We start from the raw sequence: 55,721 nt of genomic DNA, 5'->3' as shown, positions 1-55,721 counted from the left end.
GCGTACACGGCCTGGCCGAACGGACAGCGTCACTCGAACAGGCCTATATGGAACTGACCGCGTCGTCGGTCGAATACGGAACGGGGGTCGCGGCGTGAAGTCGCTCATGATCTTGGTGGCGGTGATCGCCGGTCTGCTGGGGGTGCCGGCGGTGGCCTCGGCTTCGACACCCTTGTCCCTGCCCGCGCCCGGCGGTCCTCTTCCGATCGGGATGCGCACCTTGCACCTCACCGATCAGCAGCGTGCGGACCCTTGGGTACCCGAAAAACGTCGCGAGCTGATGGTCAACGTCTGGTACCCGGCCGTCCCGGTCGGGCGCGCGCCGCTGTACATGACGCGGGCCGAGTCGGCCGCGGCCATCGCCGGGCGCGGACTCGACCTTCCGCCGGACACGCTGAGCAAGGTGCGGGTCCATTCGCGGGAAAACGCGCCTTCCCTGCCTGGACGACGTCCGCTCGTGCTGCTGTCGCCGGGTGCGGGCAACAACCGGACGACGCTGACCGCGGTGGCCGAACGCCTTGCCGCACAAGGATTCGTTGTCGCCGGTATCGACCACGCCTATGAAGCCTGGGCGACGGAGTTCCCCGACGGACTGCGCCAGTGTGTCCCTTGTGGACTCCCAGGCGAGCCGTGGCCGGGCGCGATCGTGAACCGCGCGGCCGACACGTCGTTCGTCATCGACACCCTGCTGAAGGATCGGCGCTGGTCGCTCGATCCGGCGAAGATCGGGATGGCCGGGCATTCCGCCGGCGGCTCCGCGACGGCCACCGCGATGGCCGGGGACCGGCGGATCAAAGCGGGTGTGAACGTCGACGGTCCCTTCTTCGGCACCCTTTCCCTCGATCGGCCGTTGCTCCTGCTGGCCAGCCCGATCGGCGAGAAGTACTACAGCCCGTCCTGGGACGAGACCTGGCCGCGGCTCACCGGCCCGAAGGAACGGTTCCTGCTGGAGAACAGCGGTCATGCCTCGGTGACCGACTCCGCGATCCTCATCGACCAACTCGGCCTGCGGTCCTCGATGCCCGCCGAGGTCGTCACCAACCAATACGGCTCGATCGACTCGCGGGTGGCGCTGGACTTCTTCCGTGACCGGCTGACCGGTTTCTTCAAGCAGTGGAGTGCACGATGAACGCGATCTCTTCGGAATGGACCAAGTTCTGGTCGGTCCGCTCGACGTGGTGGTGTCTGATCGGCGGCGTCGTGCTGATGCTCGCCTACTCCGGCGCACTGGGCCTGGCGGCGAACGCGGGCATCGACCAGCCGATGGCGCCACACGCCGTCGTGGTCGGGGCGGCGTTCTACCTCTCGCAGTTCGCCGTGGTCGCGCTGGCGACGCTGTTCATGACGAGCGAGTACGCCAGCGGCAGCATCCGCTCGACCCTGCAGTGGGTGCCCGTGCGCAACAAGGTCCTCCTGGCGAAGTCGGCCGTGCTGCTGCCGGTGCTGTTCGGGTACGGCGTGCTGAACACACTCGCCGGGGTGACGCTCTCCGCCCCGCTGATCCCCGCACCGGATTCGTCGGTGGGCGACGTCCTCGCGACCGCCGCGGGCATGGGCGGCTACTTCGCGCTGCTGGGCCTGCTCTGCCTCGGTCTCGGAACGGCGCTGCGGAGCACGGCGGGGACGATCGTGACCGTGTTCGTGCTGCTGGTGATGATCCCGATGTTCGCCGGATCGCTGGGCTGGGAAGACCTCGTGAACTACTTCCCCGGCTTCGCGGGCGTCAACGCGATGGTCACCTCAGGGGAGCCGAACCCCATCTTCGGCGGCGTCGCGCCCTACGCGCCCTGGGTCGGCGTCGCGCTCTGTACGGCTTGGGCGGCCGCTGGTCTCGCGGCCGGTTCGACCGTCCTCCGCCGCCGCGACGCCTGAAAGGGAGCAAGGGACCTTTGCTATCACTCTCTTTTGGAAAGTGAGCGTCGTCGAGGGCGTTGTCGGTCCGTGAAGGCCTCCTTGAGGGACCCAGAGTCCCTCAAGGAGGCCTTCACGGACTTCAGCGCAGCGGTACACCATAACCGCAGGTCAGCGCCCCAAGCGATAGCAAAGGTCCCTTGCTACCCCGCCACGCCGAGCCCCGCCAGGACGTCCCGCGCGGCCTGCGTCAGCTCCTCCAGACCGGGCGGCCGCAGTGAGCCGGTTCCCGCGAGCGCGTCGAAGATCGTCCCGTCCATCCACGCGACGAGCACCCGCGCGTGGCGCTCCGGCTCCGCCGAACCGGAGTCGGCCAGCACGTCGGCACAACGCTTTCGGATGAGCAGGCCCCCGCGGTCGTAGGCCTCGCGCAGCTCCGGCCGCCGCGTCGCCTCCAGCGCGAATTCGTACCGCGCGAGCATCCTCGTCCGCCCTCGCGTGATCGCCGCGTGCGCGAATCCCGCCACGAACTCGGCCAGCCGGCCGGGCGGCGGGTCGAGGGTGACCTCGTCGAGCTCGATCATCCGCGAGATCGCCAGCTCCAGCAGCGCCGCCCGCGTCCGCGCGTAGTACGAGGTCGAACCCGCCGGCAGCTCCGCGAACCGGTCGACGGCGCGATGGGTCAGCCCCCGCATGCCTTCGGCCGCGATCACCTCGATGGCCGCGTCCCCGATTATCGCCTTTCGCACTCTACAAGTGTAGTAGTACTCTACAAGTGTAGAGGAGGTCACCATGCGCAAAGCGATCGTGGTCGGCGGAGGTATCGGCGGGCTCAGCACCGCCATCGGGCTGCACGGCATCGGCTGGGAGGTCACCGTCCTGGAACGCGCCCCGGAACTCACCGCCGTCGGCGCCGGCATCTCCCTGTGGCCGAACGCCCTGCGTTCCCTCGAAACGCTCGGCGTCCACCTCGACAAGCTCAAGGAGCAGTCGTCCGGCGGACTCCACGATCGCGACGGCCGCCGCATCACCCGCTGGGACGCCGAAGCGTTCCGCCGCAATCACGGCCGCCCGCTCGCCGCCATCCACCGCGCCGACCTCATCGGTGCCCTCCGTGACGCCCTGCCCGCCGGATCCGTCCGCACCGGCACCGAAGTCACCGGCCTCGGAGACCTGGACGCGGACGTCATCGTCGCCGCCGACGGAATCCACAGTGGACTCAGGAAACAGTTGTGGCCGGAGCACCCCGAACCGGTCTACAGCGGCAACACCGCGTTCCGCGCGGTGACCACGTACCCGGCGGATCTCAGCACGAGCTGGGACGACGGCGCCGAGATCGGCGTCATCCCGCTGCACGACGGCCGCGTCTACTGGTGGGCGAGCTACGTCGCCGAAGCGGGGATCCGGCACGAAGACCCGAAGGCGTACCTACGCGAGCGTTTCGGTGGGTGGCACGAACCGATCCCGCGGCTCATCGACGCGACCGAGCCCGAAGCGCTGCTTCACCACGATCTCTACCTGCTCGGCACTCCCCTGCCGTCGTACGTGAAGGGCCGCGTCGCGCTCCTCGGTGACGCGGCGCACGCGATGCCGCCGTTCCTCGGCCAGGGCGGCTGCCAGGCGATCGAAGACGCCGTCGTACTCGCGGCCGCGCTCAGCAACACCGAGGACGTCGACGCGGCGCTCAAAATCTACGACGAGCAACGCCGCCCTCGCAGCCAAGGCGTCGTCAGAGCCTCGATCCAAGCGGGAAAAGTGGGCCCACAGCTGAGGAATCCGGTCGCCGTGGCCATCCGCAACGGTGTGTTCCGGCTGCTCCCCGGCGCGCTCACCGCCCGCATCGGCGCCGGTGTCAGCGGTTGGACGCCTCCGGTTCCCCGCCGACCAGCCCCGCCTCGTACGCGGTGATCGCGGCCTGCACGCGGTTCCGCGCGCCGAGCCGGTTGAGAATGGTGCTCACGTAGGCCTTGACCGTGCCCTCGACCACGAACAGCTTCCCCGCTATGTCCGCATTGGACAGTCCGGAACCCAGCAGCGCCAGCACTTCCTGCTCGCGCGGCGTCAGCTTTTCGATCAGTGCCCTGGCCTCTTCGGCGCGGGAAACCCGGTTGCCGGAGAACCGGGCGATGACCCGCTGGGCGACCTTCGGCGAAAGGAACGCGGCCCCGCCCGCGACCGCGTGGATCCCGGCGAGAAGTTCGCGCGGATCACCGGACTTCAGCAGGAAACCGCTCGCGCCGAGGCCGAGCGCGCGTTCGATGTAGGCGTCTTCGCCGAACGTGGTCAGCATGATCACGCCGATGTCCGGCAGCAGACGCCGGATCTCCTCCGCCGCCTTGAGCCCGTCCATGACCGGCATCCGGATGTCGAGGAGCACGACGTCCGGCCTGGTCGCCCGCGCCTGGTCGATGGCGACGCGGCCGTCCTCGGCCTCCGCGACCACTTCGATCCCGGCGTCCGCGGCCAGGATCGCCGACACACCGGCGCGGATCATCGCCTCGTCATCGGCCAGCACCACCCGGATCATCCGGGTTCCCCCTTTGCTCGTCTTCACTGATCACGTCCTTCGCCACGAGCTTCCCGTCGGCGAAGCACAGTCTGTAGGCCTCGTAGTTCAAGTTGAACACGATGCGCTCGGTGCCGTAGTACTCGCATGTCGCCCCCGCGGGCACCGGCGGCTCGACCCCGCGCGGCCGCGAGATCCGCTGCCCCGCCGGAAGCACGGACGCGAGCTCCGCCCTCGGCTGCCCGAGCCGCATCCGGTCGTAATCGGCACCGGCGAGTTCGGAGCGATACCACTGGACGAGGAACACCGCGCCGCTGATCCCGATCACCAGGCCGAAAAGCCCGATCGGCACGACGATCGCCTGGATCAGGCTGCGCCGGACGTCGCGGCGGGCGCGTTCCAGTTCCTTGGCCGACGTCGACTGCCCCACTTCGGCGTCCATCGCGGCCTGACTCTCCGGCGATTCCTCCGACGGAGCCGCGTCGTGCGGCAAGGACGCGCCGACTTCGAACCCGCCATCGCGCGGTCCCGCACGCAGGGTCCCGCCGACCAGCCGGACCCGTTCGCGCAGTCCGATCAGCCCACGCCGTCCGGAAGACCGGCCCGGCAACGGCCCCGCCGGCGGCTCGGCATTGGTGACCACGACGGTGGTCCGCCCCTCCGAGCGCACCACTCGCACGGTGACGGCGGCGCCGGGCGCGTGCTTCACGACGTTCGTCAGCGACTCCTGGACCACGCGATATGCCGCGCGGTCGACCATCCTGGGCTCGCCGTCGAGGGGGTCATCCACAACGGACTCGATCAGCACGCCCGATGCCCTGGCCCGGTCGAGCAGCTCGTCGATGGTCTCGTGCACCGGTTCGGTCGGCGCGTCGTCCTCGCGCAGGACGCCGATGATCTCGCGTAGCCGTTCGGTCGCCGTCGCGGCGCTCTGCCGCAGTTCGCCCGCGGCCTGCCGCTGGTTTTCGTCGAGCCCGCCCGCGACCTCCAGCGCGGCCGCTCGCACGGCTATGAGACTCAATTCGTGCCCCAGCGAATCGTGCATGTCGCTGGCGATCCGCGTGCGCTCGCGCAGCCGCGCGCGATCGGCGATGAGGCGCTGCCGGCTCTCCATCTCCTCGGCACGGCGCCAGCCGTCCCGCGCCATGTCCTCGCGCTGCCGGACGTACCTGCCCAGCAGCCACGGCGTCACCGACGCGAACACCAGGAGGCCGAGCAGCGCACCCCACGACGAGAAGCCGTCGTTGCTCACCAGCAGCGCCACCGGAACGGCCACCAGCGAGATGACCGCGAAGACACGCAGCATCGGCCTCGCGATGGGCTGCCGGTAGCCGGCGAGGTAACTCACCGCGACCATGAGGAAGGCTTCCCAGATCGGCACCCGCCCGCCGAAACTGCCCAAGATCACGAAGCCGGCGGCCATCGCGATGGCCAGCGAGACCACCGGATACCGACGCGACACGGCGATCGCGACCGTGACCGCGACGAGCCCGGCGCCCAGCTCCCAGAACTCGGTGTCGACCAGAGCGTCGTTTCCGGCGTCGATGACCACGAGCCCACAGAGTCCGAGCCACAGCGCGATGTCCATGACCAGTCGCCACCCGCGCCGCACGGGCTCCTCAGCGTCCTTCACACGATCGGACGCTACAAGCCGCGGCGACCGCTCCGCCATGGACGAAAGTCAAGGTCTCCCGGGAGGGGCGCGACCGGGGGACGGATGAGGCATGATGATCGACCATGGCCGAGCGCACACTCTCCGGTCAGCTAGGCGGTCCTGTCCCGGCAGGCATCGAAGCGCTGGCCGACGACGAGAAACAGGACCTCTCCGACGCGCTGCGCGACGCGCGGCACCGCCAGGCCAAAGCACTGGCCGAAGCGGGTGAAGAGGGCCTGAAGTACGTGCCCGCGCTGCTGCGGGGCACCATCCGCAAGGTGGTGGGCCTGTGACCACGGAGAATTTCGCGTCGCAGGCGGAGATCCTGAAACTCGCGCGCGTCCTCGGTACCGATCCCGAGCGGCTCGCCTACCTCGAACGCGTGGACGCCGCCGAACTCCAGACGTTCCGCGAGCAGGTCACCGACACGCTGTTCGACGCGAACCTCGCCGTCCTCGAGCGGATGGCGATGGCGAGCAAACTGATCCCGAGCCCGATCCTCGCGAAGATAGCCGAGAAGGTCTTCGGCCCGCTTCTGTGCGCCCGGATCGCCGGCCTGGTGGAGGTCTCCCGGGGCGTCGACGTGGCGAAACGGCTCAGGCCGCCGTTCCTGTCCGACGTCGCGGCCGAACTGGACCCGCGGCGGGCGAGCGCCATCATCGCGAAGATCCCGCTGGACACCGTCGTCGCGGTCGCCGGCGAACTGGTGCGCCGCGAGGAATGGATTACCGTAGGCCGGTTCGTCGGCCACCTGCCCGACCCGACCGTGCGGCGCGCCCTCGGCGTGATCGGCGACGAGGCGCTGATCCGGATCGCGTTCGTCCTCGACGACAAGAGCCGGATCGATCACGTCCTCGGCCTGCTCTCCGAAACCCGCTTCCGCGGTCTTTTGCAGGTCGCCGCCGCGGACGAGGACCTGTGGCCGCCGGTGCTCGACCTCCTCACGCACCTGAGCGAGAAGCGCGTCGAGCAGTGGGCGCACCTGCTCGACGAACTCCCGCCCGAGCTGCGGGAACGCGTCGAAGAAACGCTCCGCGAGGCCTCCTGACCCCCACCGGGGGAGCAAGGGACCTTTGCTATCGTTTTGGCACGAAACCGCTGGTCAGCAGCTTGCCGCGCCGCCACACCCCGGCCGTCAGCGGCACCCCCGGCCGGTACGCGAGGTGAGTGGCCGAAGGCGCCTCAAGCACCTGAAGGTCGGCTCGCGCACCTGGGCGCACGAAGCCGACGTCGTCGCGTCGCAGCGCTCGTGCGCCACCCGCCGTCGCCGACCACACGGCCTCCTCGATCGTCATCCGCATCTGCAGCACGGCCGTCGTGACGCAGAACGCCATGGATGTCGTGTACGAGCTCCCCGGGTTCGCGTTGCTGGCCAGCGCGACCGTCGCGCCCGCGTCCAGCAGCCGCCTTGCCGGCGCCAGCGGCTGCCGGGTAGACAGATCGCACGCGGGCAGCAGGGTCGCGACAGTGTCCGAAGCAGCGAGAGCCTCTACGTCCGCTTCGCTCAGGTAGGTGCAGTGGTCGACGCTCGCCGCCCCCAGCTCGACGGCGAGCCGCACGCCCGGCCCCTCCCCCAGCTGGTTCCCGTGCACCCGCAGGCCGAGCCCGCGCTCCCGCGCCGCCTTCAGTACCCGCCCGGACTGCGCCTCGTCGAAAGCGCCGGTCTCGCAGAACACGTCCGCCCACCGCACCAGCGGAGCGACGGCGTCGAGCATGTCGCCGCACACCAGGTCCACGTAGGACTCGGCGTCTGCACCCGGCGGCACCAGGTGCGCGCCGAGGAACGTGACCTCGTCGGCCACTTCGGTGGCGATCCGGGCCGACCGCACCTCGTCTTGGACGTTGAGCCCGTAGCCGGTCTTCGTCTCCAGGCACGTCGTGCCCTGCTTCGCCGCTTCGTCGACGTGACGCCGTAGGTTCGCCGCGAGCTCTTCGTCGGACGCGGACCGCGTCGCGTCGACAGTGACCGCGATGCCCCCGGCGCTGTAGGCCTTCCCGGCCATCCGCGCCTCGAACTCGGCCGTGCGATCCCCGGCGAACACGAGGTGCGTGTGACTGTCCACCCACCCCGGCAGCACCGCCCGGCCATCGACGTCGATCCGCTCGTCCGCGTCGGGCGCGTTCGCCGCGGCGCCGGCCCAGGCGATCTTTTCGCCCTCGACGACGACGGCCGCGTCGTGGAGTTTGCCCAGCTCGGCGTCGTTCGTGGTGAGTTCGCCGATACCCGTGATCAGGACTGCCACAATGCCTCGATCTCCTTGGCCAAGACCGTTTCCGGCCGGTCGATCAGCTGGTGAGCGCCGTCGCGGACGATCTCCCGCCCGGCGACGACGACATCCTGGACGTCCACACCGGAGGCGGCGAACACGACCCCGGACGGCTCGATCCCCGCGGTCCGCACCGAACCCAGTCCGACCGTGACGAAGTCCGCGCCCGCCCCGGCGGCCAGCTCGCCGACCTCGTCCCAGCCGATCGCGCCGTGATCCGTCGCCGCAGCGAGCAGCTCCTCCGCGGTGAACCGGCCGCGCTGTTCGCTGGCGAGCCGCTCGTTCAGCTCCAACGCCCGAGTCTCCTCGAACGCGTCGACGACCGCGTTGCTGTCACTGCCGACACAGAGCCGCACACCGGCGTCGAGCAGCGTCCGCGCGGGCCCGATGCCGTCGCCGAGATCCCGCTCGGTCGTCGGGCAGAAGCAGGCCCGGCTGCGAGCCGCGCCCAGTCGCTCGATGTCGAGCCGCGTCAGATGGGTCGCGTGCACCGCGGTCAGCCGTTCGCCGAGCACGCCGTGGTCATGGAGTACGCCCGTCGGCGTCGAGCCATAGGCCGCCAGACACTGCTCGTTCTCAGCCCGCTGCTCGGAAAGATGGACGTGCAGCGGGCGGCCGGCGGCGACCCCATTGTCCACTTCGGACAGTTGATCGGCGGGCACGGCACGCACGGAATGGATCGCGCCCCCCACCCGGAACGTTCCTTCCTCCCGCATTTCGCCGACTCGTTGCGCCCAGCCGGTCGCCGAACCATCGGAGAATCGCCGCTGCACCTCGTCGGGTTCGACGCCGATCCCGCCCGCGAGATAGCAGGTGTCGAGCAGCGTGAGCCGGATCCCGGCGTCCTCGGCCGCCTGCCGCAGCGCCTCGCCCATCGCGTTCGGCTCGGCGTACGGCTTCCCGCCCGGCGCGTGGTGCAGGTAGTGGAACTCGCCGACACTCGTGTAGCCGGCCAGCACCATCTCGGCGTAGACACCCCGCGCCAAACGGTGATAGGAGTCCGGATCCAGCCGCGCGGCCAGCGAGTACATCCGCTCACGCCAGGTCCAGAACGTCCCGCGGTCGTGATGCGTCCGCCCCCGGAGCGCGCGGTGAAACGCGTGCGAGTGCCCGTTCGCGAACCCCGGCACGGTCAGTCCTTTGAGGACAGTACCGGCGCGGGACGCGTTCGCGGCGACGGACGCGATCTTCCCGCCGTCGACCTCGATCCGGACGGCCTCGGCGATCCCGTCCGGCAACCAGGCCCGCTCGCACCAATATGTCGTCATGTCGACAACTTCTCCAGCGCATCCGCGAGGGCGCGTGCTCCGTGGTCGACGTCCTCCGCCTCCGAGAATTCTTCCGGGGAGTGACTGATCCCGGTGGGATTGCGCACGTAGAGCATCCCGGACGGGACGAACCCGGCCAGGATCGCCGCGTCGTGCCCGGCCCCGGTCGGCAGTTCCGGGGGGCCGCCCAGCCAGGTGCCGAGGTCGCGGCGCAACGCGTCGTCGAAGACCACGTCGTCCGAGTAGGACTCCCTGGTGACCTCGACCCGGCAGCCTTCCTGGCCCGCCGCTTCCTCCGCCAGTTTCGCGATCTCCGCGACCAGTTCCGGGGTGTCCGTGCCCGGCACGCGCGCGTCCAGCCATAAGTCCACAGTGGACGCGATGACGTTGGTGCCGCCGGGAACAGGCACGAGCCTGCCGACAGTGGCCCTGGCATCGGCCGTCGCCTTCGCCAGTTTCCGCACGGCGAGGACGGTCTCAGCCGCCGGGATCATCGGGTCACGACGATCGCCGATCAGCGTCGCACCGGCGTGGTTTCCCTGCCCCTGGAACGAGAACCGCCAGCGGCCGTGCGCGATGACCGTATTACCGACGGCGATCGGCGAACCGAGGTCGATCAACCCGCGCCCCTGCTCGACGTGCAGTTCGAGGAACCTCCCGATCAAGCCCAGCCGCTCCGGGTCGCGGCCGACACCTGCGGGATCGAGCCCGGATTGCGCCGCCGCATCGGCGAACGTGACGCCGTCGGGATCGCGGAGGCCACGTGCCTTGTCCGCGTCGATGGTCCCGGTCAGCAGCCGCGAGCCGAGGCACGGCACACCGAAGCGGCCACCCTCTTCCTCGGCGAAGACCACGATCGCGAGCGGCTTCGCGGGCCGAAACCCCTTGTTCTGCAAGGTTTCCACCGCGTCGAGCGCGCTCGCGACCCCGAGCGGGCCGTCGAAGGCACCGCCGCCGGGCACCGAGTCGAGATGGCTCCCGGTGACGACGGCGTCCGGACCAGGGGTGCCCCACCAAGCCCAGATGTTGCCGTTGCGGTCGGTCTCGACGCCCAGTCCCAGCCGTCCCGCGCGCTCGATGAACCATGCACGCAGTTCGGTTTCGGCCGAATCGAAGGCATGGCGGGAGTAGCCGCCGCGCTTCGGGTCGCGGCCGACGTCGGTGATCTCCGCCAGCAGCGAGGACGCGGTCACTCGGCGTCCCGCATCGGAACGCGCACGCCGCGCTCGTCCGCGACGTCGGCGGCGCGGTCGTAGCCGGCGTCGACATGCCGGATGACGCCCATGCCCGGGTCGTTGGTGAGCACGCGTTCGAGTTTCTGCGCGGCCAGCAGAGTTCCGTCAGCCACGCTGACCTGGCCGGCGTGGATCGAGCGGCCCATGCCGACCCCGCCGCCGTGGTGGATCGACACCCAGGTCGCGCCGGAGGAGGTGTTGACCAGCGCGTTCAGCAGCGGCCAGTCGGCGATCGCGTCGGAACCGTCGGCCATGCCCTCGGTCTCGCGGTACGGCGACGCGACGCTGCCCGAGTCGAGGTGGTCGCGGCCGATGACGACCGGCGCCTTCAGCTCACCGCTGGCGACCATCTCGTTGAACCGCAGGCCCGCGAGGTGGCGTTCGCCGTAGCCGAGCCAGCAGATCCGCGACGGAAGCCCCTGGAAAGCGACGCGTTCGCCGGCCAGCTTGATCCAGCGCGCGAGGGATTCGTTCTCGGGGAACAGTTCCAGCATCGCGCGGTCGGTCGCCGCGATGTCCTCGGGGTCACCCGACAGCGCCGCCCAGCGGAACGGGCCGTTGCCCTCGCAGAACAGCGGTCGGATGTAGGCGGGCACGAAACCCGGGAAGTCGAACGCGCGCTCGCAGCCGCCGAGCTTCGCCTCGCCGCGCAGCGAGTTGCCGTAGTCGAAGACCTCGGCGCCCTTGTCGAGGAAGCCGAGCATCGCTTCGACGTGTTCGGCCATCGACTCGCGGGCGCGCTCGGTGAACTCGTCGGGCTTCTTGTCCGCGTAGTCCTGCCACTCGTCGACGCCGATTCCCTTGGGCAGATAGGAAAGCGGGTCGTGCGCGGAGGTCTGGTCGGTGACGATGTCGACCTCGACGCCGCGGCGCAGCAATTCGGGCAGCACCTCGGCGGCGTTGCCGACCACGCCGACGGACAGCGCGCGCTTCTCATTCTTCGCGGCTTCCACGCGGCGGATCGCGTCATCGAGATCGTCCGCGACCTCGTCGAGGTAGCGGGTCTCGACGCGGCGATGGGCGCGCTGCGGGTCGCATTCGATGACGAGCGCGACACCGTCGTTCATGGTCACGGCCAGCGGCTGCGCACCGCCCATGCCGCCGAGACCGGCGGTGACGGTGAGCGTGCCCTTGAGGCTGCCGCCGAACCGCTTCTTCGCGACGGCGGCGAAGGTCTCGTAGGTGCCCTGCAGGATTCCCTGCGTGCCGATGTAGATCCAGGACCCGGCGGTCATCTGGCCGTACATCGTCAGGCCCTGCGCCTCCAAGCGGCGGAATTCGGGCCAGGTCGCCCAGTCGCCGACGAGGTTGGAATTCGCGATGAGCACCCGCGGCGCCCACTCGTGCGTGCGGAACACGCCGACCGGCTTGCCGGACTGCACGAGCAGCGTCTCGTCATTGTCCAAAGTGGTCAGTTCACGCGTGATCGCGTCGAAGCTGGCCCAGTTGCGGGCGGCCTTGCCGGTGCCGCCGTAGACGACCAGGTCCTCGGGGCGCTCGGCGACCTCGGGGTCGAGGTTGTTGTGGAACATCCGCAGTGCGGCTTCGGTCTGCCAGTTCTTCGCGGTGAGCGTGGTGCCTCGGGCGGCACGGACCGTGCGGGACATGGGCTCAGACCTCCAGTTTGGCCGCGGCGAGGACGGCACCCGACGCGACGAGTTCTTCGGCGGCGGCGATCTCCGGCGCCAGATGACGGTCGGGGCCGGGGCCCTCGACCTTGGTGCGGACGAGATCCCGTACCCGGCCGGTGACCGGCGACGGGGTCAGGGGCGCGCGCATGTCGAGTGCCCGCGCGGCGGTGAGCAGTTCGATGGCGAGGACGGTGGTGAGCCCGTCGACGGCCTTGCGCAGCTTGCGCGCGGCGGACCATCCCATCGAAACGTGGTCTTCCTGCATAGCGCTGCTCGGGATCGAATCGACCGACGCCGGCACCGCGAGCCGCTTGAGTTCGCTGACCACGGCCGCCTGCGTGTACTGGGCGATCATATGGCCGGAGTCGACGCCGGGGTCGAAGGCGAGGAACGGTGGCAGGCCGTGCGAGCGGGTCTTGTCGAGCATCCGGTCGGTGCGGCGCTCGGCGATGCTGGCGACGTCCGTGAGCGGGATGGCGAGGAAGTCGAGCACATAGGCGATCGGCGCGCCGTGGAAGTTGCCGTTCGATTCGACGCGGCCGTCGGACAGGACGACCGGGTTGTCGACGGCCGAGTGGAGTTCACGCTCGGCGACGAGCTCGGCGTGCGTGAGACTGTCGCGTGCGCCTCCGTGCACCTGGGGCGAGCAGCGGAGCGAATAGGCGTCCTGGACGCGGTTGCAGTCCGGTCCGCGGTGGCTCTCGACGATCTTCGAGTCCTGAAGCGCGTTCCACATGCGCTGGGCACTCAGGGCCTGTCCGGGATGCGGGCGGAGCGCCTGCAGGTCGGCGGCGAAGGCGCGATCGGTGCCGAGAAGCGCTTCGACGCTCATCGCCGCGGTGATGTCGGCGGTGTCGAAGAGCTTCCGGAGGTCGGCCGCGGCGAGCAGGAGCATGCCGAGCATGCCGTCGGTCCCGTTAGTGAGGGCGAGGCCCTCCTTCTCCGCGAGAACGACCGGCTCGATCCCGGCGTGCTTCAGCGCTTCGCCCGCCTGGACGACTTCGCCGTTGTACTCGACTTCGCCCTCTCCCATCAGCGCGAGCGCGACGGCGGCGAGGGGCGCGAGGTCACCGGAGCAGCCGAGGGACCCGTACTCGTGGACGAGCGGGGTGATCCCGGAGTTGAGCAGGGCCGCAAGCGCTTGCGCGGTCTTCGGCCGGACGCCGGTGTACCCGCTGGTGAGGGTGCGGAGGCGCAGCAACATCAGCGCGCGCACGACCTCGGTCTCGACGACCGGGCCCGCGCCCGCCGCGTGCGAGCGGATCAGCGACCGCTGCAGGGCTGTGCGGCTCTCGAGCGGAATGTGCCTGGTGGCGAGCGCACCGAAGCCCGTCGAAACGCCGTACGTCGGCGTCTCGGCGTGAGCGAGGTTGTCGATGTGCTGACGCGTCGCGGCGAGGTTCTTCTCGGCCGCTTCGCTGACCGCGACGGGCGAGTGGTCACGGGCGACCGCGACGACCTGTTCGGGCCGAAGCGGTTCGGACCCCAGAAGTACGGTTTCCGGCATAGCCCCATTGGACAACGCCATGCCCGCTGGTGGGCGGCCCCAACCGGTGGTTGTGTCTGGTATCCAAGACGCAACGGAAGAGAGCAAGGGACCTTTGCTATCACTCTCTTTTGGAAAGTGACCCTCGTCGAGGTGTCGGGTCCGTGAAGGCCTCCTTGAGGGACCCTAGGTCCCTCAAGGAGGCCTTCACGGACCTCACAGCCCCCAGCGATAGCAAAGGTCCCTTGCTCCCCCGACGCCGGAGAACAGGAGGTCGAGATGGGTGAGAGCAGCGAGGTGCCGGCGCTGCGGCGCGGCCTGGGCATCCTTCGCGCCCTCGCCGCCAGGCCGGGTCCGGTGTCGGCGGCCGCGATCGCACGCGAGCTGGACCTGCCGCGTTCGACGACGTATCACCTGCTCGCGGAGCTGGAAGCCGCCGGGTTCGTGACACATCTGCCCACCGAGCGCCGCTACGGGCTCGGCATCGCCGCGTTCGAACTCGGCTCGGCCTACCTGCGGCACGACCCGCTGGAACGGCTCGCGGTCCCGTTGCTGCGCAAACTCGCGGACCGCGTCGGCCACACAGCGCACCTGGGCGTACTGCACGGCAACGAGTCGCTCTATCTGGTCAAGGAACGCCCCACGCGCCCGGAAACGCTGGTCACCGAGGTCGGCGTCCGGCTGCCAGGCCAGCTCACGGCGTCAGGCAGGGCGATTCTGCGGCACCTGCCGTCGCCGCATGTTCGAGCGCTCTTCCCGGCCGCGTCGGCGTTCGTCCTGCGTACCGGCCGCGGCCCGCGCACCCTCGCCGAACTGCGCCGCACGCTGAACGCGGAGGGCAGGCTCGGCTGGGCGGTCGAAGACGGCCACGTCACCGAGGGATTCGCCTCGGTGGCCTGCCCGGTCTTCGACCACGGCGGCCGGCCGATGGCCGCGATCAGCGTGACCCTCCGCCACCTCTGCCCAGGGACTGAAGGTTGCGAGGAAACTTGGCCCGACCTCGCCGAAGAGGTCCGTCTGACCGCGGCCGAACTGACCACCCGGATCGGGGGTCAGGTGCGCTGAGCGTGCTTCTTCTGCACTCCCTCGAGACCGAGCATCGCCAGGAGCTCCGCACAGTCGAGGGCGTCCGAAGCGTGCCCGGCGACGGTTCGTGCGGCTCTGCCGTTCTGCAGGGTGAGGCGGACTTCTTCCTCAGCGCGCACACCGGCCATCCGGCTCTGGTCTTCTGCGGGATCGGGACGACTGGAATGCCTAGCCCAGGTCATCTGCCACCTTCTTCCGGCCCTCCGGCGACACGGGGTCGGTTCGAAAGAGGGCCATGGTCGGACACTTAGCATGACATCCCACCCCGCAGCTGTTCCCGGCGCGGGTGAATTGAGACGAAAATGATCTAGATTTTGCTACTCTCCGTGATCCAAAAAGGTCCAAGCCGGGCATTGAACGGCGCACTCGTGTCGGGCACCGAATGCCCCTTCGCCGAGCAGCGGGAAATCCGCTGAGGCCAACGCATCGAGCTGTAATTCGGTGTTGCGCGGAGGGCAGACCGACCGGATGTGCGGGATCCCGGATCGTCTCCGGCTCGTAGGGGGTCGGAGACGCCGCCTTGACCGGCAGCTTCCGCGACGGAGCGCTCGTGGATGACGGTGCCGTTGTCACGTCGGGACAGTCCCAACCCGGCGCAGCCCCGCTCCCAGCCGAAGGAGCGGCATCTCTTGCTCGGATGGCCGGAAGTTCGTGCGCGGCGGCAAAACAACGCAAGAACTTCATCGAGGAGTGAAACCACCACAGCGACGCCGGTTGCGGCTTTAAAGTCGCCCCGTCAGCGACTTCCGCCCCAGGGAAACGGATGCGCGAATCCATAGCCGCGTGCCGTCGGGAATTCTCCTTGGGGCGCACTAATCCTGGAGCCTGGATGCGCAAGATCTTTTCCCGTGGCGCGATCGTGACCGCGGTGGTGGGCGCCGGACTGGTGCTGGCCTCACCGATGGCGATGGCCGAACCGGGGAGCGCGACCTGTTCACTGAGCGACTGCGAAATCTCCGGCGTCGACGGCTTCCCGGGGGGCACCATCGCGGTGGACGCCGACGTGCACGGCGTCGGGATCGGCCGCTGGTTCGTCTGGGGGCCGAACGGCTACTGGTGCGAGAACACCTTCCACGCCTCGGCGGGCCCCGCCTCGTGGGTCTGCCACAACGCACCCGCGGGTGTCTACGGTGCGCGAGTCGAAGGCCCGCAGGGCCCCTCGAGCATCGGTCTCCGCTGGTAATCGCGAGCTTTGTCCCGCATCCAGGCCTACGCGCGGCCTCCGGGAAGCAGTAGGGCTTCCTCGTTCGCTCACAACAACTCAGGGGTGTCGATGAACAAGATACTTTCCCGCGGCGCGGTGGTCGGCGTGATCGCCGCTTCCGCGGCGGTGCTCCTTCCGCAGGCCGCTTCGGCCGCGGCCTTCTCCACCACCTGCCAGGCCACGGTCTGCGACCTCTACGTCTCCGGCTACAAGGGTGGCGGCCTGTCCATCGACGCCGACGCGCATGGCACTGGCACAGCGCGCTGGGAACTGTGGAGTTTGGACGAGAACTGGTACCACGTGCAGGACTTCGACGCGGCCGCGGGGCCTGGCTCGTGGTTGCGCAGCTGGTCGCCCAAGGGCCGCTATCACGCGCGTGTGACCGGCCCGGCGGGTCCGACGACCATCGGCCTGCGCTGGCTCGACAACCCGACCGGGGGCTGAGCCGATGCGCGAGAAACTCCTTAGGGGAATCGTCCCGGCCGTCGTCGCGGCGAGCGCCTTGATGCTCACCCCCCAGGTCGCGCACGCGGGCGGCAAGTACACCGACTGCTCCACCGCATCCTGCGAATTCGGCCTGACCATCGAGGCCACCACCTTCCACGTCGACGCCGACGTGCACGGCAGCGGCACGGCATCATGGTCGGTGTCCGGCCAGGGCCGCACCTGTGGCACCACGTTCCGCGCCGAGGACCCGCCCCGGTCCTGGACCTGCTCCAACTACCCCACCGGCCACTACACGGTGAAGGTCTCCGGCCCGCAAGGACCGTCCAACATCGGCATCCGCTGGTAGCCCGAGGAGGACGCTGCGCCCGCCGAAAAACACCTTTGAACAGCCAAAAGGCCACCCGCTCGGCGGGTGGCCTTTCCACTTCCGGTGTCGCCCTCTTCTGCAGGGCGTCCACCGGGCCAGGGTTTCAACAGCAATTTTATGGTGGAGGTGCCGGGAATTGAACCCGGGTCCTCTGGCGCTTCATCAGGGCTTCTCCGTGCGCAGTCCGCTATGTCTCTACTTGGCCCCTTCAGTCACGCGAACAAGCTGAAGTGACGAGCCCAGCCACTGTTCGATTCCCAACCACACCCCGTAGCCGAGTGTGGCGGTAAGCCTCCTAGCTGATGCCGGTGACCGGGTCGGAGGCGACCCCGGACCGACAGAGTTGCTCTACTGCTTAGGCAGCAAGAGCGAACTCGCGCTGGCTCTTAGGCTCGGCGCTTATTGGTTTGCGATGACGCTTACGGTGGTCTCTCGCCTGCACCGGCACGCTTCTCCTGATTCAACGTCCAAAGTCGAAACCGTTCACCCCCTTGGTGGGACACAACCTGTACAGCATAACGCGGACGGCAACCGGGTTAATCCCGGCGGTGGGGCTAGCCCCACCTGCGAGATACCCGCGGGCACCATGTCGACGACCTCTCCCGGGCGGGATGCTTGTCCCATCGAACCGGAGAGGAGCACGACCATGAGTTCGCTAGCGGCCGAGCGGGAGCTGAGCAGGTCCGATCCGTCGTTCGGCGGCTCGCTGGTCTACCTGCTGATGAACCTGCCGATGGGCATCCTGGCCTTCGCGCTCCTGATGTCGTTCATCTGGCTGGGCGTCGGCACGGCGATCGTCTGGATCGGGCTGCCGATCCTCGCGCTCGTGATCCTGTCGGTCCGCGGCGCGGCCCGGATGGAGCGCGCCAGGGTGTACGCCCTGCTGGACCGCTACATCGATCTGCCGTATCTCCCGTTGCCCGCCGGCGCCCAGTCCGTGCGCTGGAAGGCACGCTTGAAGGACCGCTCGACCTGGCGCGACCTGGCCTACTTCTTCATCCTGTTCCCGGTCGGCATCATCGAGTTCGTGCTGGTCACGGTGTTCTGGTCGACCAGTCTCGGGCTCGCGGGCCTGCCGATCTACTACCGCTTCCTGCCGGGCGGCGAGTACCGCTTCCCGAACTACGACGACCCGTGGTTCACGGTCGATTCGACGGTCTCGGCGCTGCCCTGGGCGGCTCTCGGGGTGCTCTGCATCGCGCTCTCGGTAGCGTTGACGAAGGCGCTGGCCGGATCACACGCCCGGCTGGCGACGGCGCTGCTCGGGCCCACCTGGGCGCAGCGCCGGCGTCTGGAGGATTCTTGGGGCGGGGTTCCGACGATGAGCACGGTGAACGGATGACGATCGACCAGCAAGTGCGGCACGTGGAGATCCCGCGCCCGAGACCTTTGAAGTCGATCGTCTACATGATCCTCAGCTGGTTCTTCCGGATTCTCCAGTTCATTTTGATCGTCACCGGCCTCGCGGTCGGGATCGCGACGGCGGTGGTGTGGATCGGCTTCCCGATCCTCATGGCCACGACCAACTTCATCCGCTGGTCCGCCGATCGCGAACGTGGCTGGGCCCGGAAGATGCTCGGCACGCCGCTGGAACCGGTCGAGCGGCTCCCGCTCGAGGGTCTTCCGCTGGTCAAGCGCTGGCTGACCCGGCTGACCGACCCGACGACGTGGCGCGATCTGACCTACCTGATGATCGCGTTCCCGCTGGCCTGCGTGGAACTCCCGATCGCGCTGGCGTCGATCGTGCTGCTGCCGATGGCGATCTGGGTGACGCCGTGGCTCGCCTGGCTGCACGGCAACCTGGCGTTCTCCTTACTCGGCCCGAACCGCACGCGGCGGCTGGAGCAGAAGGCGGAGCACCTGCAGGCGTCCCGGGCGCGCGGTGTCGACGCGGCGGAAGCCGAACGCCGCCGTATCGAGCGCGACCTGCACGACGGCGCGCAGCAGCGTCTCGTCGCGGTGGCGATGAGTCTCGGCCGCGCGAAGTCGAAGTTCGACCAGGACCCGAACGCCGTCCGGGAACTGATCGACGAAGCGCACCTCGACGCCAAGCTCGCGGTTTCGGAACTGCGCGACCTCGCCCGGGGCATCTACCCGGCCGTCCTCGGCGACCGCGGGCTCGACGCCGCACTGTCCGCCCAGGCCGCGAAGTCGCCGATCCACGTCGACGTCACCGTGGACGTCGAGCCGCGGCCGCCCGCCGCGGTCGAGACGACGGCGTACTTCATCGTCGGCGAGACGCTGACGAACATCGCGAAGCACTCGGGCGCGACCGAGGCTGGCGTGAAGGTGTGGCGCACCGACTCGATGGTGATCGTCGAGATCACCGACAACGGGCACGGTGGCGCCGAAGTCCGGCCCGGTGGCGGTCTCGCCGGGCTCGCCGACCGCGCGGCCACGATCGACGGCGTGATCACCGTCGTCAGCCCTCCCGGCGGCCCGACGGTGATTCGAGCGGACCTGCCCTGCCAATGGTGACCCGTTCGTGAGTGAATAGGCTCTGCCATTCACTCACGAAGCTGGGGGCAGCATGCGGGTCGTCATCGCCGAAGACGCGGTTCTGTTGCGTGCGGGGGTGATCCGCCTGCTCGCCGACGAGGACATCGAGACCGTCGCGGCCGTGGACAACGGCGACGACCTCCTGCTGGCGGTCAAGGAGCACCGGCCGGATCTCGCGATCGTCGACGTGCGGATGCCCCCCACCTTCACCGACGAAGGCCTGCGCGCCGCGCTGGGTGCCCGTGAAGCCGTCCCCGGCCTGCCTGTCCTGGTGCTTTCCCAGTACGTCGAAGAGAGCTACGCCGTCGAGCTGCTGTCCGGTGGCGCAGGCGGTGTCGGCTACCTGCTCAAGGAGCGCGTCGCGGACGTCGGGGACTTCCTCGACGCGGTAAGGCGGGTCGCCGGCGGCGGTACGGCCATCGACCCGGACGTCATCGCGCAGCTGATGGCGCGCGGCCGCAAGAACCCGCTCGACGCGCTCACCGCCCGCGAGTCCGAGGTGCTGGGGCTGATGGCTCAAGGCCTCTCGAACACCGCGATCGCGAACTCGCTGGTCGTCTCCCACGGCGCCGTCGAGAAGCACATCGGCAACATCTTCTCGAAACTCGGCCTCGAAGCCAGTTCCGTGGAACACCGCCGTGTCCGCGCGGTGCTGACTTACTTAGGACGCTGAAGTAGCTCTTGGTGGCGAAGCGGTCACTCACCTAACATTGGCAGACTGTTGGTGAGCGACGAGCCGAACCGAGGAGGACCCATGACCGACCGGCCCTCCCACAGCGCGCGCTTCTTCGGCGGGCCCCTCGACGGGCGCGTCCAGGAACTCGGGGACACCGAACCGGTCGCGGGCACCGTGCTCAAGCACGTCCATCTGCACGACGGCCCGAAGATCGAGACCCGCTACGAACTCGGCCTCGCCGCCGACGACTGCTGGGAATTCCGGCTGTGCTCGGCCCCGGTTCCGGAGCCCGCGCCGCGGCCGGAACCCGAGACCGACGGTGTGGGGTAGGGAAAACCTCACCTTCGAGGGACGAAAACAGGAAGACGGATACGGCGGCGCGCACCGCTGTTTCGAAAGTCCTGAAGCACCAGGCTTCTTGGCATGCACACGAGCCAGAAGCGGGGCCGGGACCGGTTCCTCGACATCGTCCGGGCGATCGCGATCCTCGCCGTCGTCGTTCAGCACTGGGGCATGCCGGTGCTCTCCTACGCCGACGGCCGGCTCTCCACCGGCAATGCCCTCGCGACACCGGGCTGGTGGGTGATCACCTGGGCCTCGCAGGTGATGCCGCTCGTCTTCTTCGCCGGTGGCGCGGCGAATCTGATCTCGCTCAACCGCGCGACGGACTCGCGCTCCTGGCTCGCGGCCCGCCTCAAGCGGCTGATGGTGCCGGTGCTGCCGCTCGTCGGCGTCTGGCTGTTCGTCCCGGACATCCTGCGCGGCATGGGCATTCCCGAGCAGCCGCTGCAGGTCGGCGGAGCGATCGCCGCGCAGTTGCTGTGGTTCCTGGCCGTCTATGTGCTCACCGTGCTGCTCACCCCGCTGATGGCCGCGGCTCACCGCCGCTGGGGCCTCAAAGTCCCGCTCGCGATGCTCGGCGCCGCCGTCCTCGTCGACGTCGCCCGCTTCAACGACCTCGGCCTGATCGGTTTCGCGAACGCCGTCTTCGTCTGGGTCGCTGTGCACCAGCTCGGTTTCCACTACACGCAAGGCCGTCTCGGCTCGCTGAGCCGCAACGCCACCCTGGGCATGTCCGCCGCGGGCTTCGGCATCACCGCGCTGATGGTCGCCTTCGGCCCGTACCCCGCCAGCATGATCGGCATGCCGGGCGCCCCGGTGTCGAACATGAGCCCGCCGACCGTGCTGCTGGCCTTCCTCGCGATCGGCCAGATCGGCCTCCTGCTGGCCTTCAAACCGCAGCTGAACGCCTTGGCCGCTCGGCCGAACCTCGACGCCGCCCTGAAGTGGATCGGCCCGCGCTTCATGAGCGTCTACCTGTGGCACATGCCGGCACTGATCGTCGTCGCCGGTGTCACGGTCTACGGCCTGGGTTACGAGACTCCCGAACCCGGTTCGGTGCTGTGGCTGACGATGGTCCCCGCATGGCTGGGCGCCTGCGGGCTGGTGCTCCTCGGTCTCCTGCGGCTGTTCGACCGCTTCGAGACGCAGGCCTCCGGTCCGGCGCCCACCGCGCACACGCCCCAGCTCGTCCTGGCCGGGCTGCTGATCTCCGGCGGCCTGCTCGGACTGGCGGCACACGGTTTCGCCCCGCTGAGCGACGGCATCACGCGGGGACCGGTGCCGTGGGTGGCGCTGGCGATGATCGGCTACTTCCTGGCGGGCAGGCACATCTCGGTCCAGGCGCTGGGGACACGGGCGCTCGGCCGCGCCGTCGCCGTCAGCGAGGTGGCACAGCTCAAACGCTGAGCAGTTTCGCGGGGGTGTCGTGCAGCACCGCCCGCAGGAACGGCTCACCCAGGCGATCGTCGGCGGCCCAGCCGGCGATCGCCTGCAGCTGTGTGGCGTAGGAGTACGGGATGTTGGGGAAGTCGGTGCCGAGTACGACGCGATCCGGGAACTCCGCCAGCAGATCGGTCCAGTCCGGCGGGAGCGGGTTGCCGCGCTCGGTGAACTCCACCCCGACCATCGTGGTGTCGAGGTACACCCGCGGATACCTGCGGGCCAGCTCGAACGCGAAGTCGATCTCCGGCATCCCCGCGTGCGCGAGCACCAGCGTCAGATCCGGGTGCCGCACCAGGATCTCTTCGAACAGCCGTAGCCCGGTGTAGGCGCCCTTCAACGGACCGTGTCCACAGTGGACCACCACCGGGACGCCGGCGTCCGCGAGCGCGCCCCAGACACCGTCCAGCTGCTCGTCACGCGGGTCGTAGGCACCGACCTGGACGTGTGCCTTGAAACACCGCGCACCGGCGCGCAGGGCTCCGTCCACAACGGACACGGCCGACGGCTCCGGATAGAACGTGCCCGTCGGGACGGCGTCCGGAACCCGCTCGGCGAACTCCAGCGCCCACGACGTCAGCCATTCGGCCATCCCCGGCTTGTGCGGGTAGACCAGCGGCGCGAACTTGCGCACGCCGAGCGAACGCAGGGTTTCGATCCGCTGCTCTTCCGAAGTGCGGTAGTGCACCGGCCAGGCCATGCCGTAGTGCTCTTCGGCCTGGTCGAAGTAGGCCCACACCTTGTCCATGACCGGCTTCGGCAGGAAGTGCAGGTGGATGTCCACGAGCCCGTCGATGCCCAGCGACGAGATCCAGCCGGGGATGTCGGCGTCGGACGCGGGCCCGTGGATCACTCGCTGTACCGGCCCTTCAGCGCCCGGCCCATGGCCCGGCTGATGGTGCGCTGCGCGTCCCGCTTGGCGAGGTCCTGGCGCTTGTCGTAGGACTTCTTGCCCTTCGCCAGCGCGATCTCGACCTTGACCTTGCCGTCCTTGAAGTACATCGACAGCGGAACCAGGGAAAGACCGCTCTCCTTGGTCTTGCCGATGAGCCGCTCGATCTCCTTGCGGTGCAGCAGCAGTTTCCGGGTGCGCCGCGGCGTGTGGTTCGTCCAGGTGCCCTGCACGTACTCCGGGATGTGGACGTTGCGCAGCCACACCTCGCCGTCGTCCACCGTGGCGAACGCGTCGGCCAGTGATGCCCTTCCTTCACGCAGGCTCTTCACCTCGGTACCGACGAGCACGAGACCGGCTTCGTAGGTATCGAGGATGGAGTAGTCGTGCCGAGCCTTGCGGTTCGACACGATCACCTTCTGACCACGTTCTTTGGGCATGTCGCGACTCTACGTGAGTTTCTGTGCGTGAGCAGGTGGTTATCGGGCCGGCTAGTGGCGCACGTACAGACGCAGCGTCACATAGCCCGTGATCGCCGAAATGAACATCGAGACGGCGAGCAGGATCGGCGCGACCGGGAACAGCAATTCGAGCATGCCGACCGCCGGGAACACGTCACCGGTGAGCACAAGGTCGAGCAGGAACACCTTGGTGAGCACCAGGAAGACGATGCCGATGATCGCACCGACCAGGCCGGCGACCACCGCCTCCAGGAGGAACGGCAGCTGCGTGTACCAGCGGGTCGCGCCGACCAGGCGCATGATGCCGACCTCGGTACGACGGGTGAACGCCGACACCTGGATCGTGTTCGCGATCAGCAGCAACGCGGCGATCGCCATGATCAGCGCGGCACCGAAGGCCAGGTTCCGGACACCGTTGAGCGCGTTGAACACGCGGTCCAGGGCCTTCTGCTGGTCGTCGACCTTGCTGACGCCGGGTTTGCCGGTGTACTCCTGGATGATCGCCTGGCTGCGCTCGGGGTTCTTCAGCTTCACGTGCAGCGACGCGGGCAGCGCCTCCGGCCCGGTCAGCTGAAGCAGCTCCGGCTGGCTCTCGAACATCTTCTTGAACCGCTCGAAGGACTGCTCGCGGTTTTCGAACACGACCGACTCGACGCCGTCGTTGGCCTGCAGATCCTGGCGCAGCGACTGGCAGGCCGACTGCGAGCAGTTCGGGTCACCCGCGCTGATGTCGTTGACCAGATAGACCGAAACCTCGACGTCGGCGAGGAAGTTGGCCTTCATCTTGTCGATCGTTCCGACGGCCAGCAGACCGAAGCCGAGCATGGCGAGGGAGACCGCGGTGGTGAGGATCATCGCGATGGTCATCGTGACGTTCCGGCGCAAGCCGGTGACTACCTCGCTGAAGACGAAACTGGCGCGCATCGGGGTTGATGTCCCTTGGAAGTCGTGGGTTACGGAGGAGGGCGGGGCCGGTCAGCGGCCGATGCCGTAGACGCCTCGGGCGTCGTCACGGATGACCTTGCCGAGCTGGAGCTCGACGACCCTTCGCCGCATCGAGTCCACGATCGAATGGTCGTGGGTGGCCATCAGCACCGTCGTGCCGGTGCGGTTGATCCGCTCCAGCAGCAACATGATGTCCTGGCTGGTGTCGGGGTCCAGGTTTCCCGTCGGTTCGTCGGCGAGCAGCACGAGCGGGCGGTTCACGAACGCGCGGGCGATCGCGACGCGCTGCTGCTCACCACCGGAGAGTTCGTTGGGGAGGCGGTCGGCCTTGCCGTCGAGCCCGACGAGTTCGAGCACCTCGGGGACGACCTTGCGGATCGTAGGGCGCGGCTTGCCGATGACTTCGAGCGCGAACGCGACGTTCTCGGCGACGGTCTTGTTCGACAGCAGACGGAAGTCCTGGAACACGCAGCCGATGGTCTGCCGCAGACGCGGCACCCGGCGGCGGGCGAGCTTGGCGACGTCGAAGTTGGAGACCATCACGCGGCCCTTGCTCGGGACCTCTTCGCGCAGCAGGAGACGCAGGAACGTCGACTTCCCGGATCCCGAGGGACCGATGAGGAAGACGAACTCACCTTTGTCGATCTCGACCGACACCCTTTCGAGGGCGGGACGGGTCGAGGTCTTGTAGACCTTGGAAACCTCTTCGAGCCGGATCACGGTTCGGCATACTACCCATGCCGCCCGTTAAGCCCGGGTAGCCCGGTCCCGGCGGCCAAGCGAGCAAGGGACCTTTGCTATCACTCTCTTCCGGAAAGTGATAGCAAAGGTCCCTTGCTCTCTCACGCAGGGTTGTTACGCGGCTCCGGACTGCTTGCGCCAGCGGATGCCCGCCTCGAGGAAACCGTCGATCTCGCCGTCGAGCACCGACGACGGGTTGCCGACCTCGAACTCGGTCCGCAGGTCCTTGACCATCTGGTACGGGTGCAGCACATAGGAGCGCATCTGGTTGCCCCAGCTGGAGCCGCCGTCCTTGAGCGCGTCCATCTCGGCGCGCTCCTCTTCCTTCTTCCGCTGCAGCAGCCGCGCCTGGAGGACCTTCATCGCGGCCGCCTTGTTCTGCAGCTGCGACTTTTCGTTCTGGCACGAAACGACCACGCCGGTCGGGATATGCGTGATGCGCACCGCCGAGTCGGTCGTGTTGACGCTCTGCCCACCGGGGCCGGACGAGCGGTACACGTCGACGCGGATGTCCTTCTCGGGGATGTCGACGTGGTCGACCTCCTCGACCTCGGGCATCACCTCGACGTGCGCGAAGGAGGTCTGGCGACGGCTCTGGTTGTCGAACGGCGAGATGCGCACCAGCCGGTGCGTGCCCTGTTCGACCGAGAGCGTGCCGTAGACGTAGGGAGCGCTCACCTTGAACGTCGCGGACTTGATGCCCGCTTCTTCGGCGTAGGAGATGTCGTAGACGTCAGTCGGGTAGCCGTGCCGTTCCGACCAGCGCAGGTACATCCGGAGCAGCATCTCGGCCCAGTCGGCCGCGTCGACGCCGCCGGCTTCGGAGCGGATGGTGACCACGGCGTTGCGCTGGTCGTATTCGCCCGACAGCAGGGTGCGGACCTCGAGGCCGTCGATGTCCTTGGTGAGCGCGGTCAGCTCCGACTCGGACTCGGCCACGCTGGCGGCATCGCCCTCGGCCTCGGCCAGTTCGTAGAGGACGCCCAAGTCGTCGAGCCGCTGACGCAGCTCGGAAATGCGGCGCAGCTCACTCTGCCGGTGTGACAACTGGCTGGTGACCTTCTGCGCCGCTTCGGGGTCGTCCCAGAGGTTCGGACTGGACGCCTGTTCCTCCAGTTCGGCCACCTGGGCACGCAGCGCATCCAGGTCCATCACCGACTCGATCTGCGTCAGCTTGCCGGCCAGGTCCTTCAGTGCTGCATCGAACTCATCACTCACGTCGGCCAAGGTTACGGCAAAACCCACGACCGGTTGCGGGGAACCGGTCGTGGGCACCTGTCCGGGTCAGGACTGAGGGATGGAATCCAGCAGTTTCAGTGCGGCTTTGGCCTGCGCCTGGGCGAACTCGGCGACCGCCTTGGCGTACGGGCCGTCGGCGGCCTTGGTGGCGGCCTTCGCGTCGTCGAGCTGCTGCGTGTAGCTCGCGCGGGCCGACTCGAGCAGAGTCGAGCGCTGCTTCACCGTCAGCGAACCGGCGTGCACGAGACGCAGGATCAGCGGGCTGCGGAGGTGGTCAGGACCGGCTTCGGAGGACAGCCACGTCTTGAACGCCTTCTTGCCCGCCGCGGTGATGAGGTACTGCTGGCTCGACCGCGGGCCCTGCTTGCCGAGGCGGACGAGGCCCTCCTTCGACAAGGCGGGGAGCTCCCGGTACACCTGGCTGCGGGTCACGCTGAAGAAGGCGCCGAAACGCTCACCCGCCCCCGCGACCAGTTGCCCGCCCGTGGCGGGACCGTCGTGGAGAAGACCGAGCAGTGCGGCGGCTGTTGCATTCAATTCGGACACGTCCTCTACGGTCCCACTTTTCGGAACCTGTGTCCACTGTGGTCAGCACATCTGTCCATTGTGGCTAGTGATATGCGCTCATTCGGCCCAACGCGCTACACCTGTCCACAAAGGACCGAACACGCTGCGCAACCGGCGTTCGCCACGGACAGCGGTACGCGTCCCCCGCCCCGCCCAACGACAGCGGGTGATCGACCCGGAGGGCGCACGGCCACAGATCCGGAAAAGAGAGAAGCGCGTGCCTGCGATTTCCGCAGACACGCGCTTCGTTTTCTCTGTAGCGGGGACAGGATTTGAACCTGCGACCTCTGGGTTATGAGCCCAGCGAGCTACCGAGCTGCTCCACCCCGCGTCGTTGTGTTAATAGATTACAGGGGGGCGAAACCGGGTTTCAGGCGGGTCCCCTTAACTTCGCGCAGGGTCGTTGACCTGGCTTTATGTCGCGGCTTTGTCATCCAGCCAGGCGAAGACGCCGTTGAGCACCATGGTCAGCCCGTCGCGGAATCTGCCCTCGACATCCTCGTCGAAGACCCACACCGTGGGCGTCAGGTCATAACGCGAGTCGCGTTCGCCCGGGGTCGGGTAGACGGCCTGCTCTTCGATCGTGAAGCCGATGACGTAGCTGTAGACGGTGAACAGCGCTCGTCCAGCCAGGTACATTTCCAGCCCCGCGTCGATTCGCCCGCGCAGAGGATTGTCGGTGAGCAGCGTGTCATCGGTCAGAAACGTCCCCGAGAAGACCTTCGCGCCGTCACGGTAAGCGAGCATCATCTCGCGCATCCGCTGTGACGCCACCTCAAGGGACTCCCGTTCCCCCATACCTTCGGGAGTACGGCCCGGCATGGCGTCGGCGTACATCTGCGTCGCCATCTCGTCGAGCAGCTCCTGCTTGTTCTTCATATGCCAGTAGAGCGCCGGCGCCTTGACCCCGAGCTCCTGCGCGATCAGGCGGAGCGTGAGCCCGTTGAGCCCGACGTCGTTGAGCAGCCGAAGCCCGGCGCGGACGATGTCCTGCCTGGTCAGACCCACTTTTGAACCTTCTTCCCGCACTACCGCCTTGACAATTTAACGATGTTAAGGGCACGCTGGGCTCAGGTCAATTTAACGTCGTTAAGGAGTGGTATGAACAACCTGGGGACCGACGTGATCGTGGTCGGAGCGGGGCCGACGGGGCTGATGCTCGCGAACGAACTGGCGCTCGCCGGCGTCGATGTCGTGGTACTGGAACGCCTGACCGGCCGGACAGGACTGTCCAAAGCGCTGAATCTGCAGCCGCGGACCGCGGAAATGCTGGAGCTGCGCGGACTTCTGGACGGCGCCGAGGAGCGTTCGTTCGCGACGGTGCAGGACGGGCATTTCGCGATGATCCCGGTCGACTACCACGGTTGGGACACTCGTTTCCCCTTCCAGCTGGGGATTCCGCAGGCCGAGGTCGAAGCGTTCCTGGAAGAACGGCTTGCCGCACAAGGAACAAAGGTGCTGCGCGGCGCCGAAGTAATCGATTTCGTACAGGACAAGGACTCTGCGACTGTCCGGTACCGAACAGACAGTGGAGAAACGCGGCTGTCCGCGAAGTACCTCGTCGGCTGCGACGGAGCGCGAAGCGTTGTACGCAAAGGACTCGATGGGGACTTTCCCGGTGTGGACGGTGAAGGTTTCGGCGTCGTCGCGGACGTCCTGTTCGACAAAGCACCTGATGGCGCGCAAAAACAGTGGCGAACGATGCGGAACATCGGCGAGCCGACCGGTGCGACGACGTTCAAGGGCCTGATTCCGTTGGGAGAACCCGGTCTCTACCGCTTCATTTACGGCGACCGGGCCTCGCGGCCTGCGGACATGCGGCCCACCGTCACGATCGACGAAGTCCGGCAGGCCCTGCTCGAGTCCTACGGCGACTCGGCGATCGTGTCAGAAATTCGCTGGGTGTCGCGGTTTTCCGACGCCGCGCGACAAGCGGCGCACTACCGCGACGGCCGGGTCCTGCTGGCGGGCGACGCCGCGCACATCCATTTCCCCGCAGGCGGCCAGGGACTGAACCTGGGCGTGCAGGACGCGATGAACCTGGGCTGGAAGCTGGCGGCGACCGTTCGTGGCCAGGCCGGTGACGAACTGCTCGACACTTACGAAGCCGAACGGCACCCCGTCGGCGCACAGGTGCTGCACAACGTCGCCGCGCAACTAGGACTGACTCCGCGGTCTCACGAGTCTCGCGCGCTTCGCGATCTTTTCGCCGACCTGACCGCGCTGCCCGAGGTGAACCGGTACCTGTCGGGCATGGTCTCCGGTCTCGGGATCCGCTACCCGACCTACGGCACGTCGCACCCGGCCCTGGGCTCGCGCCTGAGCGACCAGGACATCGCCACCGACGCTGGCCCACTCCGCCCGAGCACTCTGTTCCACACGGGCGGCTTCGTGCTCCTAACGACCACTTCAGCCCACATCGACACCGCCCGCACCTGGTCGCCACACCTGACGACCCAGTTGGTCACCGCCCTGCCGTGGCCCGCGACCGAGGCCGTCCTGTACCGCCCCGACGGCTACGCCTGCTGGGTCGCCCCCACCCCGCCGCGATAGCAAAGGTCCCTTGCTCCCTCGCCGCGATAGGAAAGGTCCCCTGCTCCCCGCGTTAGCAAAGGCCCCCTGCCCCCCCCCAACCGCCCAACCGCCACGCCGGTCACCCACGCAACCAACACCGGGGGGTCCAGGGGGGCGAAGCCCTCCCTGGCGGGGGCCCGGGGGTTCGACCCCCGGTACAAATGCGAAAGAGGCGTGTGTCCGCGTTTTCCGCGGACACACGCCTCCAACCTCTGTAGCGGGGACAGGATTTGAACCTGCGACCTCTGGGTTATGAGCCCAGCGAGCTACCGAGCTGCTCCACCCCGCGTCGTGACACCTACCTTACGCCTGCGTTTCGAGCAGGCGCAAAGCAGGTGCCCTTTTGGTAATCGACGTCACCCTCCGGGCTGGCCGGTGGGCGGCGGCGTGCTGCTGGCCGGCGGGTTCGCCTTGGCCGACTCATAAGCCTTGGAGGCGGCTTCGAGGGCGGCCAGGGCGGCACCCTGGTCGGCGTAGTTGCCGGCTTGCTGGGCGGCGCGGAACTTGACCCAGGCGTCGTGCATCTCGCCCGCGGCCTTGTCGAGCGCCGGGTTTCCGCTGGCCGGGGGTTGCTGTGGCGTCGTTCCCGGCGGTTGCGGTGTCGTGGGTCCGGGTGTGCCGCCGGTCTGGGGCGGCGTGACCCCGGAACCCGTGCCCGCACCGAAGACCTGGTCGAGGGCCTCGTTCAGGGTCGGCGCGAAGCCGATCTTGGTGCCGTAGGAGACCAGGACGCGGGCGAGCTGCGGATAGCTGAGCTGGTTCCGCTGCCTGATGTAGACCGGTTCCACGTAGAGGAAGCCGTTGGCGACCGGCAGCGTGATCAGGTTTCCGTAGGTGACGGTGACGTTCGGGTTGTTGAACAGGGTTCGGTCCTGGGCGACCCGCGGGTCACTTTGGAATCTGTTCTGGACCTGGACGGGACCGTCCACCTGGGTCGCACCGCTGGCGCCTGTCGGCAGTCTGAGGACCCGCATTTTCCCGTAGTCCTCTGGATCCGAGGACACCGACATCCAGGCCGCCAGGTACTGCCGTTGGAGACCGGTCAGTGAGCTGGTGAGCTGGAAGCGCGACTTGGTGTCTCCGGGCGCGGTGGCCAGCACGTAGTAGCCGGGCTGGTTGGCGATGCCGGACGCGGACGCGTTCACGCCGCCTTCCTGCGTCGGGTCCTGCGGAACGCTCCAGAAGGCCTGCTGGGCGTAGAACTCCGCCGGGTTGTTCACGTGGTACTTCGAAAGAAGTTCCCGCTGCACCTTGAAGAGGTCTTCGGGGTAGCGGAAGTGCGAACGCAGGTCCGGTGAGATCTCGCTGCTCGGCTTGACCAGGCCCGGGAAGACCTTCTTCCAGGCGTTGAGCACCGGCTCGTTGTCCTCGACGCCGTACAGGTTCACGGTGCCGTCGAACGCGTCGACGGTGGCCTTGACCGAGTTGCGGATGTAGTTGATCGAGGAGTTCGCCTGGCGCGTGGTGCCGCTGAGCGAGTCGTTGGTGGCCTGCCCGAGCTGGGTCTGCTGGGCGTACGGGAAGTTGTTCATCGTCGTGTAGCCGTCGACGATCCACTTGATCTTGCCGTCGACGACCGCCGGATACGGGTCGCCGTCGAGGGTCAGCCACGGGGCGACCTTGGCGACGCGATCCCGCGGTTCGCGGTTGAACATGATCTTCGATCCGTCGCCGATGGCGTCGGAGAACAGGATGTTCCGTTCCCCGTACTCGGCGGCGAAAACAAGCCTGTTGAACCAGTTGTCGATCGGCACGCCGCCGGAGCCCTTGTAGATGTAGGCGCGGTCGACGGCCGTGTCGTACTCGCCGGGTGCCTGACCGGCCTTGCCGCCGACGATCGCGTACGCGGCGTCGGTCGCGAGCTCGCCGTAGTAGATGCGGGGCTCTTCGACCTTGATGCCCGGCTTACCCGGGTCGGTCGAGCCGGCGCCGGTCGGGTTCTGGGTGTCGCTGGTGGTGGCGATCGGGTAGCCGCCGTCGGAGTTGGCGTCCTTCAGCGCGCGGTCGATCGTGTTGGCCGGCGCGGCGACGAAACCGTTTCCGTGCGTGTAGACGAGGTGCTTGTTGATCCAGTTCGTCTGGTTGCCGGTGAGGCCTTCGGTCTTGATCTCCTTGGCCGCGACGATGTAGTCCTGCGTGACACCGTTGAGGGTGTAGCGGTCGATGTCCAGCTTGGACGGGAAGCCGTAGAAGTTCTCACGGCCGACGCGCTGGGTGAAGGTGTCGCTGAGGACGTTCGGGTCGAGGAGCCGGATGTTGGGAACGGTCCCCTTGTCCTGCTTGATCTCCGCGGAGGTCGCCTCGGATTTGCCGGTGTAGTCCTTGTACTCGACGTTGGTGAGCCCGAACGCCTGGCGCGTCGCGTCCATGTTGCGCTGGATCGACGCGGATTCCTTCTCGTTCGCGTTGGGACGCACCGAGAACTGGTCGAGCACCGCGGGCCACGCGACGCCGACGAGCACGTTCGACAGGATCAGCAGCACGAGCGCGATCGCCGGGAGCTGCAGGTTGCGCAGGAACGCGCCGGCGAAGAACGCGACCGCGCAGATCACCGAGATGCAGAGAAGAATCAGCTTCGCGGGCAGGACCGCGTTCAGGTCGGTGTAGGTCGCACCGACGAACAACGGTGCTCCCCGGTCGGAGAGCAGCAGGTTGTAGCGGTCGAAGAAGTACTCGACCGCCTTCAGCAGCACGAAGATGCCGATGGTGATGGCGAGCTGGGCGCGCGTCGGACCGGCGAGCTGGCCGCCCTTGCCCGCGAGCCGGATGCCACCGAAGACGTAGTGCGAGATCAGTGCGCCGAAGAACGCGATGACGACCGCGATGAACAGCCAGCCCAGGAGCCAGTTGTAGAACGGCAGGTCGAAAGCGTAGAAGCCGACGTCGTTGCCGAACTCCGGATCGGTCTGGCCGAACGGCGTGCCGTTGAGGAACAACTGCACGACCTGCCAGTCGCTCTGCGCGGACGCACCGGCGATGAGCCCGGTCAGCACCGGGATGCCGATGCCGAACAGGCGGATCCGGCCGACGATCGCGGAGCGGTAGCGCGCGAGCGGGTCGTCGTTCCCGGAGATCGGCACGAAGACCGGCCTGGTCCGGTACGCGATCATCAGACTGATCGCGAGCGCTCCGCCCACCAAGAGCCCTACGGCGAAGAACAACACGACCCTGGTGATCAGCACCGTGCTGAACACGTTGCGGGCACTGACCTCGCCGAACCACAGCCAGTCGACATAGGTGTCGAGCAGTCTCGCGCCCAGCAGCAGGGCCAGGATGACTACGGCGGCGATGATGAGCAGTATCCGGCTGCGCCGGGACAGCTTCGGCAGGCTCACGGGGGGCCGAGTGGCCACTGCACACGCTCCTGGTTTGGTGAACTTTTCGCGGGGGCGCGCGTACCGCGTGCGGCCCCTGATGCTCTAACTCTACGGATGCCGTCAGAAGTTCCCGGAACCCGCCCAAACCGGACTCGGAAGGCCGCGGTCCAGGTCGCCTGGAACGATAGGCGAATGGCACCGAGTGAGCAGCAGGGCGTGGCCGGCCTGGCCCGCGAAGTCGAGGAGTTCGTAGCCTCCGGAGGATGGGACCAACCGCCGCAGCTTTTCGCGCTGGTCCCGACCGCGGCTCTGCTGGACGAGCAGCCCGAGCTGGCCGGGCAACTCGACCCCTCGAGCCCGCTGACGCCGGTCGCCCAGGAGGCACTGCCGGACGGTGACCTCGGCGAGGCACTGGCGCAGATCGCGTGGCCGGATCTGGTGCTGGGCTGCGCGCTCGCGCAGGAGATCATCGTGCTGCCGCCGGACGCCGAAGCCGAACTTCCCGTCGTGCCCGAGACCGACGCCGAACGCCTTCGCCAGGCGGCCGCCGATCACCCGCGCCGGACCGAAGCACGGCTCGTGGCCGCAGTTCTAAGGGAAGGCGCGGGAGCCTGTGTCATGCGGCTCCGCGGCGCCGGACAGCCCGACGAAGGCGACGAAGGCCCTGTCGACGAGATCATCGAGAACCCGGAGCTGGCTCCCAACCTGCTCGAAGCCCTGAAGGCGACACTGCTCCCCTGACCTGGCAAAAGAGAGCAGGGGACCTTTGCTGTCACTCTCCCGGAGAGAGTGACAGCAAAGGTCCCCTGCTTCCCCGCTGTCAGCAGGAGGCGGTCGGCCTGCCCGCCTTGAGGTTCTCGAGCTGCGCGATCGCCTCGTCCAGCGTGGCCACCTTGATCAGGTTCAGGCCGTCGGGCGCGGCGGTCTTCGCCTCGGCGCAGTTGTGCGCGGGCACGAGGAAATCGGTCGCCCCGGCTTCGCGGGCGCCGACCACCTTGAACGAGATTCCGCCGATGGCGCCGACGACGCCCTTCTCCGAGATCTCGCCTGTCCCGGCGATGTGCCTGCCGCCGGCGAGGTCGCCCTGTTCCATCTTGTCGACGATCGCGAGCGCGAACATCAGGCCGGCCGACGGACCGCCGACGTCCTGCAGCGAGATCTTCACATCGAACGGGACATCCGCGCGGTCCACCGCGGTCAGGCCCATGAAGCCTTCGGGCCCGTCGGGCCGCTGCGCGAGAGTGAGCGGCACGGTGCGTTCGGCCTGACCATCGGATTTGAAGGTGATCTGCACGGTCTGACCGGGCTTGGTGCCGTTCAGCGCCGCCCGCACGTCGGTCGCCTCCGTCACCGTCTTCCCGTTGACGATCAGCAGGCGATCCCCGGGCGCGAGCACCTTGTCCGCCGGGCTGCCGGAAACGATGGTCTTCGCCAGCACCTTCACCGGGAACTCGCGGCGCAGCGCGGCGACCTGGGCCGCGGTCTGCGAGTCCTGCAGCTGCTGGATGTTCTCCTGCCGGACCTGCTCGTTGGTCTCGCCGGGCTTGAAGTACTCCTCGCGCGGCGCCAGTGCGTACCGGCCGCTCGCCCACAGGCCGAGCGCGTTGAAAAGCGTGATGCCGCCATCGCGCAGCGAGACCGTCGTCATCCGCAGTTCACCGGAGGTCTGGAAGACCTCGTGCCCGTTGACCTGGATCACCGGCTGCCCGGCGGCGTCCTTGCCGAGCGTGTCATAGGTCGGGCCGGGACTGATCGCCACATACGGCACCGGGATGAAGAACCCGACCAGCGCGAAGGCCACGAACAACGCGCCGCTGACCAGCAGCGTCCAGCCCCGTCGGGTCAACCGCCGTTCAGAGCGGTCCTGGTCACTCGCGGACCCCGCACGGCTCCGCGCTGCTGTGGTCTCCTCCGAGGGCTCTGTCACGCGTGACAGCGTACGGTGACGGTGTTCGCTTCTCGGTGAAGGCCACGCTCATCACTCCAGTTGACGAGCTCTGGGTCCCAGGACCCGCGTACGGTGGTGCCATGAGCAAACCCCCGTTCGGCTTCGGACCGCCCGATCCCGACAAACGAGGCGAGAACGAGCCGTCGGACTCCGGCGGCCAGCCCTCCGGCGCCGAGGCCTTCAATCAGCTCGGTCAGATGCTCAGCCAGCTGGGCCAGATGCTCAGCCAGGCCGGCAGCTCGACCGGGCCGGTCAACTATGACCTGGCGAAACAGATCGCACTGCAGAACCTGAGCAGCAGCGGCACCGCCGACGTCCAGCTCGGTTTCTCGTCGTCCAGCGGTGGCGACTCGAGCACAGCCGTCCGTGACGCGGCCCACCTGGCCGAGTTGTGGCTCGACGCCGCCACGATCCTGCCCGCCGGCGCTTCGACGACTGTCGCCTGGTCCGCACGCACCTGGGTCGAGAAGACCCTGCCCACTTGGCAGCGCCTGTGCGACCCCGTCGCACAGCAGGTGTCGGGCGCCTGGGTCGAGGCCCTGCCCGAGGAAGCGAAGCAGGCCGCTGGCCCGCTGCTTTCGATGATGGGGCAGATGGGCGGGATGGCCTTCGGCTCTCAGCTCGGCAACGCCCTCGCTCAGTTGGCTTCCGAAGTGCTCACCTCCACCGAGGTCGGCCTTCCGCTCGGCCCCGCCGCGACGTCCGCGCTCCTGCCGGCGAACATCGAGAAGTTCACCGAAGGCCTGGAGCTGCCGACCAGCGAGGTGCTGGTCTTCATCGCCGCGCGAGAGGCCGCCCACCAGCGGCTGTTCGCCCACGTTCCCTGGCTTCGGCAGCGACTGCTCGCCACGGTCGAGGAGTTCGCGAGCGGTATTTCCGTCGACACCTCCGCGCTGGAGCAGCTCGCCGGGCAGATCGACCCGTCGAACCCGGCCAGCATCGAAGAGGCCATGTCGTCCGGCCTGCTCGAGCCCCAGACCTCGCCCGAGCAGAAGGCGGCGCTGAACCGCCTCGAAACCCTGCTCGCCCTGGTCGAAGGCTGGGTCGACGTCGTGGTCGCCGAGGCGATCGGCGACCGCCTCCCAGGCGCGGACGCGCTCCGGGAGACGTTGCGCCGCCGCCGGGCCACCGGTGGCCCGGCCGAGCAGACCTTCGCCACCTTGGTCGGGCTCGAACTCCGGCCGAGGCGGATGCGAGCGGCTTCCGCGCTGTGGAAACTGGTCGGCGACCAGCACGGGATCGAGAAGCGGGACGGCCTCTGGTCCCACCCCGACCTCATGCCGACCGCCGAGGACCTCGACGAGCCGCTCGACTTCGCCGAACGCCTGGGCGATGGCGAGTCGACCCTCGACGGCATCGACCCGATCGCGGAGATCGAGCGCACCGAGCGCGAGAAGCAGAAGCCCGGGAACGACGACAAGGGCACGTCCGACAAGGGCGACGAAGACAAGAGCTGAGGCACGTCAGTCCTCCGCCGCGATGCCCCATCCGGCGGCGGAGGACAGGCCCTCCAGGTAGCCGATGGCGCGTTCGGTCTTGGGATAACGGCGAACGAGTTCCCAGAACGCCGCGTTGTGCCCTGGCTCCTTCAAATGCGCGAGTTCGTGCACGAGGACGTAGTCCAGCACCCAGGCCGGCACCCGGCGCAGCCGGTCACTGACCCTGATCGTCGCGTCGACCGGTGTGCAGGACGCCCACCTCGTCCGCATCGGCGGTACCCAGCGGACGCTCGCGGGTATCGCCTTTCCGTCCAGATATTTCGCCGAAAGCACGGCGCAGCGAGCCAGCAGTGCCTCGTCCGAGGCCTTAGGCGGAGCGGCCCGCCGCGGGCCCGTGCGCAGCAGCTTGCGCTGCATCTCGGCAACCCAGTGCTTCTCCTCGGCCCGGGTCATCCGGGCGGGGATCAACACGACGAGGGTGTCCTCGTCCCAGTACGCGGTGACGGTCCGGTGGCGGCGCTGGCTACGCCGTACCTCGACCTTGTGTTCGGGAGTGTCCGACAGGGGATTGTCCCGGCTCCTCAATGAGGGCATCCGTGCTTCGACCACTCGACCACGGTAAGGCCAGTCACCGACAACTCCGAGAGCCGAAAGGTCACAGCCTCGAGTTGTCCACAACGGGCCCCACCTGTGGATAACTCGGGTTTTTCTTAGCGGATGGTTAGCGTGCCGGTGCGATCCTGCGATCATGAACCTTCGCGAACCGGACCTGAGGTCGATCGTGCTGCCCGCCTTCCCGGCCCTGCTTCCCGGCCTCGATGTGCTGGAACGCGGGGACGGCGAGTACCAGATCGGCCTCGACCCCGCGCACGCCGTGGTGATCACCGGAGTGGCCCCCGAGGTGGCGGGCGCGCTCCGCAAACTGGACGGGAAACGGGCGGTCGACGACATCGTGCTCGCGCAGAGCGAACACGATGAACAGCTCCGGGAGCTGATGGTGGACCTGACGATCCGCGGGCTGGTGACCGACGCGGGCCAGCCCCGGCGACATCCGAGGCCCAAGCCGGAGACGGGAATGTGGTCGCTTCGCGCTCGCCACCACCAGGCGGCGCTCACCACGCGCCGCAAGCACACGGCGGTGGCCGTCCACGGCGACGGCAGGCTGGGCGTGGCCATCGCCGTGCTCCTCGCCAACGCCGGAATCGGGCACATCGACGTCCGGGCGACCGGCACGGTGCTCGAACGAGACCTGGGTTCGGGCTATACCGAGGCCGAGATCGGCATGTTCCGCCGGGACGCGATGGCGCAAGTGGTGCACCGTGCCGGCGGGGACACCTCGACCACCCGGCTCTACGCGGACCGGCAGCCGGAACTCGTGCTGCTCACCGATGCCGTGGTGCCCGCGCCCGAAGTGGTCAACGAACTCGTCCAAAGCGGCATCAGCCACCTGCCGGTGCGCGTCCGGGACGGGGTCGGCATCGTCGGGCCACTGGTGGTGCCCGGCCGGAGCAGCTGTCTGCGCTGCGCTGACCTGCATCGTTCCGCCGCCGACGACACCTGGCCCAGAGTGGCGAGCCAGCTCGCGGGACGGGTGCAACGGCCGGACCTCGGTGCCGTGCACGCGTGTGCCGCATTGGCCGCCGCGCAGGCCCTCCGGCTTCTCTCGCCCAGCGACCAGGCGCCGCCGGCGTGGAACGCCACCTTGGAGATCGACTTCTTCGACGGAGCCATCCGCCACCGCGACTGGCCGCCACATCCCGGATGCGGATGCGGTGCCCACTGATACCGCGAGCGACGTAGCCCACACGCACGCCCTCGACAGGCTGCGCGCGCGTGGTGAATCAAGGCAGAATCGCGAAGGTGACCGACTCCCGCAGCGCCGAGGACCGTGAAGCCGCCATCCCCCGTAACGGGGCGGCGCGAACGGCGAAGCTGGCCAGTATCCCGCTCGGCATAGCGGGCCGGGCGGTCGGAGGCTGGGGCCGGCGGCTGACCGGGCAGAGCGCCGAAGAGGTCAGCGCGACGTTGTCCGCGAAGGCCGCCGAGCAGCTCTTCGAAGTCCTCGGCACGCTCAAGGGCGGCGCGATGAAGTTCGGCCAGGCGCTGAGCGTCTTCGAAGCCGCGGTGCCGGACGAGATGGCTAAGCCCTATCGCGAGGCCCTGACAAAGCTCCAGGCCGCGGCGCCGCCCATGCCCGTCCGGCAGACCCACCGGGTTCTCGCCGAGCAGCTGGGGCGCACCTGGAAGCAGCGCTTCGCCGAATTCGACGACGACCCGGCGGCCTCCGCGAGCATCGGCCAAGTCCACCGCGCGATCTGGCACGACGGCCGCGAAGTCGCCGTCAAGGTGCAGTACCCCGGCGCTGACGATGCGCTGCGGAGCGACCTTCGCCAGCTTCAACGCTTCAGCAGGCTTTTCCAGGCCTTCGTGCCGGGAACCGAGGTAAAACCCCTGCTGGCCGAGCTCGCCGAGCGGATGAACGAAGAACTCGACTACCAGGCGGAAGCCCAGAACCAGCGCGCTTTCGTGAAGGCGTTCGAAGGTGTCTCGGGCTTCGTGATCCCCCGGGTGGTCGCAAGCGCGCCGAAGGTCGTCGTCACGGAGTGGGTCACCGGCACGCCGCTGTCGAAGATCATCGCCGGTGGGGACAAGGAGGCCCGGGATCGCGCCGGCCGGCTGCTCACCGAGTTCCACTACTCGTCTCCGGAACGAGCCCGGCTGCTGCATTCGGACCCGCACCCCGGCAACTTCATGCTGACCGCCGACGGCAGGCTGTGCGTGATCGACTTCGGAGGGGTGTCCCGGCTGCCCGAGGGCATTCCGCAGCACCTCGGCGAGATGACCAGGCTGGCTCTCGACGGCGAGTCCGCCAAGCTGATGCGGCTGCTGCGGGAGTCCGGTTTCATCCGGGCGGACGCGGATCTGCAGGCCGACGACGTGCTCGCCTATCTGGCGCCGTTCACCGAGCCGCTTGCGGGCGACACGTTCCACTTCACCCGTCGCTGGATGCAGCGCCAGGCCGGCCGGGTCGGCGACACCCGCGGCCGCGACTTCCGGATCGGCCGCTCGCTGAATCTTCCGCCCGAGTACCTGATGATCCACCGGGTTACCGCCGGATCGACCGGCATCCTCTGTCAGCTCGACGCGGAAATCCCCGCTCGCGCGATCGTCGAACGGTGGCAACCGGGCTTCGCGGCCTGAGAATTTATCCACAGGTATCGGTGCGACTGAGCCGAAAACGGGGCTGCGCGGGGAAGTTATCCACAACTTGCGGAAAGCGGTTCCACCCGGACGGCCCAGCGGTCATCCTCGACTCATGGCCACTACACGAAGCGCCCGATTGATGGCGCTCAGTAACACCAGCGAAACCGGGATCATCACCAGCCGGGAGCTGCGCAAAGCAGGCGTGACAGCGCGTTACGCCGCGAAGCTCTGCGGCCCGGGCGGTCCCTGGCGAAGGCTCATGCCGGGTGTGATCCTGTTGCGCGACTCCGCGCCCACCCGGCTTCAGCTGCTGCAGGCCGCCGTCGCGCGGTTCGGCCCGGAGGTGGTGGTGACGGGCGCCGACGCGCTTCGTGCGCGTGGCGTCGACTGCCCGGTGACGCGGGATGTCCACCTCCTGGTCCCCGACTACCGACGGATGCCGGCGGAACCAGGCATGCTGCCGCGAAGAACCACGCGAATGCCGTCGCCCACCTGGAGCAACGGCGTCCCGTACGCGCCGCCCGCTCGCGCGGCGCTCGATCTGGCCAGACTGGAACTCGATCCGGCGCGGATCGACGAACTCATCTCACTGCCGCTGTACTGGGGTCTTTGCACGCTCGAAGAGCTCCACGCGGAACTCGACGCCGGCAATCGGCGAGGGTCCGCCGAAGTCCGTTCGGCATTGCGCCGGGTCGATCCCGAAGCGACCTACGCGCACGGGCTGGCGAAGAAGGTCATCGAAGGATGCCCGCTGCCCACGCCGTCCTGGAACGTGACGATCTGCGACCGGCGAGGTCGACCCATCGGCGCGGCCGACGCCTGGTGGGACGACATCGGGCTGGCGTGGCAGTTCCGCGCCGCGAAGCAGGGCGCCGTGAACTTCCACCCGCTGGCGCTGACAGCGACCGGGACGGTCCTGGTCCGCTGCACCATCGATCAGCTGAGAAAGGTGCCGCTGGAAGTGGCGGCCGAACTCGTCACAGCGTTCACCGAAGCGGCCCGTACGCCGCGTCCGAAAGTCCGCACGATCGGCCGGATCGACAGCGCCGCCTGAAGGGCGTCACCAGTACTCGTCGGGGAGTTTTCCCTCGATGTCGCGGGTGTGGCGGCGGGCGCAGGCAGGGCACATCCAGCGCACGACGTTCTTGTCCCGGGTGGAAACCCAGGCGAGTGTCTGCGCGGGCTCCTCGTCGACGCCGCGGATCCGGCCGCACAACGAGCAACCCACCTGCTCGCTCACGGCCGCCGTCCACAGTGGATTGTCTTCGCTCCCAACAGGAACAGGTCCTGGCGCGCGCCGAGGAAGGCGGGGTTCGCCGGATCCAGCAGGGCGGCCGCGGTTTCGCGATCGCCGGCGGTCAGGCGGTCACCGGCCACGTCGGCGAACCAGCTCACGCGCTCGACGACGAACTCGCGCAACACATCCGGCCCAGGCGCCGGATGATGGATGAGCACCCCGAACGAATCGATGTCGCCGAGGCCCGCCTGTTGAAGCGCGATGTTCCAGCCATAGGGCATCGAGACCGACCCGGGAATGCCCGCGCGCATTTCGGCGAACCACTCGCCCCGGGCGGCGAGCAGCCGCTCTTCGAGCCCGGGCCGACCGATGCCGAGGTCCCAAGGGAGGCAGTTGAAGTCCAATCCGCCCTCGGAGATGGCGACCAACCCGCCGGGACGGGCGAGCCGGGCGAGGATGTCGAGCGCCGCCTGCTGGTCGGGCAGGTGATGGAGCACGCGTGAAGCCCAGACCAGATCCGCAGGAGGAAGCATGTCAAGCAGCCGGGTGTCGGCGACGTCTGCGTGGACCGTCTCGACCGTGGCCTTGTCCCCCGCAGCGGCACCGACAACCCGGCGCGCCTCGGCGAGCAGGTGCTCGGTTGCGTCGACCAGCACGATCCTGGCGCCGGCCGCGGCAAGCTCCTCGGCGAAGAGGACGCTCATCCCGCCCGCGCCGCAGCCGACGTCGAGGATGGTCGGGGCCTCCGGCAAACCCTCGAGCAACCTTCGGGCGGCCACTCGCGTCGGCTCGGCGTCAAGCGCCTCGGCCATGCGAAGTGACCGAAGGCGCTCCGCCCAGTCGATGTCGTCATGCGTGTGTACGGCCATTCCCCCAGTGAACACCACGCCGCGCCACGCCACTCCCCAAGAAGGGAGCGGGGGACCTTTGCTACCGCGTGGCGATAGCAAAGGTCCCCCGCTCCCCCGAGTGGTCAGGCCTGAAAGCGCTCGGCTCGACGATTCGCCCAGCGGGCGACCCTGGCCCACCTGCGCGCGGCGCGTGCGCCGCTTCGAGCCCGCTGCGCGCGGACTCCTTCCTCCAGGTCTCGTATTCGGGCTCTGGACAGTTCTTCATAAAGCAACATTTCGCTGGTCTCCTCGACCTTGATCTCGTTCAATTTGGCCGGCGCGAGCAGTCGGTTTCCCGTCCGCGCCTCGTAATCCCTGGTGGTGATGAGTTCGACGGTCATGCCGCAGCGCTCCGCTCGACCTTGCGAGCAGCGGGACGAGCCTCGACGGCGGTCTCGACGACCGGGTTCTTCCGGGGACGGCCACGGGGCCGCTTCCGCGCGACGACAACGCCGCGCTCGAAGATCTCGCCACCCCAGACGCCCCACGGCTCACGCCGCGAGAGTGCGCCCGCGAGGCAGGCGGAACGGACCGGGCAATCCGAGCAGAACGCCTTCGCGCGCTCGAGCTCTGCCGGGGACTCAGCGAACCAGAGGTCCGCGTCGCCCGAACGGCAGGGAAGCATCGACTCGGGCGAGTCGATGGCGTCGAGCAGGTCGACGACGCCGGCGTCGACGAAGGGAAGAGCCTCCCCCGGCGCGAAAGCTATGGCCGATGACATACGTGTACTCCCTTGTCCCGTAACGGTTTTCGAACTGACGGTGGAACTGGACAACGCTGAACCCCAATTAGGTTGTGCAGCCAACTGTTTTGTGCAGCAAAAACACGAAGGCCGCGGATCCGGGTTACCGGTTCCGCGGCCTTCGTGAGCCTCTGGTCCTGACTAGGTCAGGAACTTCGCTCCCGTATGGACAACGGAACACGGAACTGCTTGATGACCGGCAGATCGACGGCAACCTTCGAGTAGCCGCCGCCCAGAGCGGTGGCGTGTGCGAAGGTCTCGTCGGCGGTGGCCCAGCGCCGGTTGAGGCGCAGGGTTCCGCGGGCGGCGAGGATGCTCTCGGGCACAAAGGTGCCCTGGCGCTGAGCCTGCGGGACTTCCGCGATGCAGGACAGAGTGGTGCCAGGGTTCGTGAGCATCATGTTGATCGTCATTTCACCGGCACCACCTTTCTCTGTCGCGCGCGAACCGCCCCGCGGTCTACGCTGTGTTGTAGAAGTTCTTCCCCATCCCGGGCGCTTCCCGCCCGGTACCAGCAGGTTATTGCCCCCGACCACACCTGGGCAACTTATTTTCCAGAAAAACCGTCGAAGCTACGAAGATCGGCTCTGAGCAGCGGGTTCGCCGCACGGATCAGCCCCTCGGCGCGGTCAAGACTCCACCGAGGCTCGCACGACGTCGAGAACCTCTGCCCCGAAGCGTTCCAGCTTCGTCGCGCCTATCCCGGAGATCGCGCACAACGCTGTGTCATCGGTCGGGCGCTGCTCCGCGATGGCGACCAGAGTCGCGTCGGTGAAGACGACGAAGGCCGGCACCTTGAGCTCGCGGGAACGTTCCCCTCGCCAGACCTTCAACTTCTCGAGCAGCTTCTCATCCACATTGGACGGGCAGCGGGAGCATCGCCCCAGCTTGATGTCCAAGGTCTCCAGCAGCGGCCCGCCGCACACCCGGCACCGTGCCTTGTTGCCGGACTGCTTCGGCTGCTGAGACCGGGCGACCCGCGCCGCCGGGTGATCTTCGGGGATCAGGCCGTAGAGGAATCGGCTGCGCCGCCGGTTGCGGCGGTTGCCCGATGTCCGGGCCAGGGCCCACGACAAGGAAAGGTGCTCTCGTGCGCGAGTGACGCCGACGTAGAAGAGACGGCGTTCCTCCTCGATCGCCGCGTCGTCGCCGTCGGCGTGGAGGATCGGCATGGTTCCCTCGGCAAGCCCCACGAGGAACACGGCGTCCCACTCGAGGCCCTTCGCCGCATGGAGCGAGGCCAGAGTGATGCCCTCCACCGTCGGCGGATGCTGCGCGTTCGCCCTCTGTTCGAGCTCCGCAACGAACCTGGGCAAATCCGCGTCGTCGACGGTGGACGCCAGTTCTTCGGCCAGCTCGACGAGAGACAGAAGCGCGTCCCACCGTTCCTTGGCCGCGCCTCCGGCGGGCGGCTGGTCGGTGAGCCCCACCTTCGCGAGCACGGAGCGGACCCTCGTCACCAGCTCGCCGGTGTCGGCGTCGGTCGACGCCATCCGCAACGCGGACATCGCCTGCCGGACCTCGGTCCTGGCGAAGAACCGCTCGCCGCCGCGGACCAGATAGGGGATACCGAGCTCGGCGAGTGCCTGCTCATATGCCTCGGACTGGGCGTTGACGCGATAAAGCACCGCGATCTCGCTGGCCGCCACACCGCTGTCCAGGAGGTCGCGGATCCTGCGTGCGACAGCGGCGGCCTCGGCGGTCTCGTCGTCGTACTCGGCGAAGCGCGGAACAGGTCCCGTAGGGCGCTGCCCGACGAGCTTCAGCCTCGACCCCGCAGGACGGCCGCGCGCGGCACCGATCACCTGATTGGCGAGCGCCACGACCTCCGGGGTCGAGCGGTAGTCGCGCTCGAGCCGCACGACAGTCGCTTCGGGGAACCTCCGCGTGAACTCCAGCAACGGGCGGGGCGAGGCGCCGCCGAACGAATAGATCGTCTGGTTGGCGTCGCCGACCACAGTCAAGTCGTCGCGGCCCCCGAGCCAGGCGTCGAGCAGCCGCTGCTGGAGCGGGGTGACGTCCTGATACTCGTCGACGACGAAGCAGCGATAGCGCTCACGGAACTCCTGGGCGACCACCGAGTGCTCTTCGAGTACAGCAGTGGTGTGCAGGAGCAGGTCGTCGAAGTCGAGGACCTGGGCGGCGTTCTTGATCTTCTCGTAGTTGCGATAGACCTCGGCGACCTGCGCCGAGGGCGCCGGCGTGTCCCGCTGCGTGCGCGAGGCGACGGCCGGGTAGTCGTCCGGCGATACCAAAGAGGCCTTGCTCCACTCGATCTCACTGGCGAGGTCACGCAGGAGTTCGGTCTCGGTGCCGAGCCCGGCCTTGTTCGCGGCCTGGCTGACGTAGCGGAACTTGTTCTCGAGCAGCTCCCATGGCCGGTCCCCGATCACCTGGGGCCAGAAGTAGCGAAGCTGACGGCGAGCGGCGGCGTGAAAGGTGAGCGCCTGGGCGGCGTCGACACCGAGGCCCCGGAGGCGTGCGCGCATCTCGCCCGCGGCGCGCGTGGTGAAGGTGACAGCAAGCACCTGACCAGCGGCGACATGCCCTGATCGGACCAGGTGAGCGATGCGGTGCGTGATCGTCCGTGTCTTGCCGGTCCCGGCTCCCGCGAGGACGCACACCGGCCCCCTCGGGGCGCAGGCGGCGGCGCGCTGCTCGGGGTCGAGCCCATCGAGCAGGCCTGGACGACTCTTCGGGGACGATGCGCTAACCACGTCCCCGATCCTCGCAGAGGGCCCGACGGGATCGGCGCAGGGCACGCGGCCGTATCCTGGTCGCATGGCGGGAAAGCAGGACAAGGAAGCAGCCAAGCTGGCGAAGAAGGAGAAGCGCGCCGCGAGCAAGGCTCGCCGCGGGCAGATCTTCGAAGCCTTCAAGATGCAGCGCAAGGAAGACAAGGCGCTCATCCCCTGGATGGTCGGATCGCTCCTGGTCATCACCGGCGTGGTGTTCGGCATCGGGTTCATCTTCGACGTCCACTGGGTCGTGCTGCCGCTGGGCATCCTGCTCGGCGCGCTCGCCGCCGTGATCATCTTCGGCAGGCGGGTCCAGAAGACCGTGTACTCGAAGGCCGACGGCCAGCCGGGTGCTGCGGCCTGGGCGCTCGAGAACATGCGGGGCCGCTGGAAGGTGACGCCCACCGTGGCGGCCACGACCCAGCTCGACGCCGTGCACCGTGTGCTCGGCGGCCCGGGCGTCGTGCTCGTCGCCGAGGGCGCGCCACACCGCGTGAAGTCGCTGCTCGCACAGGAGAAGAAGCGCGTGTCCCGCTTGATCGGTGAAACCCCGATCTACAACGTGATCATCGGGAACGAAGAGCAGCAGGTGCCGCTGAAGAAGCTGCAGGGCTACCTCATGAAGCTCCCGCGCAACCTCAAGCCGGCCCAGGTCGACGCGCTGGAGGCGAAGTTGGCCGCCCTCGGCAGCCGCGGCGCCGCCATGCCCAAGGGCCCGATGCCGGCGGGCGCGAAGATGCGCAACGTCCAGCGCACCATCCGCCGCCGCTGACCAAGCGAGCAGCAGGGGTCCTTTGCTACCGCCTCGAGCGATAGCAAAGGACCCCTGCTGCATTTCCGGGCGAAAACTGTCGGTGGGTGGTCGCATGATCACTGTGTGGATGGAACCCAGAGCGCCCGGCTCAAAGCCCTGGCAGCGATGTTCCCGGACGGTGTGGCCGCCCGGGCGAAACTTGTCGCCCTAGGGCACTCCCACTCCTGGATCTCCCGGCAATGTCGTGAAAGCGGCCCGTGGCGGCGTCCGATCCCCGGCGTCATCCTTCTGACCGACGCCACGCCAAGCAGGCGCCAGCTCCTGAAGGTGGCGCTGACGCACGCGGGCCCGGACGCGATGCTCACCGGAGTTCAGGCGGCCCGGCTGTACGGGGTCCGAAGACTTCCGCCCGAAAGACGGGCCCACACTCTGATCCCTCACCAAAGCAAGGTCGCCACCTGGGGATTCGCCATCGTCGAGCGGACGATCCACGTGCCTGAACCGGTGGAGATCGATGGGCTGCCGGTAGCACCACTCGCCAGGGCTTTGATAGACGCTGCCCGACGCATGGACGATCTGAAGTCCGTACGGACGATGATTCACGACGCGGTCCACCGCGGGCTCTGCACCCCGGAGGATCTGCGGGATGAGCTGGCACAGGCCAGCACGATCGGCTCCGCGCTGCCTCGTCTGGTTGTCGGCGCCCTCGAGGATGGCGTCGAAAGCGCTGTCGAGCAGTGGCTGCAGAGCGTGCTCGCCCAAAGTGACCTGCCGAGGCCGGTGAGGAAAACCGAGCTACAGACTCCGGACGGAGAGGTAGTCGGAGTCGCCGAAGTCTGGTGGCCGAAAGCCGGCGTCGCCATGCAGATCCTCTACGACGAGGTCACCCTCGAACCGGACGTGGCACCTGCGACACCCGCACTGGTCGCCGCCGGTCTTATCGTCGTCCGAGTAAGCCCAGCCCAGCTCCGGGATCAGCCGTTGGTCGTGATCGAGGAGTTGCGAGAGGCTCACCGCCGCGCTCACCAGCGTCCGCCTCCCCAGCTCGACGGCGCTCCCGAGACACCGGCCGCCTGACCCGACGGCAGGTTCTGCGGCGGCGCGCTGAGGAGAGCAAAGGTCCCTTGCTCCCTCCGCGTGGAGCTCAGCGCATGCGGATCACGACGGTTCCGGTCAGCCGGTCGAGCCAGCTTCGGCCGTCGATGTTCCGGATGGCTGCCGGGATGATCACGAAGGTCAGCGCCGTCCGCACTACAGCGCGCCACACGCCGACCCATTGCGCGCCGTCCAGCCTGGCCACGCGGATTCCGAGCGCCCCCATACCCGGAGTGAAGCCGAAGAACGCCGCGGGAATGATCGTGATGACCGCCCAGACACCCACCGACCACAGGTTGAACGTCTGCATGACTGCCGGATCCTGGAGGCTCGGCCTCACGAAGAGGGTCGTCACCAAAGAAGCGATGACCAGGTCGATGATCAGCCCGAGGAGACGCGGACCGCCACCCGCCACCGAACCGACACCCGATTCGGGTAAGCCGAGTCGCTCACCACACCAACGCTGCGTACGCTCGCCACCGGCCGTCGTCTCGTCCCCGGCTCCGGGCAGCCATTCTCCGGTCCATCTCGCCACCCATCCAGGGTATGCCGGTGGCGCTGACCACATTCGCCCTGGTCGACTACCCGATATCGCCGACCCGTTAACACCGGCGAAACATACGGGTGACGGTCGGGCAACACCGCGCTCTTAGCGTGAGCCGAAGAGAGTACTGCCGCCGGCAACGAACGAGAAGGAGTCACCGAGGGTGCCCACTACTCCAGACGACATTCAGCGCCTTATCGCCGACGAGAACGTAGAGGTCGTCGACGTCAGGTTCTGCGACCTGCCCGGCGTTATGCAGCACTTCACCGTTCCGGCGAAGGCGTTCAACGAAGAAGCCTACGAAGAAGGCCTCGCCTTCGACGGCTCCTCGGTGCGTGGTTTCCAGTCGATCCACGAATCCGACATGCTGCTCCTCCCGGACCCCGAGACGGCGCGCATCGACCCGTTCCGCAAGGCGAAGACGCTCTCGCTGAACTTCTTCGTGCATGACCCGTTCACCCGAGAGGCGTACAGCCGCGACCCGCGCAACATCGCGCGTAAGGCCGAGCAGTACATCTCCGAGTACGGCGTCGCCGACAACGTGTTCTTCGGCCCCGAAGCCGAGTTCTACATCTTCGACTCGATCCGGTTCGACTCGGCCGAGCACGCCTCGTTCCACGAGATCGACTCCGTCGAGGGCTGGTGGAACACCGGCGCCGACGTCCCGGGCGGCAACCAGGGTTACAAGACGAAGTTCAAGGGCGGCTACTTCCCCGTCCCGCCGGTCGACCACTTCGCCGACCTGCGCGACGAGATCGTCCGCAACCTGCAGGGCTCCGGTTTCGAGATCGAGCGCGCGCACCACGAGGTGGGCACCGCCGGTCAGACCGAGATCAACTACAAGTTCAACACGCTGCTGCACGCTGCGGACGACCTGCAGCTGTTCAAGTACATCGTGAAGAACACCGTTTTCGCCGCCGGCAAGACCGCGACCTTCATGCCGAAGCCGCTCGCCGGTGACAACGGCTCCGGTATGCACTGCCACCAGTCGCTGTGGAAGGACGGCACACCGCTGTTCCACGACGAGTCGGGTTACGCGGGGCTGTCCGACACCGCCCGCCACTACATCGGCGGTCTGCTCCGGCACGCGCCGAGCCTCCTGGCGTTCACCAACCCGACCGTCAACTCGTACCACCGGCTCGTGCCGGGCTTCGAGGCCCCGGTCAGCCTGGTGTACTCGCAGCGGAACCGGTCGGCTTGTGTCCGTATCCCCATCACGGGCAACAACCCGAAGGCGAAGCGCGCCGAGTTCCGGTGCCCGGACTCGTCCGGCAACCCGTACCTCGCGTTCTCGGCGATGATGATGGCCGGTCTCGACGGCATCAAGAACAAGATCGAGCCGCCGGAGCCCATCGACAAGGACCTCTACGAGCTCCCGCCGGAGGAAGCCCAGAACGTCAAGCTCGTTCCTGGCGACCTCGGCGCGGTTCTCGACACGCTCGAGGCCGACCACGATTACCTGCTCGAGGGTGGCGTGTTCACCCCCGACGTGATCGAGACCTGGGTCTCCTACAAGCGTGAAAACGAGATCGACCCGCTGCGGCTGCGCCCGCACCCGTACGAGTTCTCGCTCTACTACGACGTGTGATCGTGCGGTAGCAACACCCAGAGCACGCCGGTGGTGAGGTGCGGAAACGCCCTCACCACCGGCGTTTCTATTAGCGCGGTATAGGGCTACTCCGAGGTGGAGAGAATCTTCAGGTCGACGCCGGCCCGCTCGATGCGCCCTCGCGGATCATCCACCAGCTTGCGCCGCTCGAGATCCATCAGCCCCAGGGTGCAGGTGATCTCCGCGGACAGTGTGCCGTCGACCTTGTAGATGTTCGAGTCCATGTGGAAGGTCTTACCGGTGCCGAACTTGGCGTCGCAGGTCACGTCGACGACGTCACCGGCCCGAAGTTCGCGGCGGAACACGATATGAGACTCGAGCAGCACGAAGGCGAGGTTCGCGTCCTTCATTCCCGAGTTCAGGCCGCCGGCGAGCTCCATCAGCTCGAGTCTGGAAACCTCGCCGTACGAGTGGTAGACGGCATGGTTGAGATGGCCCAGAGTGTCCAGCTCGTAGTGGCGCACCTTGATTCGGGTGCGAAACGGCTCGCGCACAGTCACCGGTCCACTGTAAGGGCCGCTTTCCGTCCACGACGCCGAAGTGTGAGCAAGGGACCTTTGCTCACACCGCGCCCGCGCGCCTCAGGGCGATAGCAAAGGTCCCTTGCTCTCTTCCTGCAGGTCAACGCGGTCAGTCCTGGTAGAAGAGCGTCTCCACCACCGCGTGAGCACGCCGGGTAGTCCGGCGGTAGGCGTCGAGGAACTCGCCAGGATCGTCGTCGGCTGAGTAGCCGAGCACCCGAGCCACCGCGGACAGGTCGCGGCCTGAACTGGGGATTTCGTCGACAGCCTTACCCCTGACCAGCATCCCCGCGTTCCGAACTCGCGTCGCGAGCAGCCATGCCTCGGTCAGGGATTCGATCTCGGCGGGCTCGGCGAGCCCCGCCTCCGCCGCAGCCTTCAGCGCCTCGATCGTCGATGTGGTCCGGAGCCCCGCGACCTCGTGCCCGTGACGCAGTTGCATGAGCTGCACGGTCCACTCCACGTCCGCGAGTCCGCCGCGGCCGAGTTTCGTGTGCCGGGTCGGGTCGGCGCCCTTGGGCATCCGTTCCGTCTCCACTCGCGCCTTGATCCGCCTGATCTCCCGCACTCGAACCGCATCGAGACCGGCCTCCGGATACCTGATGGGGTCGATCATCTCGATGAACCGCGCGCCGAGATCGTCGTCTCCGGCGATGAACCGGGCTCGAAGCAACGCCTGCGATTCCCAGACCTCGGCCCACCGACCGTAGTAACTGCGATAGGACTCCATCGTCCGTACCAAGGGGCCGCTCCGTCCCTCCGGACGGAGATCGGCGTCGACCACCAAAGCCGGATCGGGGCTGGGCGCACCGAGCATTTTGCGGACGGTCTCGGCGACCGAGGAAGCGAACTTCGCCGCTTCGGAGTCGGATACCCCCTCGGTCGGCTCGCACACGAACAGGACATCCGCGTCGGAACCGTAGCCAAGCTCGGCTCCCCCGAGGCGCCCCATGCCGATGACGGCGATCTTCGCGGGCGTGCGGCCAAGTTCAGCCTGGCGCTGGCGATACGCGGCGGCCAAAGCGCCCTGCAGCACGGCGACCCACACGCCCGACAACGATGCGCAAACCGACGGGACGTCCAGTAACCCGAGCAGATCGGCCGATGCGACCCTCAGCATCTCGTGGCGGCGTAGCGACCTCGCGGCGGCGACCGCGGCGTTCAGACCCGGCTGCCGGCGAACAGCGGCCCGCAGCGAGGTGGCCACTTCAGCGGGTGTGCGACCGGCCAGCCGCGCTGGATCGCCGAGCAGCTGCAGTACTTCCGGTGCTCTCGACAGCAGGTCGGGCACCAACCGCGACGTGCCCAACAGGAAGGCGAGCCGCTCGACGACGGCGCCTTCGTCCCGAAGGACCCTGAGGTACCAAGGCGTTTCTTCGAGTGCCTCGGAGACCTTGCGATAGGACAGGAGTCCTCGGTCCGGATCCGGGGTATCGGCGAGAAGGTCCAGCAACACCGGCAGCAGGGCCTGCTGAATGGCCGCCCGCCGCGACATCCCCGCGGTCAGCGCCTTGATGTGCTGCAACGCTCCGTCCGGTGCGGCGTAGCCGAGCGCGGCGAGGCGGCTTTCCGCCTGCTTCGTCGTCAGCCGCAACGCTTCCGTCGGTACGTTCGCGACGGACTGCAGCAGCGGCCGGTAGAAGAGCTTCTCGTGAAGCCGTCGAATGCTCTGGAGGTGGCGGCGGAACTCCGCCAGCAGCACGTCCCCCTCGCTCTTGCCTCGGGCCGGCCGCACCCCGCTCGCCCTCGCGATCGTGCGCAGCTCACTGGCGTCCGAGGCAGCGGGGAACAGGTGTGTACGGCGCAGCCGGCGGAGCTGGAGCCGGTGCTCGATGGTCCGGAGGAACTCGTACGACGAACCGAGCTCCGCGGCATCCGTGCGACCGACGTATCCGCCCTCTCCCAGCGCGGCGAGCGCGTCCATCGTGGACGGAGAGCGCAGCTCGGCGTCGATCCGGCCATGGACCAGTTGCAGCAACTGCACCGCGAACTCGACATCGCGCAAGCCGCCGCGTCCCAGCTTCAGCTCTCGCTCGGCGTGTGCGGACGGCACATGGCCTTCGACGCGGCGCCTCATCTTCTGCACTTCGGGAACGAAGTTGTCCCGATCGGCCGCCGACCACACCTTGGGCGCGACCATCTCCGCGTACTGTCGCCCGAGCTCGATGTCACCGGCGACCGGCCGCGCTTTGAGCAGGGCCTGGAACTCCCAGGTCTTGGCCCACTTCTGGTAGTAGGTGGCGTGCCCGTCGAGAGTCCGGACCAGCGCGCCCGCCTTGCCTTCCGGGCGCAACGCGGCGTCGACCTCGAAGCAGGCCTTGCCGACTACGCGCATCATCGTGCTGGCGAGTCGCGTCGACGTCGTGAGGTCCCCATCTCCGACGAAGATGACGTCCACGTCGCTGACGTAGTTCAGCTCCCGGCCACCGCATTTGCCCATCGCGATCACGGCCAGGTGACCTTCGGCTTCAGCGCCCACCTCGGCCTCCGCGACCAGAAGTCCTACCGTCAACGCGGCTTCGGCCAGCAGGGTGAGCTGAGCGCCGATCTCGGCGTACGGCGGCTGGTAAAGGCCGGGCTCGACGAGGTGGCCGAGGTCGGCCGCCGCGATTCCGAGGAGCAGCTCGCGGTAGGCGGCGCGGAGCGCCTGCTCCGACTCGACACCGGTGAGCAGCTCGCCGTCTGGCCGTAAGTGGGCCAAGAGCCTGCTGACGTACTGGTCGGGCTCGGTGCTCTTGTCACCTAGAAGTGTTTTCCAGCAGTCGGTGTTCGCGACCAGAAAGTCCGCGAGCGCGCTCGAGGTGCCCAAGGCGCCGAGCAATCGGCCGCGAAGCGTGCGATTCGCGCGAAGCGCCTGGTCAAGCTCGGTCCAAGCGGCCAGGTCGGCTTCCCTGATCCGGTCCAGGCCGCTTAATGCGAGATCAGGATCCGCTGCCCGGGAAAGGGCTGACAGCACGTCGGCCGCAGAGCTGTCCGGGCCTGCCTCGGTCCACCAACCGGCAGCACGCAGCTGCCCGTCGGCACGGGGATCGGTGAAGCCGTACCTCGCTACGGAAGCGGTCGGCCTGGCGCGCTCAACCATCGGCTTCCACCGTAGTCGCCCCGCCGCCCGTGACCAGACGGACGCGCAAGGAGCAAGGGACCTTTGCTATCGCCGAGCGAGGCGATAGCAAAGGTCCCTTGCTTCCTTAAGCCGCGATCTTGCCGACTTCGGGTTCAGGAAGGGTCGGCGCGGGGGTGAAGCTGCCTGCGTTGACGGGGCTCCGCCGCGAAAGCAGGTAGATCCCGATACCGATCGCCAGGCCCACGACACCGACGCCGACGGTGCCCACAGTGCCTGTCGAGGTCACGAGACCGGCCGCGGCACCGACGATGGCCGCTGCGGGAAGCGTGAAAAGCCAGGCGAGCACCATGCGGCCGGCGGTGCGCCAGCGGACCGGCGACTCGTTCCTGCCCACGCCCGAGCCGACGATGCCGCCGGAGCAAACGTGGGTCGTCGAGAGCGGGAAGCCGAAGTTCGTCGACGCGAGGATGATCGCCGCCGAGCTGGTCTGAGCGGCGAAACCTTGCGGACCGTCGATGTCCGTCAAGCCCTTACCCAGGGTGTGAGTAATCCGCCAGCCACCCAGGTACGTCCCCAGCGCCAGCGCCAAAGCCGCGCTGACGATCACCCAGAGCGGCGGCCCGGATCCGGCGGGCAGAGTACCGGCGGTGATCATCGTCAGGGTGATGATGCCCATGGTCTTCTGGGCATCGTTCGTGCCGTGCGCCAGCGAAACAAGTGAAGCCGAGATGATCTGGCCGACGCGGAAGCCCGCGGTGCGGCCGCGGCGGACGAAGATGCGGTAGACGCAGTAAGTCGCGATCATCGCGACCAGGCCCGCGAGGACCGGCGAGAGCGCGGCGGGTACGAGTACCTTCTCGACGATCTTTCCAAAATGGACCGAATCGGATCCGGCCGACACCCAGGTGGCACCGATCAGTCCGCCGAACAGGGCGTGGGACGAGCTGGACGGCAGTCCGACGAACCACGTGACCAGGTTCCACACGATCGCCCCGACAAGACCTCCGAAGACGATCGCCGGGCCGATCTTGGTGTCGTCGACCAGTCCATTGGAGATGGTCTTGGCCACTTCGACCGACAGGAAGGCTCCGACCAGGTTCAGGACGGCGGAGATCGTCACCGCCACCTTGGGGCGCAGCGCCCCGGTGGCGATCGACGTCGCCATCGAGTTGGCCGTGTCATGGAAACCGTTTGTGAAATCGAAAATTAGGGCCGTGACGACGACGAGCACGACCAACACTGAGGGCTCCACCCCGACCTCCGAACCCTTCGAAACTCCCTTCGCAAGGTACCTGACGCCAACACCGGAGTGTTAACAACCCATACACATTCGAGACATAAGTCGTTAAGCCATCGGCAAAGTACGTTGACGGTCCGCAGCCGGAGCGAGGTCACCGGACACCAGTCGGACGAAGCGCTGCGCGAACGGTCGCCAGGTTTCGGTGATATCGGCATGCACTCGGGCAAGGTTCTCCGGGGTCAGTGCGTCCGGCCGGGTGAGTTCCGCCATTTCTGGCGACTGCCGTGCCCAATCGAGGACGATCTCCGGCGATGTCTCGATATGGAACTGGACACCGTAGGCACAACGGTCGAAACGGAAGGCCTGGTTGGGGTACCGCGGCGAGGACGCGAGCAGCTCCGCGCCGGCGGGAAGCCGGGTGATCGTGTCGTTGTGGAACTGCAGGACGTCCTGCATGAGCGGCAGGTCCGCGAAGAGCGGGTCCGTCCAAGCTGCGTCCTTCTTGGACACTAGCGCCGGGCCGACCTCGGGGCCTTGATCGCCTTGGGTGACCAGGCCTCCTGTCGCCACCGCCAAGATCTGACCGCCGAGGCAGATCGCGAGCGTCGGAACGCGAGTACTGGCGGCCTTCGCAAGGAGCTTCCGCACGTCCGCCAGCCAAGGGTGGGCGGCGTCATCGTTCGCGCCCATCCCCCCTCCCAGACAGACGACGCCGGCGTACCCATCGAGATCGGCGGGGAGGCCCGGATCGGGCATCAGCCGGATGTCGAGTTCGGCACCCGCCTCGGTGAGCCAGTCGCCGAGGGGGCCGATCGGGTCTGATTCGTCTGGCTGGATGACGAGCAACTTAGAAGCGGTCACCGCCCCAGCCTACGACCGACGGGGAGCAAGGGACCTTTGCTATCGGCTTGGGGCGGCGGTAGCAAAGGTCCCTTGCTCCCCCGGGTCAGCAGGCGCAGCGTGGGGTGGGCGTGGAGGCGCGGAAGAGGGTGGGCGAGTCTCGGTCGATGGGGTAGCCGGCGGCCGCCCAGGCGGTGATTCCGCCGGACAGGCGTTTGACCTTGAAGCCGAGTTCCGCGAGTTTCAGGGCGCCCTTGGTAGCGGCGTTGCAGTGGATGCTTTCGCAGTAGCAGATGTAGACGAGATCGCGGTCGAGGTCGCTGACCGACTCAGGGGTCATGCCCCGATAGGGGAGATTGATCGCGCCGGGGATGCGCGCCGCTGCGAAGGCTTCGGGCGCCCTGGTCTCGACGATCACGTAACCGTGCCGGACGCCGGCGGTGAGATCGCGGACGAGGTCATCGGGGTCCACGTCGAGGGCGAGTTCCGCACGGAGGCGCGCGGCCGCGGCCGCGCTGTCCAGGGCCTGGAAGGTCAGTACACGGGATTCGGTCGGCATGCCTCAATCCTGCTGCCCGGTGATCATCCAGGACATCGGCGAATCCAGGCATCGGTGCCGGTTAGCCTGGAGATTCCTGGCGGAGAAGACGATCGACCTGGAGTTCCGTGAACCTCGATGATCTCGACTGGCAGCTGCTCGAACTGCTCCAGTCCGACGGGCGGCTGACCTTCTCCGAGCTCGGCCGACGGGTCTCGCTGTCGGCGCCCGCGGTGACGGAGCGGGTCCGCCGACTCGAGGAGAAGGGGATTATCACCGGGTACTCCGCGAGCGTCGATCTGACGAAGCTCGGGTTGCCCATCGAGGCGATGGTCCGGGCGAAAGTGCGGAGTTTGGACACGGCCCGGTTCCGGGAAACGATCCTCGCGCTGCCCCAGGTACTCGACGCCGATCACGTCACGGGCGATGAGTGCTGGTTGGTGCGGGTCGCGTGCCGGAACACGGCTGAGCTCGAAGAACTCGTAGAGCGGATGCAGCGCTATGGGGAGACGACGACCTCGCTGGTCTTCTCTTCACCGGTCCGCCGGCGTGCGGTCGGCCGGCAGCGCAGCTGAGCGGCGTCGCGGGGAGAGCAAGGGACCTTTGCTATCACCGGGCGGGGC

General features: G+C 68.0%; 56 protein-coding genes, 2 tRNA genes and 1 other RNA gene (1 of these 59 running past the window's edge). 25 read left to right on the top strand and 34 right to left on the bottom strand.

The features are described from left to right. The 3 genes in view from H5J31_RS24975 to H5J31_RS24965 are tightly spaced (at most 8 nt apart) and all read left to right on the top strand, a layout consistent with a single transcriptional unit that may run on beyond the window. Positions 1-98, top strand: partial view of an ABC transporter ATP-binding protein gene (locus tag H5J31_RS24975; protein WP_181775070.1) — the 3' end only. The gene continues 820 nt to the left of window position 1, outside the view; only the last 98 of its 918 coding nucleotides appear in the window; its start codon lies off the left edge, out of view; its stop codon occupies positions 96-98. A gap of 8 nt (positions 99-106) precedes the next feature. Next, a complete protein-coding gene (locus H5J31_RS24970) occupies positions 107-1,129 on the top strand; it encodes an alpha/beta hydrolase family protein (protein ID WP_181775069.1) in 1,023 nt (340 codons plus the stop codon). After that, positions 1,126-1,872, top strand: coding sequence for an ABC transporter permease (locus H5J31_RS24965; RefSeq protein WP_181775068.1), 747 nt, complete (start codon positions 1,126-1,128; stop codon positions 1,870-1,872). The genes H5J31_RS24970 and H5J31_RS24965 overlap by 4 nt, the downstream gene beginning before the upstream one ends. A 182-nt stretch (positions 1,873-2,054) precedes the next feature. Here the strand turns inward: H5J31_RS24965 and H5J31_RS24960 are convergent, their stop codons facing one another. Next, positions 2,055-2,600 (bottom strand): TetR/AcrR family transcriptional regulator, encoded by a 546-nt coding sequence (locus H5J31_RS24960; protein WP_181775067.1) that lies wholly within the window; start codon positions 2,598-2,600, stop codon positions 2,055-2,057. A 43-nt stretch (positions 2,601-2,643) separates the two neighbouring features. On the opposite strand from H5J31_RS24960, the gene H5J31_RS24955 reads away from it, so the two are divergent. Further along, the gene (locus H5J31_RS24955) at positions 2,644-3,759 is read left to right on the top strand and encodes an FAD-dependent monooxygenase (RefSeq protein ID WP_181775066.1); all 1,116 of its coding nucleotides are present in this window, start codon (positions 2,644-2,646) and stop codon (positions 3,757-3,759) included. Here the strand turns inward: H5J31_RS24955 and H5J31_RS24950 are convergent. Beyond that, positions 3,704-4,378, bottom strand: a complete 675-nt coding sequence (locus H5J31_RS24950; RefSeq protein ID WP_181775065.1) for a response regulator transcription factor — start codon at positions 4,376-4,378, stop codon at positions 3,704-3,706. The genes H5J31_RS24955 and H5J31_RS24950 overlap by 56 nt on opposite strands. Continuing rightward, entirely contained in the window at positions 4,353-5,969 is a 1,617-nt protein-coding gene (locus H5J31_RS24945; protein WP_181775076.1) for a sensor histidine kinase, read from the bottom strand. The genes H5J31_RS24950 and H5J31_RS24945 overlap by 26 nt, the downstream gene beginning before the upstream one ends. Before the next feature lie 125 nt (positions 5,970-6,094). Between H5J31_RS24945 and H5J31_RS24940 the strand changes: the two genes are divergently transcribed. Together H5J31_RS24940 and H5J31_RS24935 are read left to right on the top strand one after the other, a co-directional pair. Continuing rightward, positions 6,095-6,304: a hypothetical protein gene (locus tag H5J31_RS24940; RefSeq protein WP_181775064.1), complete on the top strand. Its 210-nt coding sequence runs from the start codon at positions 6,095-6,097 to the stop codon at positions 6,302-6,304. Further along, entirely contained in the window at positions 6,301-7,059 is a 759-nt protein-coding gene (locus H5J31_RS24935) for a hypothetical protein (protein ID WP_181775063.1), read from the top strand. The genes H5J31_RS24940 and H5J31_RS24935 overlap by 4 nt, the downstream gene beginning before the upstream one ends. 28 nt (positions 7,060-7,087) lie before the next feature. Here the strand turns inward: H5J31_RS24935 and hutI are convergent, their stop codons facing one another. The 5 genes from hutI to hutH are packed head-to-tail and all read right to left on the bottom strand — an operon-like array spanning position 7,088 to position 13,919. Beyond that, positions 7,088-8,254 carry an imidazolonepropionase gene (hutI, locus tag H5J31_RS24930; protein ID WP_181775062.1) on the bottom strand — a complete coding sequence of 389 codons (1,167 nt, stop codon included), beginning with the start codon at positions 8,252-8,254 and terminating at the stop codon, positions 7,088-7,090. Continuing rightward, complete coding sequence (locus H5J31_RS24925; protein ID WP_181775061.1) at positions 8,242-9,546, bottom strand: formimidoylglutamate deiminase; 1,305 nt, start codon at positions 9,544-9,546, stop codon at positions 8,242-8,244. The genes hutI and H5J31_RS24925 overlap by 13 nt, the downstream gene beginning before the upstream one ends. Beyond that, a complete protein-coding gene (locus tag H5J31_RS24920) occupies positions 9,543-10,739 on the bottom strand; it encodes an allantoate amidohydrolase (RefSeq protein ID WP_181775060.1) in 1,197 nt (398 codons plus the stop codon). The genes H5J31_RS24925 and H5J31_RS24920 overlap by 4 nt, the downstream gene beginning before the upstream one ends. Then, complete coding sequence (gene hutU, locus H5J31_RS24915) at positions 10,736-12,388, bottom strand: urocanate hydratase (protein WP_181775059.1); 1,653 nt, start codon at positions 12,386-12,388, stop codon at positions 10,736-10,738. The genes H5J31_RS24920 and hutU overlap by 4 nt, the downstream gene beginning before the upstream one ends. 4 nt (positions 12,389-12,392) lie before the next feature. Continuing rightward, complete coding sequence (hutH, locus tag H5J31_RS24910) at positions 12,393-13,919, bottom strand: histidine ammonia-lyase (protein ID WP_181775058.1); 1,527 nt, start codon at positions 13,917-13,919, stop codon at positions 12,393-12,395. A 258-nt stretch (positions 13,920-14,177) separates the two neighbouring features. Here hutH and H5J31_RS24905 point away from each other — a divergent pair, with 258 nt between their 5' ends. Beyond that, positions 14,178-14,963, top strand: a complete 786-nt coding sequence (locus tag H5J31_RS24905) for an IclR family transcriptional regulator (RefSeq protein ID WP_181775057.1) — start codon at positions 14,178-14,180, stop codon at positions 14,961-14,963. On the opposite strand, the gene H5J31_RS24900 is transcribed toward H5J31_RS24905, so the two are convergent. Continuing rightward, positions 14,951-15,166 (bottom strand): hypothetical protein, encoded by a 216-nt coding sequence (locus tag H5J31_RS24900; protein ID WP_143253029.1) that lies wholly within the window; start codon positions 15,164-15,166, stop codon positions 14,951-14,953. The genes H5J31_RS24905 and H5J31_RS24900 overlap by 13 nt on opposite strands. Positions 15,167-15,813: 647 nt before the next feature. Here H5J31_RS24900 and H5J31_RS24895 point away from each other — a divergent pair. From H5J31_RS24895 to H5J31_RS24885, 3 genes are all read left to right on the top strand, one after another. Further along, on the top strand, positions 15,814-16,167 hold the full coding sequence (locus H5J31_RS24895; protein WP_181775056.1) for a hypothetical protein: 354 nt from the start codon (positions 15,814-15,816) through the stop codon (positions 16,165-16,167). 90 nt (positions 16,168-16,257) lie between these two features. Continuing rightward, positions 16,258-16,632 carry a hypothetical protein gene (locus tag H5J31_RS24890; RefSeq protein ID WP_181775055.1) on the top strand — a complete coding sequence of 125 codons (375 nt, stop codon included), beginning with the start codon at positions 16,258-16,260 and terminating at the stop codon, positions 16,630-16,632. A 4-nt stretch (positions 16,633-16,636) separates the two neighbouring features. Beyond that, a complete protein-coding gene (locus tag H5J31_RS24885) occupies positions 16,637-16,981 on the top strand; it encodes a hypothetical protein (protein WP_181775054.1) in 345 nt (114 codons plus the stop codon). 139 nt (positions 16,982-17,120) lie between these two features. Here H5J31_RS24885 and ssrA read toward each other — a convergent pair. Beyond that, positions 17,121-17,493: a transfer-messenger RNA gene (ssrA, locus tag H5J31_RS24880) on the bottom strand. A 155-nt stretch (positions 17,494-17,648) separates the two neighbouring features. Between ssrA and H5J31_RS24875 the strand changes: the two genes are divergently transcribed. The 5 genes from H5J31_RS24875 to H5J31_RS24855 all read left to right on the top strand — a co-directional run bounded on the left by H5J31_RS24875 (position 17,649) and on the right by H5J31_RS24855 (position 21,926). Next, positions 17,649-18,344: a sensor domain-containing protein gene (locus H5J31_RS24875; RefSeq protein ID WP_181775053.1), complete on the top strand. Its 696-nt coding sequence runs from the start codon at positions 17,649-17,651 to the stop codon at positions 18,342-18,344. Further along, the gene (locus H5J31_RS24870; protein ID WP_181775052.1) at positions 18,341-19,480 is read left to right on the top strand and encodes a sensor histidine kinase; all 1,140 of its coding nucleotides are present in this window, start codon (positions 18,341-18,343) and stop codon (positions 19,478-19,480) included. Before H5J31_RS24875 ends, H5J31_RS24870 begins: the two co-directional genes overlap by 4 nt. A gap of 52 nt (positions 19,481-19,532) precedes the next feature. Beyond that, positions 19,533-20,174, top strand: a complete 642-nt coding sequence (locus H5J31_RS24865) for a response regulator transcription factor (RefSeq protein ID WP_181775051.1) — start codon at positions 19,533-19,535, stop codon at positions 20,172-20,174. A gap of 81 nt (positions 20,175-20,255) precedes the next feature. Then, positions 20,256-20,507 (top strand): hypothetical protein, encoded by a 252-nt coding sequence (locus tag H5J31_RS24860; protein ID WP_181775050.1) that lies wholly within the window; start codon positions 20,256-20,258, stop codon positions 20,505-20,507. A 93-nt stretch (positions 20,508-20,600) separates the two neighbouring features. Beyond that, positions 20,601-21,926 carry an acyltransferase family protein gene (locus H5J31_RS24855; RefSeq protein WP_181775049.1) on the top strand — a complete coding sequence of 442 codons (1,326 nt, stop codon included), beginning with the start codon at positions 20,601-20,603 and terminating at the stop codon, positions 21,924-21,926. Here H5J31_RS24855 and H5J31_RS24850 read toward each other — a convergent pair. The 8 genes from H5J31_RS24850 to H5J31_RS24815 form a co-directional block, all read right to left on the bottom strand. Next, positions 21,916-22,812, bottom strand: a complete 897-nt coding sequence (locus tag H5J31_RS24850; protein WP_181775048.1) for an amidohydrolase family protein — start codon at positions 22,810-22,812, stop codon at positions 21,916-21,918. The genes H5J31_RS24855 and H5J31_RS24850 overlap by 11 nt on opposite strands. Then, positions 22,809-23,291, bottom strand: coding sequence for an SsrA-binding protein SmpB (gene smpB / locus H5J31_RS24845; protein WP_181775047.1), 483 nt, complete (start codon positions 23,289-23,291; stop codon positions 22,809-22,811). The genes H5J31_RS24850 and smpB overlap by 4 nt, the downstream gene beginning before the upstream one ends. Positions 23,292-23,342: 51 nt before the next feature. After that, the gene (ftsX, locus tag H5J31_RS24840) at positions 23,343-24,236 is read right to left on the bottom strand and encodes a permease-like cell division protein FtsX (RefSeq protein WP_181775046.1); all 894 of its coding nucleotides are present in this window, start codon (positions 24,234-24,236) and stop codon (positions 23,343-23,345) included. A gap of 51 nt (positions 24,237-24,287) precedes the next feature. Next, positions 24,288-24,977 (bottom strand): cell division ATP-binding protein FtsE, encoded by a 690-nt coding sequence (gene ftsE, locus H5J31_RS24835; protein WP_005168409.1) that lies wholly within the window; start codon positions 24,975-24,977, stop codon positions 24,288-24,290. A gap of 135 nt (positions 24,978-25,112) precedes the next feature. Continuing rightward, complete coding sequence (gene prfB / locus H5J31_RS24830) at positions 25,113-26,216, bottom strand: peptide chain release factor 2 (protein WP_181775045.1); 1,104 nt, start codon at positions 26,214-26,216, stop codon at positions 25,113-25,115. A gap of 66 nt (positions 26,217-26,282) precedes the next feature. Then, a complete protein-coding gene (locus H5J31_RS24825; protein WP_181775044.1) occupies positions 26,283-26,783 on the bottom strand; it encodes a PadR family transcriptional regulator in 501 nt (166 codons plus the stop codon). Positions 26,784-27,061: 278 nt separating this feature from the next. Continuing rightward, positions 27,062-27,135: transfer RNA gene (locus H5J31_RS24820), tRNA-Met, on the bottom strand. 83 nt (positions 27,136-27,218) lie between these two features. Then, the gene (locus H5J31_RS24815) at positions 27,219-27,812 is read right to left on the bottom strand and encodes a TetR family transcriptional regulator (RefSeq protein WP_181775043.1); all 594 of its coding nucleotides are present in this window, start codon (positions 27,810-27,812) and stop codon (positions 27,219-27,221) included. Positions 27,813-27,905: 93 nt separating this feature from the next. On the opposite strand from H5J31_RS24815, the gene H5J31_RS24810 reads away from it, so the two are divergent. Beyond that, positions 27,906-29,357, top strand: coding sequence for an FAD-dependent monooxygenase (locus tag H5J31_RS24810; protein WP_181775075.1), 1,452 nt, complete (start codon positions 27,906-27,908; stop codon positions 29,355-29,357). 236 nt (positions 29,358-29,593) lie between these two features. On the opposite strand, the gene H5J31_RS24805 is transcribed toward H5J31_RS24810, so the two are convergent. Then, a tRNA-Met gene (locus H5J31_RS24805) sits at positions 29,594-29,667 on the bottom strand. Positions 29,668-29,734: 67 nt separating this feature from the next. Beyond that, the gene (locus H5J31_RS24800; protein WP_328701599.1) at positions 29,735-32,731 is read right to left on the bottom strand and encodes a UPF0182 family protein; all 2,997 of its coding nucleotides are present in this window, start codon (positions 32,729-32,731) and stop codon (positions 29,735-29,737) included. A gap of 156 nt (positions 32,732-32,887) precedes the next feature. On the opposite strand from H5J31_RS24800, the gene H5J31_RS24795 reads away from it, so the two are divergent. Continuing rightward, positions 32,888-33,436 (top strand): PPA1309 family protein, encoded by a 549-nt coding sequence (locus tag H5J31_RS24795; RefSeq protein ID WP_181775042.1) that lies wholly within the window; start codon positions 32,888-32,890, stop codon positions 33,434-33,436. A 79-nt stretch (positions 33,437-33,515) separates the two neighbouring features. Here the strand turns inward: H5J31_RS24795 and H5J31_RS24790 are convergent, their stop codons facing one another. Next, positions 33,516-34,520, bottom strand: coding sequence for a YlbL family protein (locus tag H5J31_RS24790; protein WP_181775073.1), 1,005 nt, complete (start codon positions 34,518-34,520; stop codon positions 33,516-33,518). Positions 34,521-34,723: 203 nt separating this feature from the next. Here H5J31_RS24790 and H5J31_RS24785 point away from each other — a divergent pair, with 203 nt between their 5' ends. Then, entirely contained in the window at positions 34,724-36,100 is a 1,377-nt protein-coding gene (locus H5J31_RS24785) for a zinc-dependent metalloprotease (RefSeq protein ID WP_181775041.1), read from the top strand. Between the two features lie 6 nt (positions 36,101-36,106). Here the strand turns inward: H5J31_RS24785 and H5J31_RS24780 are convergent, their stop codons facing one another. Then, positions 36,107-36,667, bottom strand: coding sequence for a M48 metallopeptidase family protein (locus H5J31_RS24780; RefSeq protein ID WP_076168951.1), 561 nt, complete (start codon positions 36,665-36,667; stop codon positions 36,107-36,109). A gap of 163 nt (positions 36,668-36,830) precedes the next feature. Here H5J31_RS24780 and H5J31_RS24775 point away from each other — a divergent pair, with 163 nt between their 5' ends. From H5J31_RS24775 to H5J31_RS24765, 3 genes are all read left to right on the top strand, one after another. Beyond that, a complete protein-coding gene (locus H5J31_RS24775; protein ID WP_181775040.1) occupies positions 36,831-37,865 on the top strand; it encodes a TOMM precursor leader peptide-binding protein in 1,035 nt (344 codons plus the stop codon). Between the two features lie 77 nt (positions 37,866-37,942). Then, entirely contained in the window at positions 37,943-39,283 is a 1,341-nt protein-coding gene (locus H5J31_RS24770) for an ABC1 kinase family protein (protein ID WP_181775039.1), read from the top strand. A 142-nt stretch (positions 39,284-39,425) separates the two neighbouring features. After that, positions 39,426-40,340 carry a hypothetical protein gene (locus tag H5J31_RS24765; RefSeq protein WP_181775072.1) on the top strand — a complete coding sequence of 305 codons (915 nt, stop codon included), beginning with the start codon at positions 39,426-39,428 and terminating at the stop codon, positions 40,338-40,340. A gap of 6 nt (positions 40,341-40,346) precedes the next feature. Here H5J31_RS24765 and H5J31_RS24760 read toward each other — a convergent pair whose 3' ends face one another. The 6 genes from H5J31_RS24760 to H5J31_RS24735 all read right to left on the bottom strand — a co-directional run bounded on the left by H5J31_RS24760 (position 40,347) and on the right by H5J31_RS24735 (position 44,872). Then, on the bottom strand, positions 40,347-40,526 hold the full coding sequence (locus H5J31_RS24760; RefSeq protein WP_181775038.1) for a hypothetical protein: 180 nt from the start codon (positions 40,524-40,526) through the stop codon (positions 40,347-40,349). Next, positions 40,523-41,392: a class I SAM-dependent methyltransferase gene (locus H5J31_RS24755; protein WP_181775037.1), complete on the bottom strand. Its 870-nt coding sequence runs from the start codon at positions 41,390-41,392 to the stop codon at positions 40,523-40,525. Before H5J31_RS24755 ends, H5J31_RS24760 begins: the two co-directional genes overlap by 4 nt. A 104-nt stretch (positions 41,393-41,496) precedes the next feature. Then, on the bottom strand, positions 41,497-41,754 hold the full coding sequence (locus H5J31_RS24750; protein ID WP_181775036.1) for a hypothetical protein: 258 nt from the start codon (positions 41,752-41,754) through the stop codon (positions 41,497-41,499). Beyond that, complete coding sequence (locus tag H5J31_RS24745) at positions 41,751-42,134, bottom strand: WhiB family transcriptional regulator (protein ID WP_181775035.1); 384 nt, start codon at positions 42,132-42,134, stop codon at positions 41,751-41,753. Before H5J31_RS24745 ends, H5J31_RS24750 begins: the two co-directional genes overlap by 4 nt. Positions 42,135-42,301: 167 nt before the next feature. Next, positions 42,302-42,568, bottom strand: a complete 267-nt coding sequence (locus H5J31_RS24740; protein WP_181775034.1) for a hypothetical protein — start codon at positions 42,566-42,568, stop codon at positions 42,302-42,304. A 216-nt stretch (positions 42,569-42,784) separates the two neighbouring features. Further along, the gene (locus tag H5J31_RS24735; protein WP_181775033.1) at positions 42,785-44,872 is read right to left on the bottom strand and encodes an ATP-dependent DNA helicase UvrD2; all 2,088 of its coding nucleotides are present in this window, start codon (positions 44,870-44,872) and stop codon (positions 42,785-42,787) included. A gap of 64 nt (positions 44,873-44,936) precedes the next feature. Between H5J31_RS24735 and H5J31_RS24730 the strand changes: the two genes are divergently transcribed. Further along, positions 44,937-45,665, top strand: coding sequence for a DUF4191 domain-containing protein (locus tag H5J31_RS24730; RefSeq protein WP_016331624.1), 729 nt, complete (start codon positions 44,937-44,939; stop codon positions 45,663-45,665). Between the two features lie 105 nt (positions 45,666-45,770). After that, a complete protein-coding gene (locus H5J31_RS24725; RefSeq protein ID WP_181775032.1) occupies positions 45,771-46,724 on the top strand; it encodes a hypothetical protein in 954 nt (317 codons plus the stop codon). Between the two features lie 67 nt (positions 46,725-46,791). Here the strand turns inward: H5J31_RS24725 and H5J31_RS24720 are convergent, their stop codons facing one another. Then, complete coding sequence (locus H5J31_RS24720) at positions 46,792-47,277, bottom strand: RDD family protein (protein WP_181775031.1); 486 nt, start codon at positions 47,275-47,277, stop codon at positions 46,792-46,794. 172 nt (positions 47,278-47,449) lie between these two features. Here H5J31_RS24720 and glnA point away from each other — a divergent pair, with 172 nt between their 5' ends. Continuing rightward, positions 47,450-48,874 carry a type I glutamate--ammonia ligase gene (gene glnA / locus H5J31_RS24715; RefSeq protein WP_181775030.1) on the top strand — a complete coding sequence of 475 codons (1,425 nt, stop codon included), beginning with the start codon at positions 47,450-47,452 and terminating at the stop codon, positions 48,872-48,874. Between the two features lie 86 nt (positions 48,875-48,960). On the opposite strand, the gene H5J31_RS24710 is transcribed toward glnA, so the two are convergent. The 5 genes from H5J31_RS24710 to H5J31_RS24690 form a co-directional block, all read right to left on the bottom strand. Beyond that, positions 48,961-49,395, bottom strand: a complete 435-nt coding sequence (locus H5J31_RS24710) for an acyl-CoA thioesterase (protein WP_181775029.1) — start codon at positions 49,393-49,395, stop codon at positions 48,961-48,963. Positions 49,396-49,525: 130 nt separating this feature from the next. Then, positions 49,526-52,498, bottom strand: a complete 2,973-nt coding sequence (locus H5J31_RS24705) for a bifunctional [glutamine synthetase] adenylyltransferase/[glutamine synthetase]-adenylyl-L-tyrosine phosphorylase (protein ID WP_181775028.1) — start codon at positions 52,496-52,498, stop codon at positions 49,526-49,528. Between the two features lie 106 nt (positions 52,499-52,604). After that, positions 52,605-53,732, bottom strand: a complete 1,128-nt coding sequence (locus H5J31_RS24700; RefSeq protein WP_181775027.1) for an inorganic phosphate transporter — start codon at positions 53,730-53,732, stop codon at positions 52,605-52,607. Between the two features lie 93 nt (positions 53,733-53,825). Continuing rightward, positions 53,826-54,581: a type 1 glutamine amidotransferase gene (locus H5J31_RS24695; RefSeq protein ID WP_181775026.1), complete on the bottom strand. Its 756-nt coding sequence runs from the start codon at positions 54,579-54,581 to the stop codon at positions 53,826-53,828. A gap of 85 nt (positions 54,582-54,666) precedes the next feature. Beyond that, entirely contained in the window at positions 54,667-55,119 is a 453-nt protein-coding gene (locus H5J31_RS24690) for a rhodanese-like domain-containing protein (RefSeq protein ID WP_181775025.1), read from the bottom strand. Positions 55,120-55,226: 107 nt separating this feature from the next. Between H5J31_RS24690 and H5J31_RS24685 the strand changes: the two genes are divergently transcribed. Then, positions 55,227-55,673 carry an Lrp/AsnC family transcriptional regulator gene (locus tag H5J31_RS24685; protein WP_181775024.1) on the top strand — a complete coding sequence of 149 codons (447 nt, stop codon included), beginning with the start codon at positions 55,227-55,229 and terminating at the stop codon, positions 55,671-55,673. Positions 55,674-55,721: the final 48 nt, after the last annotated feature.

It is taken from the genome of Amycolatopsis pittospori (assembly GCF_013870525.1).
In the GTDB taxonomy this organism is placed as follows: domain Bacteria; phylum Actinomycetota; class Actinomycetes; order Mycobacteriales; family Pseudonocardiaceae; genus Amycolatopsis; species Amycolatopsis pittospori.
This window is presented reverse-complemented; position numbering and strand designations above follow the sequence as displayed.

Coding starts and splice junctions, on each gene's coding strand:
- H5J31_RS24750 (WP_181775036.1), bottom strand. CDS start 41,754: ATGACCGTCGAACTCATCACCACCAGGGATTACGAGGCGCGGACGGGA.
- H5J31_RS24900 (WP_143253029.1), bottom strand. CDS start 15,166: ATGACCTGGGCTAGGCATTCCAGTCGTCCCGATCCCGCAGAAGACCAG.
- H5J31_RS24970 (WP_181775069.1), top strand. CDS start 107: ATGATCTTGGTGGCGGTGATCGCCGGTCTGCTGGGGGTGCCGGCGGTG.
- H5J31_RS24895 (WP_181775056.1), top strand. CDS start 15,814: ATGCGCAAGATCTTTTCCCGTGGCGCGATCGTGACCGCGGTGGTGGGC.
- H5J31_RS24870 (WP_181775052.1), top strand. CDS start 18,341: ATGACGATCGACCAGCAAGTGCGGCACGTGGAGATCCCGCGCCCGAGA.
- H5J31_RS24905 (WP_181775057.1), top strand. CDS start 14,178: ATGGGTGAGAGCAGCGAGGTGCCGGCGCTGCGGCGCGGCCTGGGCATC.
- H5J31_RS24785 (WP_181775041.1), top strand. CDS start 34,724: ATGAGCAAACCCCCGTTCGGCTTCGGACCGCCCGATCCCGACAAACGA.
- H5J31_RS24955 (WP_181775066.1), top strand. CDS start 2,644: ATGCGCAAAGCGATCGTGGTCGGCGGAGGTATCGGCGGGCTCAGCACC.
- hutU (WP_181775059.1), bottom strand. CDS start 12,388: ATGTCCCGCACGGTCCGTGCCGCCCGAGGCACCACGCTCACCGCGAAG.
- ftsX (WP_181775046.1), bottom strand. CDS start 24,236: ATGCGCGCCAGTTTCGTCTTCAGCGAGGTAGTCACCGGCTTGCGCCGG.
- H5J31_RS24925 (WP_181775061.1), bottom strand. CDS start 9,546: ATGACGACATATTGGTGCGAGCGGGCCTGGTTGCCGGACGGGATCGCC.
- H5J31_RS24865 (WP_181775051.1), top strand. CDS start 19,533: ATGCGGGTCGTCATCGCCGAAGACGCGGTTCTGTTGCGTGCGGGGGTG.
- H5J31_RS24875 (WP_181775053.1), top strand. CDS start 17,649: ATGAGTTCGCTAGCGGCCGAGCGGGAGCTGAGCAGGTCCGATCCGTCG.
- H5J31_RS24745 (WP_181775035.1), bottom strand. CDS start 42,134: ATGTCATCGGCCATAGCTTTCGCGCCGGGGGAGGCTCTTCCCTTCGTC.
- hutH (WP_181775058.1), bottom strand. CDS start 13,919: ATGCCGGAAACCGTACTTCTGGGGTCCGAACCGCTTCGGCCCGAACAG.
- H5J31_RS24705 (WP_181775028.1), bottom strand. CDS start 52,498: ATGGTTGAGCGCGCCAGGCCGACCGCTTCCGTAGCGAGGTACGGCTTC.
- smpB (WP_181775047.1), bottom strand. CDS start 23,291: ATGCCCAAAGAACGTGGTCAGAAGGTGATCGTGTCGAACCGCAAGGCT.
- H5J31_RS24860 (WP_181775050.1), top strand. CDS start 20,256: ATGACCGACCGGCCCTCCCACAGCGCGCGCTTCTTCGGCGGGCCCCTC.
- H5J31_RS24740 (WP_181775034.1), bottom strand. CDS start 42,568: ATGACGATCAACATGATGCTCACGAACCCTGGCACCACTCTGTCCTGC.
- H5J31_RS24730 (WP_016331624.1), top strand. CDS start 44,937: ATGGCGGGAAAGCAGGACAAGGAAGCAGCCAAGCTGGCGAAGAAGGAG.
- H5J31_RS24885 (WP_181775054.1), top strand. CDS start 16,637: ATGCGCGAGAAACTCCTTAGGGGAATCGTCCCGGCCGTCGTCGCGGCG.
- H5J31_RS24855 (WP_181775049.1), top strand. CDS start 20,601: ATGCACACGAGCCAGAAGCGGGGCCGGGACCGGTTCCTCGACATCGTC.
- H5J31_RS24940 (WP_181775064.1), top strand. CDS start 6,095: ATGGCCGAGCGCACACTCTCCGGTCAGCTAGGCGGTCCTGTCCCGGCA.
- H5J31_RS24890 (WP_181775055.1), top strand. CDS start 16,258: ATGAACAAGATACTTTCCCGCGGCGCGGTGGTCGGCGTGATCGCCGCT.
- H5J31_RS24795 (WP_181775042.1), top strand. CDS start 32,888: ATGGCACCGAGTGAGCAGCAGGGCGTGGCCGGCCTGGCCCGCGAAGTC.
- H5J31_RS24775 (WP_181775040.1), top strand. CDS start 36,831: ATGAACCTTCGCGAACCGGACCTGAGGTCGATCGTGCTGCCCGCCTTC.
- H5J31_RS24755 (WP_181775037.1), bottom strand. CDS start 41,392: ATGGCCGTACACACGCATGACGACATCGACTGGGCGGAGCGCCTTCGG.
- H5J31_RS24765 (WP_181775072.1), top strand. CDS start 39,426: ATGGCGCTCAGTAACACCAGCGAAACCGGGATCATCACCAGCCGGGAG.
- H5J31_RS24690 (WP_181775025.1), bottom strand. CDS start 55,119: ATGCCGACCGAATCCCGTGTACTGACCTTCCAGGCCCTGGACAGCGCG.
- H5J31_RS24950 (WP_181775065.1), bottom strand. CDS start 4,378: ATGATCCGGGTGGTGCTGGCCGATGACGAGGCGATGATCCGCGCCGGT.
- H5J31_RS24965 (WP_181775068.1), top strand. CDS start 1,126: ATGAACGCGATCTCTTCGGAATGGACCAAGTTCTGGTCGGTCCGCTCG.
- H5J31_RS24810 (WP_181775075.1), top strand. CDS start 27,906: ATGAACAACCTGGGGACCGACGTGATCGTGGTCGGAGCGGGGCCGACG.